Source organism: Exiguobacterium acetylicum DSM 20416 (assembly GCF_000702605.1).
GTDB lineage: Bacteria > Bacillota > Bacilli > Exiguobacteriales > Exiguobacteriaceae > Exiguobacterium_A > Exiguobacterium_A acetylicum.
In genome coordinates this window covers 2,480,001-2,536,930 of sequence record NZ_JNIR01000001.1, presented here as the reverse complement: position 1 = coordinate 2,536,930, position 56,930 = coordinate 2,480,001, and the positions used below count along the sequence as shown (strand labels likewise).

General features: G+C 48.0%; 60 protein-coding genes, 1 riboswitch and 1 other annotated feature (2 of these 62 cut by a window edge). Of the genes, 29 read left to right on the top strand and 31 right to left on the bottom strand.

The features are described from left to right. A protein-coding gene (locus tag P401_RS0113420) for a GGDEF domain-containing protein (RefSeq protein ID WP_029342889.1) crosses the window boundary here: on the bottom strand, positions 1-1,332 show its 5' portion. 345 nt of this gene lie to the left of the window's left edge; 1,332 of the gene's 1,677 nt are visible here — the first part of the coding sequence; its start codon is at positions 1,330-1,332; its stop codon lies beyond the left edge, outside the window. A gap of 130 nt (positions 1,333-1,462) precedes the next feature. Next, positions 1,463-1,681: a binding site (T-box leader), on the top strand. Positions 1,682-1,741: 60 nt separating this feature from the next. On the opposite strand from P401_RS0113420, the gene argS reads away from it, so the two are divergent. Both argS and P401_RS0113410 read left to right on the top strand, forming a co-directional pair. Beyond that, positions 1,742-3,424 (top strand): arginine--tRNA ligase, encoded by a 1,683-nt coding sequence (argS, locus tag P401_RS0113415; RefSeq protein ID WP_029342888.1) that lies wholly within the window; start codon positions 1,742-1,744, stop codon positions 3,422-3,424. A 30-nt stretch (positions 3,425-3,454) separates the two neighbouring features. Then, entirely contained in the window at positions 3,455-4,060 is a 606-nt protein-coding gene (locus P401_RS0113410; protein WP_029342887.1) for a hypothetical protein, read from the top strand. 62 nt (positions 4,061-4,122) lie between these two features. Here P401_RS0113410 and P401_RS0113405 read toward each other — a convergent pair whose 3' ends face one another. The 3 genes from P401_RS0113405 to P401_RS0113395 form a co-directional block, all read right to left on the bottom strand. After that, positions 4,123-4,716 (bottom strand): metallophosphoesterase family protein, encoded by a 594-nt coding sequence (locus P401_RS0113405; RefSeq protein ID WP_029342886.1) that lies wholly within the window; start codon positions 4,714-4,716, stop codon positions 4,123-4,125. 76 nt (positions 4,717-4,792) lie between these two features. Beyond that, on the bottom strand, positions 4,793-5,206 hold the full coding sequence (locus P401_RS0113400) for a carboxymuconolactone decarboxylase family protein (RefSeq protein WP_023469674.1): 414 nt from the start codon (positions 5,204-5,206) through the stop codon (positions 4,793-4,795). Between the two features lie 91 nt (positions 5,207-5,297). Next, positions 5,298-6,176 (bottom strand): LysR family transcriptional regulator, encoded by an 879-nt coding sequence (locus P401_RS0113395; RefSeq protein ID WP_029342885.1) that lies wholly within the window; start codon positions 6,174-6,176, stop codon positions 5,298-5,300. A gap of 121 nt (positions 6,177-6,297) precedes the next feature. On the opposite strand from P401_RS0113395, the gene P401_RS0113390 reads away from it, so the two are divergent. Next, on the top strand, positions 6,298-7,083 hold the full coding sequence (locus tag P401_RS0113390) for a 3-hydroxybutyrate dehydrogenase (RefSeq protein ID WP_029342884.1): 786 nt from the start codon (positions 6,298-6,300) through the stop codon (positions 7,081-7,083). 113 nt (positions 7,084-7,196) lie between these two features. Here P401_RS0113390 and P401_RS0113385 read toward each other — a convergent pair whose 3' ends face one another. Further along, positions 7,197-7,691: a YajQ family cyclic di-GMP-binding protein gene (locus tag P401_RS0113385; RefSeq protein ID WP_023469671.1), complete on the bottom strand. Its 495-nt coding sequence runs from the start codon at positions 7,689-7,691 to the stop codon at positions 7,197-7,199. A gap of 111 nt (positions 7,692-7,802) precedes the next feature. On the opposite strand from P401_RS0113385, the gene pulA reads away from it, so the two are divergent. Together pulA and P401_RS0113375 are read left to right on the top strand one after the other, a co-directional pair. After that, positions 7,803-9,809 carry a type I pullulanase gene (pulA, locus tag P401_RS0113380; RefSeq protein ID WP_236627118.1) on the top strand — a complete coding sequence of 669 codons (2,007 nt, stop codon included), beginning with the start codon at positions 7,803-7,805 and terminating at the stop codon, positions 9,807-9,809. Between the two features lie 182 nt (positions 9,810-9,991). Beyond that, complete coding sequence (locus P401_RS0113375; protein ID WP_029342882.1) at positions 9,992-10,474, top strand: site-2 protease family protein; 483 nt, start codon at positions 9,992-9,994, stop codon at positions 10,472-10,474. Positions 10,475-10,521: 47 nt separating this feature from the next. Here P401_RS0113375 and P401_RS18365 read toward each other — a convergent pair whose 3' ends face one another. After that, entirely contained in the window at positions 10,522-10,695 is a 174-nt protein-coding gene (locus P401_RS18365) for a YycC family protein (protein WP_069940077.1), read from the bottom strand. Positions 10,696-10,810: 115 nt separating this feature from the next. Here P401_RS18365 and P401_RS0113365 point away from each other — a divergent pair, with 115 nt between their 5' ends. The 3 genes from P401_RS0113365 (at position 10,811) to P401_RS0113355 (ending at position 14,974) form a co-directional block, all read left to right on the top strand. After that, positions 10,811-11,605 carry a hypothetical protein gene (locus P401_RS0113365; protein ID WP_081834749.1) on the top strand — a complete coding sequence of 265 codons (795 nt, stop codon included), beginning with the start codon at positions 10,811-10,813 and terminating at the stop codon, positions 11,603-11,605. 70 nt (positions 11,606-11,675) lie between these two features. Continuing rightward, positions 11,676-13,766, top strand: a complete 2,091-nt coding sequence (locus tag P401_RS0113360; RefSeq protein WP_029342880.1) for an MMPL family transporter — start codon at positions 11,676-11,678, stop codon at positions 13,764-13,766. A 92-nt stretch (positions 13,767-13,858) separates the two neighbouring features. Then, complete coding sequence (locus tag P401_RS0113355; RefSeq protein ID WP_029342879.1) at positions 13,859-14,974, top strand: NADH-dependent flavin oxidoreductase; 1,116 nt, start codon at positions 13,859-13,861, stop codon at positions 14,972-14,974. Positions 14,975-15,408: 434 nt separating this feature from the next. Here P401_RS0113355 and P401_RS0113350 read toward each other — a convergent pair whose 3' ends face one another. The 8 genes from P401_RS0113350 to P401_RS0113315 form a co-directional block, all read right to left on the bottom strand. Next, positions 15,409-15,975, bottom strand: a complete 567-nt coding sequence (locus tag P401_RS0113350; protein WP_034786131.1) for a 3'-5' exonuclease — start codon at positions 15,973-15,975, stop codon at positions 15,409-15,411. Between the two features lie 108 nt (positions 15,976-16,083). Continuing rightward, entirely contained in the window at positions 16,084-17,472 is a 1,389-nt protein-coding gene (locus P401_RS0113345; protein WP_029342877.1) for an MATE family efflux transporter, read from the bottom strand. 150 nt (positions 17,473-17,622) lie between these two features. Further along, positions 17,623-18,696 carry a site-2 protease family protein gene (locus tag P401_RS0113340; RefSeq protein ID WP_029342876.1) on the bottom strand — a complete coding sequence of 358 codons (1,074 nt, stop codon included), beginning with the start codon at positions 18,694-18,696 and terminating at the stop codon, positions 17,623-17,625. Between the two features lie 67 nt (positions 18,697-18,763). Continuing rightward, positions 18,764-20,035 (bottom strand): sensor histidine kinase, encoded by a 1,272-nt coding sequence (locus P401_RS0113335; protein WP_029342875.1) that lies wholly within the window; start codon positions 20,033-20,035, stop codon positions 18,764-18,766. Beyond that, positions 20,032-20,715 (bottom strand): response regulator transcription factor, encoded by a 684-nt coding sequence (locus tag P401_RS0113330; RefSeq protein WP_029342874.1) that lies wholly within the window; start codon positions 20,713-20,715, stop codon positions 20,032-20,034. The genes P401_RS0113335 and P401_RS0113330 overlap by 4 nt, the downstream gene beginning before the upstream one ends. A gap of 19 nt (positions 20,716-20,734) precedes the next feature. Further along, on the bottom strand, positions 20,735-21,619 hold the full coding sequence (locus tag P401_RS0113325; RefSeq protein ID WP_029342873.1) for a hypothetical protein: 885 nt from the start codon (positions 21,617-21,619) through the stop codon (positions 20,735-20,737). A 97-nt stretch (positions 21,620-21,716) separates the two neighbouring features. After that, positions 21,717-22,268, bottom strand: coding sequence for a maltose acetyltransferase domain-containing protein (locus P401_RS0113320; RefSeq protein WP_029342872.1), 552 nt, complete (start codon positions 22,266-22,268; stop codon positions 21,717-21,719). 122 nt (positions 22,269-22,390) lie between these two features. Beyond that, complete coding sequence (locus P401_RS0113315; RefSeq protein ID WP_029342871.1) at positions 22,391-23,275, bottom strand: SDR family oxidoreductase; 885 nt, start codon at positions 23,273-23,275, stop codon at positions 22,391-22,393. 131 nt (positions 23,276-23,406) lie between these two features. Here P401_RS0113315 and P401_RS0113310 point away from each other — a divergent pair, with 131 nt between their 5' ends. Further along, on the top strand, positions 23,407-23,868 hold the full coding sequence (locus P401_RS0113310; RefSeq protein WP_029342870.1) for a VOC family protein: 462 nt from the start codon (positions 23,407-23,409) through the stop codon (positions 23,866-23,868). 63 nt (positions 23,869-23,931) lie between these two features. Here the strand turns inward: P401_RS0113310 and P401_RS0113305 are convergent, their stop codons facing one another. After that, a complete protein-coding gene (locus P401_RS0113305) occupies positions 23,932-25,281 on the bottom strand; it encodes an FAD-dependent oxidoreductase (protein WP_029342869.1) in 1,350 nt (449 codons plus the stop codon). Between the two features lie 410 nt (positions 25,282-25,691). On the opposite strand from P401_RS0113305, the gene P401_RS0113300 reads away from it, so the two are divergent. Continuing rightward, positions 25,692-26,309, top strand: a complete 618-nt coding sequence (locus P401_RS0113300; protein ID WP_029342868.1) for a YitT family protein — start codon at positions 25,692-25,694, stop codon at positions 26,307-26,309. Between the two features lie 99 nt (positions 26,310-26,408). Beyond that, the gene (locus P401_RS0113295) at positions 26,409-26,975 is read left to right on the top strand and encodes a GNAT family N-acetyltransferase (protein ID WP_029342867.1); all 567 of its coding nucleotides are present in this window, start codon (positions 26,409-26,411) and stop codon (positions 26,973-26,975) included. A gap of 73 nt (positions 26,976-27,048) precedes the next feature. Here P401_RS0113295 and P401_RS0113290 read toward each other — a convergent pair whose 3' ends face one another. The 9 genes from P401_RS0113290 to P401_RS0113250 form a co-directional block, all read right to left on the bottom strand. Next, positions 27,049-28,425, bottom strand: a complete 1,377-nt coding sequence (locus P401_RS0113290) for a glycosyltransferase family protein (protein WP_029342866.1) — start codon at positions 28,423-28,425, stop codon at positions 27,049-27,051. Further along, positions 28,422-29,339, bottom strand: a complete 918-nt coding sequence (locus P401_RS0113285; RefSeq protein ID WP_029342865.1) for an FTR1 family iron permease — start codon at positions 29,337-29,339, stop codon at positions 28,422-28,424. Before P401_RS0113285 ends, P401_RS0113290 begins: the two co-directional genes overlap by 4 nt. A gap of 12 nt (positions 29,340-29,351) precedes the next feature. Next, entirely contained in the window at positions 29,352-30,086 is a 735-nt protein-coding gene (locus P401_RS0113280; RefSeq protein ID WP_231925665.1) for a hypothetical protein, read from the bottom strand. Beyond that, complete coding sequence (locus tag P401_RS0113275) at positions 30,083-30,811, bottom strand: glycosyltransferase family 2 protein (RefSeq protein WP_029342863.1); 729 nt, start codon at positions 30,809-30,811, stop codon at positions 30,083-30,085. The genes P401_RS0113280 and P401_RS0113275 overlap by 4 nt, the downstream gene beginning before the upstream one ends. Further along, the gene (locus tag P401_RS0113270; protein ID WP_029342862.1) at positions 30,808-32,244 is read right to left on the bottom strand and encodes an alkaline phosphatase family protein; all 1,437 of its coding nucleotides are present in this window, start codon (positions 32,242-32,244) and stop codon (positions 30,808-30,810) included. The genes P401_RS0113275 and P401_RS0113270 overlap by 4 nt, the downstream gene beginning before the upstream one ends. After that, a complete protein-coding gene (locus P401_RS0113265) occupies positions 32,241-33,095 on the bottom strand; it encodes a lysylphosphatidylglycerol synthase transmembrane domain-containing protein (RefSeq protein ID WP_029342861.1) in 855 nt (284 codons plus the stop codon). The genes P401_RS0113270 and P401_RS0113265 overlap by 4 nt, the downstream gene beginning before the upstream one ends. Next, positions 33,077-33,988 carry an NAD-dependent epimerase/dehydratase family protein gene (locus P401_RS0113260; RefSeq protein WP_029342860.1) on the bottom strand — a complete coding sequence of 304 codons (912 nt, stop codon included), beginning with the start codon at positions 33,986-33,988 and terminating at the stop codon, positions 33,077-33,079. Before P401_RS0113260 ends, P401_RS0113265 begins: the two co-directional genes overlap by 19 nt. A gap of 26 nt (positions 33,989-34,014) precedes the next feature. After that, complete coding sequence (locus P401_RS0113255; RefSeq protein ID WP_029342859.1) at positions 34,015-35,199, bottom strand: hypothetical protein; 1,185 nt, start codon at positions 35,197-35,199, stop codon at positions 34,015-34,017. A gap of 155 nt (positions 35,200-35,354) precedes the next feature. Further along, positions 35,355-35,882 (bottom strand): type III secretion system chaperone family protein, encoded by a 528-nt coding sequence (locus P401_RS0113250; RefSeq protein ID WP_023469644.1) that lies wholly within the window; start codon positions 35,880-35,882, stop codon positions 35,355-35,357. Positions 35,883-36,082: 200 nt separating this feature from the next. Here P401_RS0113250 and P401_RS0113245 point away from each other — a divergent pair, with 200 nt between their 5' ends. The 3 genes from P401_RS0113245 to P401_RS0113235 all read left to right on the top strand — a co-directional run bounded on the left by P401_RS0113245 (position 36,083) and on the right by P401_RS0113235 (position 40,709). Beyond that, a complete protein-coding gene (locus P401_RS0113245; RefSeq protein WP_029342858.1) occupies positions 36,083-38,536 on the top strand; it encodes a CoA-disulfide reductase in 2,454 nt (817 codons plus the stop codon). A gap of 181 nt (positions 38,537-38,717) precedes the next feature. Continuing rightward, positions 38,718-40,163 carry an alanine/glycine:cation symporter family protein gene (locus tag P401_RS0113240; protein ID WP_029342857.1) on the top strand — a complete coding sequence of 482 codons (1,446 nt, stop codon included), beginning with the start codon at positions 38,718-38,720 and terminating at the stop codon, positions 40,161-40,163. Positions 40,164-40,247: 84 nt separating this feature from the next. Further along, entirely contained in the window at positions 40,248-40,709 is a 462-nt protein-coding gene (locus tag P401_RS0113235) for a hypothetical protein (RefSeq protein ID WP_029342856.1), read from the top strand. A gap of 338 nt (positions 40,710-41,047) precedes the next feature. On the opposite strand, the gene P401_RS0113230 is transcribed toward P401_RS0113235, so the two are convergent. Then, positions 41,048-41,860 (bottom strand): aldo/keto reductase, encoded by an 813-nt coding sequence (locus P401_RS0113230; protein WP_029342855.1) that lies wholly within the window; start codon positions 41,858-41,860, stop codon positions 41,048-41,050. Between the two features lie 157 nt (positions 41,861-42,017). Between P401_RS0113230 and P401_RS0113225 the strand changes: the two genes are divergently transcribed. After that, entirely contained in the window at positions 42,018-42,221 is a 204-nt protein-coding gene (locus P401_RS0113225; RefSeq protein WP_029342854.1) for a hypothetical protein, read from the top strand. 43 nt (positions 42,222-42,264) lie between these two features. Here the strand turns inward: P401_RS0113225 and P401_RS0113220 are convergent, their stop codons facing one another. Both P401_RS0113220 and P401_RS0113215 read right to left on the bottom strand, forming a co-directional pair. Then, entirely contained in the window at positions 42,265-43,575 is a 1,311-nt protein-coding gene (locus P401_RS0113220; protein WP_029342853.1) for a Na+/H+ antiporter NhaC family protein, read from the bottom strand. An 81-nt stretch (positions 43,576-43,656) separates the two neighbouring features. After that, positions 43,657-43,761, bottom strand: a riboswitch (SAM riboswitch). Between the two features lie 69 nt (positions 43,762-43,830). After that, a complete protein-coding gene (locus P401_RS0113215; protein ID WP_029342852.1) occupies positions 43,831-44,844 on the bottom strand; it encodes a metal ABC transporter solute-binding protein, Zn/Mn family in 1,014 nt (337 codons plus the stop codon). A gap of 170 nt (positions 44,845-45,014) precedes the next feature. Here P401_RS0113215 and P401_RS0113210 point away from each other — a divergent pair, with 170 nt between their 5' ends. Both P401_RS0113210 and P401_RS0113205 read left to right on the top strand, forming a co-directional pair. After that, positions 45,015-46,004, top strand: coding sequence for an alpha/beta hydrolase (locus P401_RS0113210; RefSeq protein ID WP_051656363.1), 990 nt, complete (start codon positions 45,015-45,017; stop codon positions 46,002-46,004). A 17-nt stretch (positions 46,005-46,021) separates the two neighbouring features. Continuing rightward, complete coding sequence (locus tag P401_RS0113205; protein WP_029342850.1) at positions 46,022-46,612, top strand: histidine phosphatase family protein; 591 nt, start codon at positions 46,022-46,024, stop codon at positions 46,610-46,612. Here the strand turns inward: P401_RS0113205 and P401_RS0113200 are convergent. After that, positions 46,609-47,100 (bottom strand): YwpF family protein, encoded by a 492-nt coding sequence (locus P401_RS0113200; protein WP_029342849.1) that lies wholly within the window; start codon positions 47,098-47,100, stop codon positions 46,609-46,611. The genes P401_RS0113205 and P401_RS0113200 overlap by 4 nt on opposite strands. A 142-nt stretch (positions 47,101-47,242) precedes the next feature. On the opposite strand from P401_RS0113200, the gene P401_RS0113195 reads away from it, so the two are divergent. Further along, positions 47,243-47,569 (top strand): hypothetical protein, encoded by a 327-nt coding sequence (locus P401_RS0113195; RefSeq protein ID WP_029342848.1) that lies wholly within the window; start codon positions 47,243-47,245, stop codon positions 47,567-47,569. Between the two features lie 46 nt (positions 47,570-47,615). On the opposite strand, the gene P401_RS0113190 is transcribed toward P401_RS0113195, so the two are convergent. Next, positions 47,616-49,067, bottom strand: coding sequence for a nicotinate phosphoribosyltransferase (locus P401_RS0113190; protein WP_029342847.1), 1,452 nt, complete (start codon positions 49,065-49,067; stop codon positions 47,616-47,618). Positions 49,068-49,084: 17 nt separating this feature from the next. Then, a complete protein-coding gene (locus P401_RS0113185; protein WP_029342846.1) occupies positions 49,085-49,618 on the bottom strand; it encodes a cysteine hydrolase family protein in 534 nt (177 codons plus the stop codon). Positions 49,619-49,781: 163 nt separating this feature from the next. Here P401_RS0113185 and P401_RS0113180 point away from each other — a divergent pair, with 163 nt between their 5' ends. From P401_RS0113180 to P401_RS0113170, 3 genes are read left to right on the top strand one after another with little or no spacing between them, the layout of a single operon-like run. Continuing rightward, positions 49,782-50,057 carry a 4a-hydroxytetrahydrobiopterin dehydratase gene (locus P401_RS0113180; RefSeq protein WP_023469630.1) on the top strand — a complete coding sequence of 92 codons (276 nt, stop codon included), beginning with the start codon at positions 49,782-49,784 and terminating at the stop codon, positions 50,055-50,057. Further along, positions 50,047-50,547, top strand: coding sequence for a hypothetical protein (locus tag P401_RS0113175; protein ID WP_029342845.1), 501 nt, complete (start codon positions 50,047-50,049; stop codon positions 50,545-50,547). The genes P401_RS0113180 and P401_RS0113175 overlap by 11 nt, the downstream gene beginning before the upstream one ends. A gap of 19 nt (positions 50,548-50,566) precedes the next feature. Beyond that, the gene (locus P401_RS0113170) at positions 50,567-50,830 is read left to right on the top strand and encodes a hypothetical protein (RefSeq protein WP_023469628.1); all 264 of its coding nucleotides are present in this window, start codon (positions 50,567-50,569) and stop codon (positions 50,828-50,830) included. A gap of 50 nt (positions 50,831-50,880) precedes the next feature. Here the strand turns inward: P401_RS0113170 and P401_RS0113165 are convergent, their stop codons facing one another. Continuing rightward, the gene (locus tag P401_RS0113165; protein WP_029342844.1) at positions 50,881-51,621 is read right to left on the bottom strand and encodes a rhomboid family intramembrane serine protease; all 741 of its coding nucleotides are present in this window, start codon (positions 51,619-51,621) and stop codon (positions 50,881-50,883) included. 68 nt (positions 51,622-51,689) lie between these two features. Between P401_RS0113165 and acpS the strand changes: the two genes are divergently transcribed. From acpS to P401_RS0113125, 8 genes are all read left to right on the top strand, one after another. Next, positions 51,690-52,070, top strand: a complete 381-nt coding sequence (gene acpS / locus P401_RS0113160) for a holo-ACP synthase (RefSeq protein WP_029342843.1) — start codon at positions 51,690-51,692, stop codon at positions 52,068-52,070. Continuing rightward, positions 52,048-53,121 carry an alanine racemase gene (gene alr, locus P401_RS0113155; RefSeq protein WP_029342842.1) on the top strand — a complete coding sequence of 358 codons (1,074 nt, stop codon included), beginning with the start codon at positions 52,048-52,050 and terminating at the stop codon, positions 53,119-53,121. Before acpS ends, alr begins: the two co-directional genes overlap by 23 nt. A gap of 139 nt (positions 53,122-53,260) precedes the next feature. Next, entirely contained in the window at positions 53,261-53,485 is a 225-nt protein-coding gene (locus P401_RS0113150) for a hypothetical protein (protein WP_023469624.1), read from the top strand. Positions 53,486-53,488: 3 nt separating this feature from the next. After that, positions 53,489-53,839 carry a type II toxin-antitoxin system PemK/MazF family toxin gene (locus P401_RS0113145; RefSeq protein ID WP_023469623.1) on the top strand — a complete coding sequence of 117 codons (351 nt, stop codon included), beginning with the start codon at positions 53,489-53,491 and terminating at the stop codon, positions 53,837-53,839. A gap of 194 nt (positions 53,840-54,033) precedes the next feature. Continuing rightward, a complete protein-coding gene (locus P401_RS0113140; protein ID WP_029342841.1) occupies positions 54,034-54,360 on the top strand; it encodes an STAS domain-containing protein in 327 nt (108 codons plus the stop codon). Then, positions 54,357-54,839 carry an anti-sigma B factor RsbW gene (gene rsbW / locus P401_RS0113135; protein WP_029342840.1) on the top strand — a complete coding sequence of 161 codons (483 nt, stop codon included), beginning with the start codon at positions 54,357-54,359 and terminating at the stop codon, positions 54,837-54,839. Before P401_RS0113140 ends, rsbW begins: the two co-directional genes overlap by 4 nt. Next, positions 54,805-55,602, top strand: coding sequence for an RNA polymerase sigma factor SigB (gene sigB, locus P401_RS0113130; RefSeq protein ID WP_023469620.1), 798 nt, complete (start codon positions 54,805-54,807; stop codon positions 55,600-55,602). The genes rsbW and sigB overlap by 35 nt, the downstream gene beginning before the upstream one ends. A gap of 63 nt (positions 55,603-55,665) precedes the next feature. Next, a protein-coding gene (locus P401_RS0113125; protein WP_029342839.1) for a Tex family protein crosses the window boundary here: on the top strand, positions 55,666-56,930 show its 5' portion. 856 nt of this gene lie beyond the right edge of the window; only the first 1,265 of its 2,121 coding nucleotides appear in the window; its start codon is at positions 55,666-55,668; its stop codon lies off the right edge, out of view.

Below are 56,930 nucleotides of genomic sequence, written 5' to 3'. Positions count from 1 at the left end.
GCCTACTTTATGACCGTACGTATCGTTGACGCGTTTAAAATGATCAATATCAAACAGGATCACGGAGAGCGGATAGCAGTCAGCAGCAAACTCCTGCCGACCATGTTCATAAAAGGCACGGCTATTTGGTAATTCGGTCAAAGCATCGGTCCGACTTTCCGTGTAGAGTTGAACCGTTTCACGAGAGCGCTCTAAGACACGACAAAAGATACGGAGCAGACGAGATAACTCATCGGCATTCGTCGCATCATAGGCATCTGCGACTTGATGGAACAGGATGATCGAGACATCGACCTCTCCGCTCGTAATCGAAGGAATCGCCAGCATCGAGTGACGATCGACAGGCAATCCGATTTGAATATCGTTGCCCCAGTCGCACCGAAGACCATAGATGATCGGGGTATGCAAATCGTCGGCTGTCAAGGAATGAAACAATGGTAATACATCAATCGGTTGTTTCGTCCGGATGTTATAGATGACTTGTTTTCGCTGTTGTTGGATTGAGATCCAACCTTCAGAAAACGGTAGCAGATGCGGTAAATCAAGGAGTAACGAATCAATCGTCTCGCGTTCAAAGCGGGAAATCAACAAGTGTTCCTTCGCATCATCAAATCGTTTGGCATTATCATTTGCTTCAAGCGAATCACCACGCTCTTGCAACAGACGTTTGAACAAAAAGAGAATCAAGGCGGAAACCGTAGCCGCGACGAGTGGACTCTCATCGTAAAACCAGATCCCAAGTAAAGCGCTCAACATGCTGATTCCGTAGACGAGGGATTGCAACTTCACGAGACGGCGCCAATCGTATTTCAAGAAGAGGAAGTGATTGACGAACAGACATTGGAAATAAGAGACAAGGAAAACGGTGATTAAAAAGCCGGTGAAAGGAATCAAGGCTTTCGTATACGTAAAGCTTGAGCCGATCGGACCACCGAGCGCATAATACGCAAAGGCGGGAAGCGAGATATAGACTAAATCGAATAGGGCGTTGATCGGGTAGAGGTAGACGAAACGTTTCCAGCGAATCGCTTTTCGGTGAGACATGAATTGAAAGACGAGAATACCGATTTGGCTTAAAATCAAGGCGTACGTTAAACCGTAATTGAGGAACAAAAATAAGATGATTCCTTCTTGGAATGTATAGTAAATGCCACCACGACGGACATTATCGAACTGAAACAGGAGAACGAGTCCGAATAAATAAAGCGTGTTGATGATGGAGACAGAAGGATGGAAGGTTGGTGGATGAACGATGCCGATCACTAATAACGTCAAGGCGACGAGACCGAAGACGATCCAGCTTGTCCGGGCTACATGTTGGTAGTAGCGCATGAAACATCCCTCCCCCTGAGAAGTATCTTTTATTCCTATACCCGAATTGTGGAAATTTTGATAAGCCATTTACCAAAAAAAATAAGGTTGAGAGAAAAGAAAGAATTGCGTATAATGTGAAAGATATCGAATACAGTCGATGATGAAGAGAGTAACGGTTGATTTTCGTCAACTAGCGAATCAGGGAATGGTGGAAGCCTGAGGACGAACCGATCGTGAAGCGCACTTCTGAGACGCTGCCCGATTCCTGATGGAAGAGGCGTAGCCGGGGGAACCCCGTTATCCCCGAACAAGGTGGGTGTCAAAATGACACCAAGAAGAGTGGTACCGCGGTCATTCCGTCTCTTTGCGCGTGGCGCAAGGGGCGTTTTTTATTGCCAAAAAATCAGTGAAGCAGGAGGAAATAAAGATGAGTTATAAAGCGCAGTATGCAGAAGTATTACATCAAGTCATGGAAGGTGCCTTATCGGTTGAACAAATCGAACAACTGATCGAGCAACCGAAACATGAAGATCACGGAGATTTGGCATTCCCATGTTTCATGCTCGCAAAAGCATTCCGTAAAGCACCGAACATGATCGCTTCAGACCTCGCAGAAAAAATCGATGCGCCGCTGTTCTCGAACGTTCAAGCTGTAGGTCCTTACATCAACGTTTTCTTGAACCGAGAAGTCGTCTCGCAAGAAATCGTCAATCAAGTCCTGACAGAACAAGAATCGTTTGGTTCGAGTGAAGCAAATGGGAAGACGATTGTCACAGATTTCTCATCGCCGAACATTGCGAAACCATTCTCAATGGGTCACTTGCGTTCGACAGTCATCGGGAACGCGCTCAACCAAATCTCACGTAAAAAAGGGTATGACGTCGTTGGTGTCAACCACTTAGGGGACTGGGGAACACAGTTCGGGAAATTGATGGTTGCTTACACGATGTGGGGTGAGGAAGAAGCGGTCCGTGCAGAACCAATCAAGGAATTGTTGAAATTATACGTCCGGTTCCACGAAGAAGCGGAAACAAATCCATCACTCGAGGACGAAGGACGTCTCTGGTTCAAAAAACTCGAACAAGGTGATGAGCAGGCGACGACGCTTTGGACATGGTTCCGTGAAGTCTCACTCGTCGAATTCAACCGTGTATATGAGATGCTCGGCGTCAAGTTTGATAGCTTAAACGGAGAAGCCTTCTACAACGATAAGATGCAACACGTCATCGATTTGCTCGAAGAAAAAGATCTCCTCGTTGAATCTGAAGGGGCAATGGTCGTCGATCTCGAAGCAGAAGGTATGCCACCTGCTTTGATTAAGAAGAAAGATGGCGCAACGCTTTATGCGACACGTGATTTAGCAGCTGCTGTCTATCGTCTTGAAACATACCGTTTTGAGCAAGCGTTCTACGTCGTCGGTGGGGAACAAGCGCTTCACTTCAAGCAATTGTTCGCAGTCCTGAAGAAACTTGGATTTGAGAACGTCGACGGGATGCACCATGTTCCATTCGGTCTGATCATGAAAGACGGAAAGAAAATGTCGACACGTAAAGGTCGGATCGTCTTGCTTGAAGAAGTACTACAAGAAGCGATCGACGTCGCGAAGAACAACATCGCGGAAAAAAATCCGAATTTAGCGAATGCCGAAGCAACGGCTCGTCAAGTTGGTGTTGGCGCCGTCATCTTCCACGACTTGAAAAACGAACGGATGAATAACATCGAGTTCGATCTTGAGCAGATGTTGAAATTCGAAGGCGAAACAGGACCGTATGTCCAGTACACGAATGCCCGAGCGCACTCGTTGCTCCGTAAAGGTGGCTATGATGGCACACCATTCGCTGGTAGCGCCGATGATCATGCATGGGGTGTCGTCTCGATGCTGAACCAATTCTCGACGGTCATCGATCGCGCGTTCACACGTCGCGAGCCGTCAATCATCAGCCGTTATGTCTTAGATCTTGCACAAAGCTTCAATAAATACTACGGACATGTCCGTGTTCTCGAAGATGACGCAGCAAAACAATCGCGTCTTGCACTCGTCAAGTCTGTCACGATCGTCTTGACAGAAGGTCTTCGTTTACTTGGTGTCGGCGCTCCAGAAGAAATGTAAGACCAATCCACGAATAAGAAGAGGTAGATTATGAAGACTGAGACGAAAGAACGATTACAGCAAGCTGCTTCACAGATGAAGCAGGAACCTTTGGCAGAAACGGTCGCCTTCATGGCTGATTTTCACGGGAAAGTCGCGGCTTGGTTACCGGGAGAGTCTGTCGATTTCGTTCACGATTTCGTGACGGCGCCGGAAGCCGAGTTGATTGCTCCGATCGAAGGAGACGCATTACGGACGAAAGACAATTTTGAATTCTTCATGCGCAAGAAACAGACGCGGAAAAAACTTGGGGAACTGTTGACGCTTTGGAAGTCGGCACGCACGACAGAGACGTTGAGTCAGATTGATGCGATCGGATTGAAGAAGTGGCTCGCTCGTAATGAATTCCGTTCGGAAGACAAGCCGTGGGATTATTTGAACCGTCTGCACGTTCTGCTGTTCCTTGATTTGATGACGACGATCATCGACGATCATCAATTGACGAGTCTGCATGAGCAACTGGTTGGTACGACACCGGTTCCGACGAGCTTCGTACGTCGTCAAGGGGATGTACGTCAAGTCATCGAAGCATTCGCGGAAGAAACGAACTTCACACAAGTAGATGTCGTCAAGGCATCACTTGTCCGGTATCTCTGATCAATAGGATGCACGAACAAAAGCCGTCGAGCCCTGTGCCCGACGGCTTTTGTCGTATCTTCTTACTTCGCCTGATGGAACACGATCGATTGTTGCTCTGAATCGTAAAGACACCATTCTCGTTCGAACACGACGGGCCCTAGATTGACGGCATACCGTTTTCCTTTGATGGATAAAGTTTGACCTAGTGGGCTCGGTTTGGCGATGCCATTTCGAAACAAGCCTCTGATGTGACTATGCCCAAAAAAGAGTAATGGTTCACGTTGTTGTGACAGATCGGGTAGAAAATTCCGCGACCAATTCAATTGATCTCCATGAATCAATAATGCCCCCTCGATGCGTTGTTTTCGCGGGCAATCGCGTAACGCATCGATGACAGGAGAGAGATGTGGTGGAACGAGCGACAGAATGCGTTCTTCTTGATTACCAAGTAAAGTCTTAAAATCAATCAGGTCTAAAAAAGCATCATCGAGCGTCACGACGAGGGAGAGCGATTCGAAAGAATAGCGCTTCGCTCGCTTTTTACCGACATGGCATTCATGAATATCACCGAGACAAAACAAATGCGCATCGGGAGCGAGCCGCCGTATGTCAGCTAGGACAGCCGCTGTGTCGGCTACCGAGCTGTGAAGATCCGCAAAAAGGGCATAACGCATGATCGACCACTCCTTTGTTAAGAAGATACCCGAAAATACGTCATGCCCATCTTTTTTCAATCAAGTCGTGCGTATCTTATTCTGTTTCGACTGTGACGCCACGTTCTGCGAAGACGACTTTCGCGACTTCGAGTGCGTTCAAGACACGTGGGAATCCAGTGTAAGGAACAAGGTGCATGATAGCTTCGACGATTTCGTTTCCTGTCAAACCAGCTGTCAATCCAGTATTGATGTGGAGAGCGAGCTGTGGTTCTGTACCTTGTGTGACGAGAGAAGCAATCGTAACGATTGCGCGGTCACGGTTGACGAGACCATCGCGGCTGTAAACTTCACCGTATGCGAAATCCGTGATCCACTCACCGACTGCTGGAGCGATATCTTTCAGGGATTCAGAGATTTTATCATGCGTAGATTGTGCGGCGTTTGCGTCTGTGAATTCGCTGAGTTTTTTTACGCCTGTTTCGTGACGTGATTCAAAATGAGTTGCCATGGTAAAGGACTTCCTTTCTTTTTTAACGATGTTCTTATCGTAAAGGAGGAAATACCATTCTACAAATACATGGTTTTTATGAAAGGTATGCTTATTTGGAATACATATCACTGACGAATTGAATCCATTTCCGCGTCACGTACGATTGATAGCGACCGGTCGGAACGGCGATTCCTAAGTGCCACGGCACTCGTGTTTTAAGCGGGATCGTTTTGACACCACGAATCGAAAAACGATTAGCGATTGAACGTGGAAGGACGGTCACGGCATTTCCTTCTGCGACCACTAAACATAAGAAGTCCCACTGTGAGCTCACCCGAGACACGTTAGGTGTAAATCCGGCATCCTGACAGGCGTTCAAGACGACATCGTGAAGCGAGAACGTTTCATTAAACAAGACGAACGGCATGTCGGCGACTTCTTCTAACGCAATCATCGACCGATCGGCGAGTGGATGATCATTTGGTAAAAACAAATGCAATTCCTCTTCGATGAAGGGATGTGTCGTTAAATGCTCATCCGAAGGCAGCACCGTTGCGATCAAATCGACTTCACCGGCGACGACCGCTTTTTCTAACGCATGTCCACCGGCTTCGATCAATTCGATTTGGATCATCGGATACATTTCCTCAAAACGGCGCAATAGACCTGGGAAAAACAGCGAACCGATCAGTGGGGGAATACCGAGACGGATCGTTCCTTTCGTCAAATGCATGACATCATAGAGGTGAGAAGGCAAATCAGATAACTGACGTAGAATCTTTTCACCTTCGATCAATAAGGTCTCACCGGCATCCGTCAAGACGATTTGTCGTTTACTCCGATCGAACAATTCCATCTCAAGTTCTTCTTCTAAATGACGGACCATTTTACTGAGTGTTGGTTGCGTGACATGGAGATGTTCAGCGGCACGAGTGAAGCTTTTGAAGCGTGCTACTTCCGTAAAGTATTCCAATTGGCGGAAATCCATCAGTATTCTCCTATTCTTTTGAGTTATAGATGTCATAACAAGTATTCATTTTTATTATTCTTTCAATCAGCGTACAGTAAAGAGACCGAACACGTAAAGATAAAGAAAGAAGGAATCAATCATGATGAAACAACTTGAAGGAAAAGTCGCGTTAATTACAGGAGCAGCAAGTGGAATCGGGCTTGAGATCGCTGAAGAATTCGCTCAAGAAGGCGCTAAGGTCGTCATCGTCGATCTTCAAGAAGAAGCCGCAAAACGCTCTGCTGAAACACTTCGTGAAAAAGGCTTCGATGCATTTGCCGTCGCAGGTGACGTGACGAATGAAGAGGCGATCAAATCAAGTATCGAACAGACTGTCGCGCATTACGGAACGATCGATATCGTCATCAACAATGCAGGAATGCAACACGTCTCACCAATCGAAGAGTTCTCGACTGAGAAATTCGACTTGCTTCAAAGCATCATGCTTCGTGCACCATTCCTCTATACGAAATATGTCTTCCCGATCATGAAAAAACAAGGCTCTGGACGAATCTTGAACATGTCATCGATCAACGGATTGATTGGTTTTGCAGGGAAAGCTGCTTATAACAGTGCGAAACACGGCGTCATCGGTTTAACGAAAGTCGCAGCATTAGAAGGGGCAACTTCAGGTATCACGGTCAACGCGATTTGCCCAGGCTATGTCGATACACCACTCGTCCAAAACCAATTGTCTTCGCTCGCTGAAACACGGAATGTACCACTCGAACGTGTATTAGAAGAAGTCATCTATCCACTTGTCCCGCAACAACGTTTACTCCAAGTCAAAGAAATCGCGGATTACGCTATTTTCCTTGCAAGTGACAAAGCAGCAGGTGTCACGGGGCAAGCTGTCGTTCTCGATGGTGGTTACACAGCGCAATAAGCAACACTTTAAATTAAATGAAGGGAGGTACTTTTTGGATACGATCCAGAAAGCACCTCCCTTTTTTGTTTGATCGACTGAACATGAACGTTCAGCCGATTGATGAGAATCGATTAACGGAAGTTAATGAACTGCACGTCGACTGATAACGGAAGCTCACGAACGATTTGCATGACTTGTTGTAGGTCGTCACGTGATTTACCTGTGACACGGATTTGGTCATCTTGAATCTGTGTCTTCACTTTTAATTTCGATTCCTTGACGGCATTGTTGATCTTTTTCGCGTCGTCACGGTCGATTCCACTTTTCAGAATGACGCGTTGACGAACTGTATTCCCAGCAGCCTGCTCGACTTTTTCGTACTGCAGGTTTTTGGTCGGAACTTCGCGCTTAATCAATTTTGCTGTTAAGACATCTTTGACTTGATCGAGTTTGAAATCGTCATCTGAGATTAGAATCAAATCCTCTTTTTCGAGCTTCATGTCGCTCTTTGAACCTTTGAAGTCGAAGCGATTCGTGATTTCTTTCAGTGCAATCTGGACGGCGTTCTTGACTTCCTCGATGTTGATTTGTGACACGATATCAAATGAATTATCTTTTGCTGCCATTTTAATCTCCCCTTTCATTCCACTCTCTATTTTAGAGAGGAATACCGGAAGCGTCCACTGCTTTGAAATTTTGTTATAATAAAAACCATGAAATGAAAGGGGTGCTTAGCTTTGAAACAAACAGCAGACATGTTGACGCTCACACCGCAAGAACTGGATGAGCGATTTGCCTATAGTGGAAATGATTTAGGAGCGACTTTCTCAGAGACAGCGATTCGCGTGCGCTTGTGGGCGCCGACGGCAGAACGTGTCGTGATTCGTCTCTATAAGACATTACGCGCACGAAAAGTCGAAGAGGTCGAGATGATGGCAGGCGAACGGGGAACATACGTCGTTGAACTCGATCGAGCGGCATATGAAGGTTATTTCTATACGTTTCAAGCGAGCATCAACGGACAAAAGGTCGAGGCAGTCGATCCGTATGCGAAAGCCGTCGGAACGAACGGAAAACGCGGTGCGCTGATTGACCCGACAAGTGTGACACCAGAACGATGGATTGAAGAACGCCCACTGTTCCATTCTTCGCAAGACGCAGTTGTTTATGAACTACACGTACGCGATGCAACGAGTCATCCGGCTAGTGGTGTCGTCGCACGTGGTACATTCGCTGGACTGACGGAAGCAGGAACACGGACACCAAATGGTGGATTAACAGGACTTGATTATTTAGCGGATCTCGGTGTGACGCATGTCCAGTTATTGCCGATCTACGATTTTGGCTCAGTCAATGAGACAGCGCCGAACGACCCGGATAACTATAACTGGGGATATGACCCGGTGAACTACTTTGCGCCGGAAGGTTCGTACTCGTCAAATCCGGATGATCCAAGAACGCGGATCCTTGAATTAAAACAATTGGTTCAGGCGTTACATGACCGTGGGATCCGTGTCATCATGGACGTCGTCTTCAATCATACGTATGATGCGGCAACGGTTCCGCTCGGTCAGTTCGTTCCTGGCTACTTTTATCGTCAAGAGGCGGATGGTAGTCTCTCGAACGGTAGTTTCTGTGGAAATGATACGGCGTCTGAACGTCTGATGATGCGGAAGTTCATTCTTGATTGTGTGACGTACTGGGCGAAAGAGTACCATCTGGACGGTTTCCGATTTGATTTGATGGGACTGCATGATGTCGAAACGATGAATCAGGTGCGTCATGCACTTGATCGGATTGATCCGTCGATTCTGATTATCGGTGAAGGCTGGGATCTCGATACGCCGCTTGATCCGGAAGAAAAAGCGAATTACTTCAATGCACCGAAGATGCCAGGAATCGCGCATTTCAATAACGGCTTACGGGACGGGGTCAAAGGCGACGTCCAAACGCCGGAAGACCGTGGCTTCATCAGTGGTGCATTTGACCGGACGAGTGAAGTCAAACGGGGAATCGCTGGTAACGTCTCTTCGCAAGGGTTTGCCGATGAACCGAATCAGGTCGTCTCGTACGTCGAGGCTCATGATGATTTGACGATTTGGGATAAATTAACGGTATCTCGTCCAGAGGACACGGAGGAGATTCGTCGGAAACGACAAATGCTCGCGAATGCCATCATCTTGACGGGACAAGGCATTCCTTTCCTCCATGCCGGACAAGAGTTCTTCCGGACGAAGGACGGAATTCGTGACAGCTTCAATGCCGGTGAAGTCGTCAATCGTCTTGACTATGAACGGGCGGAAACAGAGCGTCCGGCAGTCGAATACGTCAAAGGATTGATTGCCCTCCGTCGTCAGTATCCGATGTTCCGTCTCGCAAACGCAGCGCTGATCAAAAAACATCTGCGCTTCCTTGAAGAAGGGGAGGGTGTCATCGCCTTTGAACTGAAGCGCACCTATGAAGGATACGTCGAACGACAGCGTGTCTATCACAATGCGACGGAAGAGGATATCACGATTGAATTGCCAAACGGTGAATTCGAGGTATTGGTGGAGTCAGGTGCTGTTAAGTTGCACGCACCACGACTGCATGAAGAGAAACAGTTGGTCGTCCAAGCATTGACGACGACGGTCATCGCCGAACGAAAAGCGGACTACAAGAAATATGCGGTAGCAGGTGGTGCAGCACTGACGATCATTGGATTGTTGTATGCAGCGAACAAACGTCGAAAGAAAACCGATTAACTAGAAAAGGACGAAGCGCAGGATGGCTTCGTCCTTTTTTTCGTGGATGACAAACCGATGTCACCCTGTCATGCAATTGACTTGCGAAAAATCATCAAAAGATTGTTTGAAGAGGCATCTTTCGGGAAAAATCTATATGTAGTATCTAAGATGTTGTTTTAAAGTGAGAGGGTGTACGTAGTATGTTCGGTTTCGGTGATTTATGGAAATTCTTTTTATCGTTCTTTTTACTTTTGCCTATCGTGACATTGATTCATGAGATGGGGCATTACTTTTTTGCCCGATTATTCGGTGGAAACATGGAAATCAATATTGGGTCAGGAAAATCGTTGCTTCGTGTCGGTCCAATCCGCTTGAATCGTATCTATTTCTGGGATGGCTGGTGTCAATATGAGGCATTACGCAATGAGTCGAAATTCGCTAACATACTCGTTTATGCTGGCGGATCGATCGCAAACTTGGTGAGTATCTTAGTCGTGAACGGTCTCATTTATGCCGGTGTATTCGAGGCATCGATCTTTACCTACCAATTTGCATATTTCTCATTTTATTTCGTCTTTTTCTCACTCTTCCCGATCGATCACCCTAATGGTTATCCGAGCGATGGGAAAGCGATCATCAATGTCTTCCGCTACGGGAAATCAGATTATCATCCACAATCCTAAACGAAGATTAAAGCCTCCTTCCATCATATAGAAGAGAGGCTTTTTACTTAAGAATCTGATTCGCTAGACGAATCAGATTCCGTTTTCGCTTGTTCCTGCTCGAGTTCAACGAGCTTTTGAATCAGGATATGGCGTGGCATATGCATTAACTGCTCAAGTGGTACGTTCAGACGTTTTGCGAGTTCGACAGCCGTCTCTGCTGATAATTGTAAAGGTTTCATCGTGTTCGTCCTCCTTTTTCCATGAAGTTAGTATAACAGGAGGTGCAAGCCGAGCGCATCAATAGTAGCGAGAAACCGAGAAGGTTGATACCGTATGAAGTAGGAAGTGATGCATATGTATAAACCTGCTGCAGAGCTGTTACTCCATGAATCCGTCTCACTGTTCGATCGAATCGGGGAGGATTTGCTTCTTTTTCGAGATCGCCACGGATTTATGAAATGTGATGCGGATTTAAGACCACTATGGGAAACAGCATGTGCGTATGTTCCATTCTCCTGGTACATTGAGCCAGGCGGTGGACGATTGTTCATCGTATTTGAAGAGTCAGCTTATTTTGGTTTATTGGATTTAGAGCAAGGGCATTTAGATTATATCGCGCGACCCGCTGCTTTTTCCGAAGCATGGTTCAGTAATTTATTCTTGTGGCAAGACGATGAGATTTTCCTGTACACGGCAGAAACAGACGTCATCTGTGTGAACGTTCAAACAGGGGACTGGCGGTACTCAAACTATGGAGAAGCACCGCTGTTCGGACGCTTAGTTGAGCGAGGATATGATACACGATTGACGTTCGAACGATTCATCGCACCTACGACGATCATCTCCTATGATGATCTACAAGAACGGTATGTGATTTGGGATGCCGCGACGAACCAGGAATCGATCATTCCTTTTTCGGATTATGCGGAGTACTCGCTCGTTGACCACCGTCACCAATTGTTTTCGATCACCGATTCATCTCGCTTTTACTTGTATGAGAAGAGTCAGCTGAAATATAAGTTCGAGGGATGTCATTCCTCTGTTTTACTCAAAAGTGTGTTGCTCGATGAAGAGGCGCGACGTCTTGCGATCGTATCGACATCGGCGACATTCGGCAACACATGGGTTCAAATTTTCCAAAAGACGTAATGAAACATCCTTTTCGCTTTTCAGCAAGAAGGATGTTTTTTGTACGTTTTATACAGAAAGGGGACGCATCATGGAACGGCTTGGTCATCTGATGAGTACGTATTTTCGAGGAGTGTTGATCGTTTGGGCGATCCTGCTCGTCGTGCTTGGGTATTTCGCCTATCAATTACCCGATCGGCTTGAAGGAAACGGATTTACACGTGACGGGGACTTTCAACGCGTCGAGACCGTACTCGATCAAGACTTCGGTCAGGATCCGCATACGATCATCGTCCTATTTGAAAATCAAGAGAATCTACAACAAACGATGGTGCAACATGTCGAGCGCTTCCGTGATATTAATGGCGTCGGAAACGTCATTGGTCCCGTCGAAAATCCGCGAGCAATTCGTGACGATAAAGGATACGTGACGGTCGGTGTACCGACACTTGATGCGAAATGGGCAGCTGCGGTCACGCGTCAACTGGATGACACTGGAACAATTCGACTGACCGGTGAACCGGTCGTCGTCGATGATTTGAATACAGCGTCCAAAAATGACCTCATCCGGGCTGAGTTGATTGGAATTCCGGCAGCATTGATCGTCTTGCTACTCGTTTTTGGTACACCGGTTGCGGCGATTTTGCCGTTGATCATGGGTCTCGTTACTTTTATCTTTGGTGCCGGTGTTCTGTATTTCGTTGCCGGACAACAAGAGTTATCAATCTTCGTCTTGAATGCGGTCGCGATGATTTCGCTTGCGCTCGGAATTGATTTTTCGTTGTTATACGTCAATCGATTTCGCGAAGAACGGCAGGACGGACAAGATATTCGGAAAGCAGCAATCCGTTCGGTCGAGACGGCAGGACGTTCGATTTTATTTTCCGGAATCTGTGTCTTCGTCGGACTCGCTGGATTGTTATTGATTGATGTGGATGTCTTCCGTGCTGTTGCGATCGGGACGCTCGTCTCGGTCCTCGGGGCAGTCATCAGTGCGTTGACACTGCTGCCGGCACTATTGATCGTCTTCGGGACGGTGCTAGAGAAAGGGCGACTCTTCCGGCAACGAGCCGGTCGTAGTGAAGATCGTTGGCGGCGCCTCGCTCGTTTCGTCATGAATCGGCCGGTCGCAGTCACGATTCTATCTTTATTACTTCTTTTGCCTTGTTTATTGCCGTTACGTGACTTGACGTTGAACATTCCGCAAGCGACTGCTTTACCAGAGTCGTATCCATCGCGTCTCGCTTTTGAGTCGTGGGAAAAAACATTTGGAAACGATGGAACAGATGCCGTCCTCATCTTGTCTGCCGATCCTGCGTCAGAGGTGGGACGAGAAAAAATCGAAGACGTGACGATTCGACTCGAGTCAGATCCGAAGGTGCGTTCCGTCGTATCCGCCGCAACGATTGCCGAACAGCAACAGATTCCGCTCGAACAGTTACTCGCGGTTCCCGCCGGACGCGATGCACTGAAGCCGTTTCTGTCAGAGAACAATCAAGCACGGATCGGCGTCAATTTAAAAGGGGATCCGGGGGATGCTGCTTCGCAAGACTGGGTGCGAAACATGCAAGCGGACGGTTATCTTGTCGGGGGACCGGCAGCCTTCAATCAAGAAATTTATGACGCCATCGAATCAAAACTCCCACTGGCAGTCGGTGTCGTCGTTTTGGCAACGTTCATCATCCTGCTGATTGCGTTCCGATCCATCTTGATTCCCATCAAGGCAATTCTGATGAATTTGCTTAGCCTAGGGGCAACATTCGGATTACTAGTCATCTTGTTCGAGTCCGGCGCAGTTCTTCCGCAGGAGACGATTGGTATTCTGACACCGGTCTTCATCTTCTCACTCGTCTTTGGTTTATCGATGGATTATGAAGTGTTCCTCGTCTCGCGAATGGAAGAATATTATGACGAGACAGGCGATAACGATTACGCGACCGAGATGGGTCTTGCGAAAACGAGTAAGATCATTACGTCTGCAGCCTTGATCATGATCGTCGTCACTGGGGCGTTTGCCTTCACGGGCGTCAGTCCAATCAAACAACTGGGCGTCGGTATCGCACTTGCGATTTTTATTGATGCCACGATTGTCCGGATGCTGCTCGTTCCCGCATTGATGAAGCTATTTGGTCACTGGAACTGGTGGTGGCCGGGTGGACGTCGTAAAGCAATTCGCAAGTGACACATCGCGTAAGCACATCAGTAGCTATTCGAAGGAAGACGAGCGTATACTGTCGATATTCAGTTCAAGAAATTAGAGGAGGCACTTCACTCATGGCAACTCAAGCAATGTTTGAACCATTTACATTACCAAACGGTGTGACGCTGAAAAACCGCGTCTTGATGGCACCAATGACAAACTATGCAGCACAAGAGAACGGCGAAGTATCGGATGCGGAACTCGCGTACTACGCAGAACGTTCAGGTGGCGTCAGTGCGGTCATTACAGCGTGTGCGAATGTCACAGCAGACGGTCAAGGATTCCCGAATGAATTCGGTGCGCATCGTGACGATCTCGTTCCAAGTCTGAAGCGACTCGCAAAAACGATTCAAGATAAAGGCGCAAAAGCGATCTTACAAATCTTCCACGCTGGTCGTATGGCACCACCAGAACTCGTCGGTGGACAAACAGTTAGTGCAAGTGCTGTCGCACCTGTACGTGAAGGGGCAATGACACCTCGTGCACTAGAGGCGGAAGAAGTTGAAGCAATCATTGAAGCATTCGGTCAAGCGACACGTCGTGCGATGGAAGCTGGATTTGATGGTGTTGAGATTCACGGTGCGAACACGTACTTGATCCAACAATTCTTCTCACCACACTCAAACCGCCGCGATGATAAATGGGGCGGTAGCTTAGAAAAACGTCTCGCCTTCCCATTAGCAGTCGTAGATGCAGTCGAAGCTGTCGCGAAACAGGATCCTTCGTTCATCGTCGGATACCGTTTCTCTCCAGAAGAGATCGAAAATCCAGGAATCACACTCGATGACACGATGCGTCTCGTCGATGAGCTGGCGAAAAAAGATCTCGATTACTTGCACGTTTCAGTGATGGACTTCTTCGCAGGTTCGATTCGTGACGAAAATGAAACGACATCACCAATCACACTCGTTCAAGAACGGGTTGGCGAACAAGTACCTGCCATCGGTGTCGGATCGCTTCACACAGCGGACGAAGTCGAACAAGGTTTGGCTGTCGTTCCAATGATCGCCCTCGGTCGTGAACTGATCATGGAACCGAAATGGGTTGAGAAAGTTGAAGCAGGTGACCTTGCGTCAATCCGGACAGAACTTGATCCAGAGGCACAAGCAGAACTCGTCGTTCCAGATGCATTATGGGCAGGCATCACAAGTCGTCCAGGCTGGTTCCCGATCAAACAAACAAGCAAATAATTGAACACCATCAAAAAGCACTCTAGATCTCATGTCTAGAGTGCTTTGAGACTGAAGACAAAGTGCAATTGTTCTCTAACGAGAAGGATTGCACTTTTTTTGTTCGTCTCGAATCGTTTTCCTGGGACAAGCATCGCACCGCTTCGCTACAGGGTCGCTCTTGCTTGTTTTTCACTAGGAAGCGATGTCGAGTGAACAAAACGCTTCTCTGATCTTTCTTCCAGGTATCAAAAGAATGACGCGTTACACGCCACTCCTACAGGAAAAAGCGCAATTTTGCGCTGTCAGAGACAAACGAGACCCGTTTTCCTGCTCGAATGGAGCGGGAAAACTGGCTTGTGTCTCGCCTGAGGAAAGGGCGTGAAAAGACGCGTCATTTTTTGAAGCTACAATCTGAAAACACTTTAGATCCCGTGTCTAGAGTGCTTTTTTGTTTAATAGGCAACCTGTCCCATCCGAACGCCACAGAACGTATGCAAGGTGACCGGATCCTGTAGATTCGTTCGTTCCAACATATCGTTTAAGAGTAGGGCGCAGACGTAGGCATCTTCTTTCGCGTCATGATGTTGAAAAGAGACGTTGAGGAATTCTGCCATCGTATTCAATCGATGGTTCGGCAACCATGGATACAGTTTGCGGGATAATTTGACCGTGCAGCCGTACGTGAAAGCGGGCATCTGGTACATATCGTATTTTTGAATCGCTTTCTGAAGCGCCCCCATATCAAATGATGCATTATGGGCAACGACCAGTTGAGCACCTGCGATTAAATCGTATAAGCCATGTGCTTCCATCGCTTCAGGTAACGTCGGTGCATTGAAGACATCACTCGGACGAATTCCATGAACCCGGATGTTTCCGGCATCGAAGTTCTCTTCTGGATTGATTAAGACCTGTTTACTCTCCGTGACGCGACCGTTGGAGAGAACGGACCAACCAAACGCACAAATGCTTCGGCTATTCCGATTTGCCGTTTCAAAGTCAATCGCTAATGTATACATGCAACAGGCTCCTTTCTGTCATTCACTAGTAACAGAATACATGTTCGTATTATAGAAGTCCATCAAAAAAGACCATCTGCAAGGCAGACGATCTTAAATCCATTCCAGTCACTTCGCGGTGGCGACTTTTTGTTCCTCTGCGACGTATTCCTCCGGTTTAAATAACAGAACGCGATCTTTATAAGCGAAGACAAGGGCTGTCAAGACAGCCATCGCATCAGCGATCGGGAAAGCGAACCAGACACCCTTGACACCGAAGAACAGGGGCAAGATCAGAACGAGTGGAATCGTATATAACGTTTGGCGTGACAAGGACAAGAATAAAGCGACTTTTGCTTTAGCGAGCGATTGATACATCCCGTTGATAATCATTTGAATTCCGTAGACGAACGATAGAGCGAATAAGATACGCATCGCACTCGAGCCTTCCTGTAGAAGTGTCGCTTCTTCCGTGAACAAGCCGACCCAAAAACGAGGGAACAATTGAATCAGTAACCACAAGCTAATCGATAACGATAAGCCATAACGGATTGCCAACTTGATGGCAAGAGACATCCGGCTAAATTGCCGAGAACCGAAATTATACCCGACGATTGGTTGCATCCCTTGCACGATCCCCATGATCGGCATACCGACGAGCGCCATGAACTTATTGATGACCGCAAACGTCGCTAGTTCTGTCGTACCCCCGTACCGGACGAGCATATGGTTGACGGTGATGAACAGAATCGATTGGGAGACCTGCATGATGAACGACGATGATCCGATTTGCATCATCCGAAACGTTAAACGGAAATCGGGTTTGAAAGCATTTCGATCGAGTGTTAACCCCGTTTGCCGACGTTTCGTAAAGAAGAATCGGAAAACAAGTGCAGCACCGACGATTTGCGCAACAACTGTTCCGAGTGCAGCACCTTGAATGCCCCAATCAAGACCAAAGATGAACAGGGGGGTCAAGACGATGTTGATCGCAACCGTCGTCAGCATGACGCGCATCTGATAGTTCGCACGTCCTTCTGCGCGGAGCATCGCACTTGACGCCATCGTCAACATGAAGAAAGGTGATCCGATCAAGAGGACGCGTAAGAAATCGATACTATACGGCATGATCTCATCTGTCGCTCCAAAGAGACGAAGTAACGGTTCGACGAAGATGAAAGCACTGATGATAGCGAGCATACTGATGAAGAAAACCGCGATCAAGACGTTTGCATAAGCACGACTAGCACCATCCGTTTGTTTTTGACCGAGCCGTTGTGATGCAATTGCAGCACCCCCGATCCCGATCGAGTTGGCGATTGCCATCAATACGAGCTGGACGGGGAAAGCGATTCCGACGGCGGCGACGGCAGCCGTACCGATGCCTTGGGCGACAAAAATCGTATCGACGATATTGTAGAGTGCCGTGACGAGCATCCCGACCATTGCCGGTAAGGAGAGACTAAGTAAGAGCTGATTGACAGGTGCTTCACCCAGGCGGGCAGTGTTTTTATTCATGGAAGGAGAGCCTCCTTTTTTAGACAAGTGGTAAGTAGGGTTTTACTCAGAGTAGTCGCTTCTTTGACGAGATGCAAGAAATCACTCTAGTCAATGTGTTTGTTCCATGAAAAAAGGATGCGCCATGAAGCGCATCCGATAGAACTAAATTTAAGATGGTGTAGGCAAGTACCCTTTCGAGTACTCAAAAGCAATGAATAAAATGGCACCGAGCGCCAAGTAAGCGAGAAGCGTGATCGTTTGTTGTTTTTTCGGCATCTGGTGATACTGGACTGACTCTTCAGCGAGTCGGAGCGGTTCGATCCGCTGATCGATTCGACGCAACAACGCATCGTAGTCGTTCGCAGCATCATATTGATACCGTAACAAATCGTCGGCTTCCTGACGTGCCTCTTCCGGACTCGCTTGTCGCAAATCCTGTAAATCGAGACGAAGCGACCAAGCAATCGGATCGTACGTACTTTCGACCGTTTGTTCTTCCTCCACTTCCGGTGCAAGAGCGACTTCAGCGTTTGCACGTTCTTGCTCCGCTTTTGCGCGCAAGACGCGTTCGCGTGCAGCACGGTAAAGCATCAAGGTCGACCGGTTCTCTTCGTATTGTTTTGCGAACTTATACCGTTTCCAGACAGCACTGCCGCCGAAGAAAGCGATCAAGAGCAGAATCAAGCTGAAGTTCGTGATACCGTAAGCAATTAAGGCAGCAAGTCCCGCAACCCAAACGATGATCGGAAGTCCCGCAAGAATCCGTCCACCGTCAAGCGGACTGACAGGAAGTAGGTTGAAGAGATTCAACAGAGCCCCGAGGTGGAAGATGACGAGCCAGAAGTCATTTCCGGTCACGGCATATCCAATCGCAAGCGGAATCAGGGACAAGAGACCCGCGAGTGGTCCACCGTACGCAAGAATCGCTTCTTGTTTTGGTGTCCGGAACGTATCTTTGATCCCGATGACAGCTCCCATGAAGGGTACGAAAATCGCAGGACCCGTTTTAAAACCGAGTCGTTTAGCGGCGAGTAGATGTCCCATCTCATGAATGAATAGGAGATAAAGCAATCCGACCCCGAACCAGACGCCAAATACTTGAGCGTAAAAGAGAAGCGAAACTCCAAACGAAATCAGAGTGCCTCCAAACTTCGAAAATTTCAATAAGGCAAGGATGACCTTTCCTTTTGTTAAGAGAAAGGCGCCGGCAACAGCAAGCCCACCCCAACGTTTTTTAGCCATCGTGAAATTCCTTCTTTCATCATGTGACGTTCATCCTTAAGTGTACGACACAAATGTAGAAAAAGTTTCATTTAGACTGCTCGGGAATTAGATAGAAACAACTACCATCTGGCTGACGCGCTTCACTACCGACCTGAAAATGATGTGTCGTTGCAAGCGCAGCAGCAATCGACAATCCGAGTCCACTTCCTGAACGGTCGCGTGCTGTATCGAGTCGGTAAAACCGATCGAATAACCGGGCACGTTCTTCGTCCGTTAGAGATGTTCCACGGTCAAGAACAGTCAGACGTTCTTGACGAAGATGCAATTCGGGTGAAGTGGCATACTTCAGGGCATTATCGATATAAATCGTCAAGATGCGTAACACCGCTTCGCGATTCGCCCGGATCGTCCCAGAGGCATCAACAGGGATGATCGTTCCTGTCGCATGATACATCCGATCAGCGAGTTCGCTACCAAGTTCCGCTAAGTCGATCGCTTCGACAGACGTTTCCTCATAACCGAGACGCGACAATTCGAGCATGGGTTCAATCAATGTCGTCCGCATCGCGTGCGTCTCCTGCAAGATGTGTTCAATCGATTCATCGAGGACGTCCGGCTTCGTTTTGCCCCATCGTTTTAACAATTGGGTATAGCCCTCGATGACCGTCAATGGTGTCTTCATCTCATGTGAGACATCGGCGACGAACTGCCGTTGTTGTTCCATCGTCTGATCGACACGACCAATCATCTGGTTGAAGACGCGACCGAGGCGACCGATCTCATCATCGCGTTCGGTCTGCACGGTCTCAAGCGTACCGGAAGACGAAATCCGTTGCATCGTATCATTCAGTTGCCTGAGCGGGCGGAGCGTCTGATACGCAATCCAGAAGCTACTGATGAACGCGATGACGATGCCAACGACCAACACGATGGTGAAGGTCAAGACGAGTGTCGAGACCGTATCATCGACGCTCTCATCTTCGAACAAATAAGCTTGATCCTGATGGACGATACCGAACCAATCGCCAGACTTGAATGGATCATTCGAACGCGGAATACCGGGGAGGTCACTCGCTTGTACGTCTCCGTTAACGGTAGAAGAGTCATCACCATCTTCATCGTTTGAAATGACCCATCGTCCATCTTCGTTCGATAAGACGACGGAATCTTCATGAAGCGTCAGCAATGCCCGGACCGATGAATCATCCTCCATCAATTCCTCTGCCTGTTCAAGCTGAGTATAGCGGGATTCAATCAGGTGACTTCGAACGACAAGGGTGACGACGATGAACGAAAGGAGTAACAAGAGTGTCGTAAAGGCGGTGACGGATAAAGCAAGTTTCGTTCGAAGCTTCATGGAGTCGCCTCCCGTAGCACATACCCAACTCCACGAACGGTCTGGATCAAAGCAGGAGGATGGGCATCGACTTTTTTTCGAAGATAACGGATGTAGACGTCGACGATATTCGTCTCACCGAAGTAATCGTATCCCCAGACGCGATTTAAGATTTGTTCGCGTGTCAGGACATGTTCCTTGTTTTCCAGTAAATACGTCAAAAGTTCGAACTCACGTGGTGTCAAATCGAGTCGTAATTCATCGCGAAATGCTTCGTGTCGATCAAGGTCGAGTATAAGATCGGCGAACTGTAATGTGCGCGATGCGTTATTCGTTGAAGTCGGAGTACGTAGTAACGCCCGGATCCGGGCAAGGAGTTCCTCCATCTCAAACGGTTTCGTCACATAATCATTCGCACCAAGATCGAGTCCTGCGACCTTATCGTAGACTTCCCCACGTGCTGTGAGCATAATGACGGGGACGTGAATGCCTTTCCCACGGAGCCTGCGCAACACCTCGAAGCCGCTCAGCTCCGGCATCATCACGTCGAGTAAGACGAGATCAACCGAATGCTCAGCGGCAGCGAGACCATCTTTTCCGTTGGGGGCGACACGTGTCGCGTACCCGGCATATTGGAGTTCGAGTTCAAGGAGACGTGCAATTTTCGCATCGTCCTCAACGATTAAGATGGTGGTTGGCATAAACATCCTCCTTTAATGATCATTCATCGATTTCTGTCACTTCGTCTGACGCGTTTAACTCAAGTTTAACGGAACCACCGACTCGGACGTCATCATCTTGCTCCATGTTCGATGCACGAGAGTACGATTTTTGCGCACCATTCTGTTCGATGACGATCTCTTGATTCGTTATTTTAGCGAGCGTGCCGCGGACTTCTTGTTCCCGTGCATCGTCACGGTCTTCGTCGCGTGTAGCATTACGATCTTCGTTGTCATCTTCCCGATCAAGCTCACGAACTTGACCGTCTGCATTCAATTCGATTTTCACGATATCCCCCGATTTCGCAGCGTCGCGTTCCGCACGATCCGCAATCGCGTAGACTGTCTCTTGTCCATCTTGTTCGAGTGTCAATTCACTTTGTGATAGGGCACGAAGGATGCCGTACCGTTCATTCGCATCATCCGATGAATCATCTGAGCGATTGCCATCGTCCTCTCGGTCATTCCGATCATCTTGATCTTCTCGCTCAAGTTCCGTGATTTGCTGATTTGCATTCAAATCGATTTTGACCCAATCGCCTTCTTGTACGGCTTCGCGTTCGACTGACGAAGCAAAATCATACGTCTGAGTGTCACCGTTGACATCGATCGTCATCGAACGATCCGATAGTTTCTGTAATGTACCTTCGATTTCCTGATCGTCACGCATGGAAGCAGGAAGCTTTTGTTCGACTTGGCGCGAAGCAGCTTCGACTTTTTGCTCTGCCTGCTGTGAAGTGGTGACCGTCGAGTTGACGAGAGAGTGTCCCGGACCTGTGAAGAGTAGGAACGCGCCGGCTCCTGTTAATACTGTACCCGTTACGGCAAGTGTAGCGATTCCTTTTTTGAAGCGTTTATTCCCTTTATCTGTTCGTTTTTCAGTCATGATGATGTCCTCCTTTAGTAGTGGCTGTTGTTCTTATACATAGAATAACCAGACCACGTGAAAGGAAGCTGAGGAACAGATTAGAATTTGATGAGAATTAGATTGTTTTAATGATTCGGGCGGGATTTCCACCGACGACGCTGTTTGCCGGTACATCCTTGACAACGACACTTCCTGAGGCGATGACAGCATTATCTCCGATCGTCACACCGGGATTGATGACCGCGCGTCCACCGATCCAGACGTTATTCCCGATGACGACCGGTTTTCCGAATTCATAACCGCTGTTGCGCTCGACAGGATCGAGTGGATGGGTCGCAGTATAGATATGTACTCCTGGAGCAAGCATGCAGTTGTCACCAATCGTAATCGGGCAAATATCGAGCAAGACACAGTCATAATTGGCATAAAAGCGAGCCCCTAACGTAATGTTGTAGCCATAATCACATTTAAAGGTCGGTTCAATGTAAAAGTCGACTTGCTCTGTTTGGAATAATTGTTGAAGAAGTGCCTTCCGTTTAGCCCTATCATGGACACTCAATTGATTGAACTCATAGCAGAGTGATTGTGCCCGGATGCGGTCAGCCACGAGTTCCGGATCTTGTGCTAAGTAGAGTTCCCCTTGAATCATTTTTTCTTTTTCAGTCATTTGATTCACTCCTTCATCGTTATTACTCTCATTAGACTAAATGGTACCTCGTGATGCAACTGATATCCCGTTAAGACACGCAAAAACAGGATAGCCGAAGCTACCCTGTCGAGATTCAAACCTTATGCCAATTCGATTCCGCCTGTGACACCATAGATTTGCGCCGTGACATAGCTCGCAGCGTCTGAAGCGAGGAAGACATAAACATCCGACAGTTCGACCGGTTGACCACTTCGTTTCAGTGGTGTTTCCTGTCCGAACTCTGGAATGTTCTCGCTTGGCTGACCACCCGAGATTTGAAGCGGTGTCCAAATCGGACCAGGTGCGACGGAGTTGACACGGATTCCTTTTGGCGCGACTTGTTTAGCGAGTCCACGCGTGAACCCGTTGATGGCAAACTTCGTCGATGCATAATCCAAGAGGTTCGCGCTTGGGTTGTATCCTTGAACGGATGTCGTCGTGATGATCGAAGCCCCTTCCTTCAAGAGTGGCAAGGCTGCTTTGACGACCCAGAAGAGAGAGAAGACATTGATTTCGTATGTTTTACGTAATTGCTCCGTCGACAGGTCGAGAATGTCTTCGACAGCTTGTTGTTTACCTGCGACAAGTGCCAAAATATCGAGTCCACCGAGCGATTCGTGTGCTTCTTTGACGAGTTGTCCACAGAACGCTTCATCACTTAAATCACCAGGTAAGAGATATGCTTTTTGTCCCGCTGCTTCAACGAGTGCTTTGACCTCTTCAGCATCCTGTTGTTCCTCCGGTAAGTAGTTGAGCACGATGTCAGCTCCTTCACGAGCGTAGGCGATGGCTGCTGCTCGGCCGATGCCGGAGTCGCCACCCGTAATCAGTGCTTTTTTGCCGATCAATTTGCCGGAGCCTTTGTAACTCTCTTCTCCACAATCGGGAACAGGTTCCATTTTTGCTTGAACCGCTGGTGCGTCCTGATATTGTTTTGGAAAATCGTCATTGAAGTATTGTGTTAACGGATTTTTCGATGCAGCCATGTAAACATTCCTCCTGAAAGTTGGTTTTGGTATAGGTTGTATGTTCCCTCAACAGGTCGGATTAAACGTTTCTGATGGTAGTAAATTTGGAAATTGATGGTTTACACTAGAAAAAGAGGAGTGTGAAGAAGATGATTGCTGGACTGTATGAAGCCCATTTACCGGTCAAAGAACTCGAACGATCGATTGTCTTTTACGAAAAATTGGGTCTTGCATGTGCGTTCCGAAATGAACACGTCGCTTTCTTTTGGATCGAGCACGGCAAGAGTTGGTTAGGACTATGGAAAGCCGGTCAAGTCGAGTTACCGTATCATCCATCGATTCGACATGTAGCGTTTCGAATGGTGCAAGAAAATATCGATAAAGCACAGGACTGGTTAAAGGAGAGGGGCATTACCGTTCGATCCGCCTTTGGTGTAACGGCAGCTGATCAACCGCTTGTTCTTGATAACCATCCACATGCGCACGCAGCAATCTACTTCGAGGATCCAGATGGCAATTCGCTCGAATTGATCGCACCGTTACGCTTTGACATGGAAACAGTGAATGGCACGATGCCGTATCATGACTGGCAAGAAGTATACGAAAAATGAATGAGAATAAACGAAAACAAGCAACGGATGATCCGTTGCTTGTTTTATTTATCTGTGATTCGTTTAAACACGAGCAGATTGGCGCTCGTTCATCGCTTGTAGAGCTGCTTGGTTCAGCAAGTTCCACGGTTTGTTGTAGTGCGGTTGGAAGAAGAAGTCGACGAAAGCGAGCTCTTCAAGTGTCATATCATTTTGAATCGCGACAGAAAGTGTATTCATCGCTTGTGTCAAATCCACTTTCGAGATAATTTGTGCACCGACGACACGATGAGTTTCCGTCTCGAAGACGAGTTTCAATTGGACGTCTTCTGCTGTTGGCATGAACTCTGGGCGATACGCATCTGTGACCGTCGTGCTGCTCACTTCAAGTCCGAACAAGGGTGCCGCTTCTTCTGTCAAACCAGTCGACGCGATGTTCAAATCATATAGGCGAAGACCTGATGTGCCTTGTGTTCCTTGGTAACGAATCTTTGGTGCGCGTAAGTTTTTACCGATCAATGTTCCCATCCGGACAGCATTTGTTGCCAGCGGGATATAGGCATGTGTCCGAGCTGGATTGTAATAGACAGCACAGCTGTCACCAGCAGCAAAGATGTTCGGGTTGCTCGTCCGCATGTAATCGTCAACGATGATGGCACCGTTCGGTAGCATGTCGACTTGACCTTTTAAGAGTTCCGTACTTGGGCGGAAACCGACACAGAGAATGACGAGATCCGTTTCGAACGTTCCTTTGTCTGTCACGACGTGTGTCACAGCACCGTTTTCTCCTTTGAAGCTTTGGACGGTTTGTCCGAGTTCGAGGCGAATACCGCGGTCTGTCAATTCACGTTCGATGACGTCAGTGAATGAGCGGTCGAGGTATTTGTTGAGAATGCGATCCGCACTGTCGATGAACGTGACGTCTTTTCCGTATGCTTCAAACGCTTCAACGAGTTCAGCACCAATATATCCTGCACCAACGACGGTGATCCGTTGTGCATCTGTCGCTTTTTCAATGATTGTTTGAGCGTGGTGATAGTTTTTACAAAGCTCGATTTGATTCAACTCGATGCCAGGAAGCATCGGAATGATTGGCCATGATCCTGTCGTCATGATGAGTTTATCGTACGTATCGTGAACGACTTCACCAGTCATGAGGTTTTTCGCAACGATCGTTTGGCGTTCACTATCGATTTCAAGCACATCATGTTTCAGACGCATCTTAGCGCCGAGTTCAGCGAGTTCACTTGGTGATGAGTAGAAAAGTGATTCCGCATGTTTGACGACACCACCGACGTGAAGCGCGATTCCACAAGAGAGAAACGATACATTGTCATTCCGCTCATAAACGGTGATCTCGACGTCTTGTTGTGAAGCGAGTTCTTTGACTGCTGCTGTTCCTGCGTGTGTACATCCGATGACTGCTACTTTCATGGGTAAAGTCTCCTTTGTGTTTTGTTTGTGATAAATATCACATTCATTTGATATACTTAGTGTAATCCTTCACAAGATCGTTTTCAAGTAGTTTGTTCAATATTGAGCATAATCTTGTCTAAATTGTGAATGAGTGAGCAAAACTGTTTGGATTATGTGAAGAATGCGTAAAACTGTTTTAGTTACTGAAATTCGGGTTATAATGAAAGTAGATTTTTAATGAAGGGGTGGAAACCGATGGATACCGAGAGGACCAATCATCTATTCGGCTTACCTGATTTTTAGCAGTACCGGTCATAACGAACAGACGGTAATGGCTTATAAAAATCAGGGAGAGCGAAAATAGATGAATACCCAAACGGGACGTATAAAACCTCTCCCACGATGTAAACGGGAGAGGACAATAAAACATGAAACGAATCGCAACCATCTTAACCGGAACGCTCATCATGGCGTTTGGTTACTACACATTGAATGAACAGTTCGGATTAGCAGAAGGCGGCTTCATCGGATTATCGTTGCTAGGTCGATACTTTTTTGATATCAATCCTTCAATTTCGATGATCGTGCTCGATATTCCATTTTTCATTGGTGCTTTGTATTTCAAAGGAAAACGCTTTGTCAGTGAAGCGTTACTTTCAGCAGGTGCGTTATCAGTCTTTTATGAAATGTGGCACCGACTTGATTTGTTCCACTTTCCAGAACAAGCTTGGCCAGCGACGCTCATCGCAGCGATTGCTAGCGGAATCGTGACCGGATATGGTCTCGGACTTGTTTTGAAAAGTGGAGCGGCAACAGGTGGAGACGATTTGCTATCGATGGGACTCAGCAAACTGACAGGTCTATCGATCGGAACAATCTTGTTCGGACTCGATGCCATCGTGTTAATCATCTCACTCGTCTATCTGCCGCTCAGTTTAACGTTATATACGTTACTGGCTGTAGCAATCGCTGGACGTGTCGTTGCTGTCATGACACGGGAGCCTGTCATCGTACCGGTACCTGTCGTTCAAAAAGTCACGCAGTGAAACGGATGAATGTCTAAAAAAATCATGTATCGGATTCGACATCGTCGAGTCCGATTTTTCAGGTTTATTGATTAGAAAAATTCAAAGGAGAACGACTAGATGATTCGACAAGCATATGCTTCTGAAGCACAACAGATTGCCCCGTTGATTGAGCAAGCGATTCATGAGATTGCTGAGACATTGACGGGAACGACAAAGCGGGAGGAAGTTTTAGAGAGACTCGCGTACTTTGTCGCTGAAACAGGAAACCGACTGAGCCATGAGAACATCCTCGTGAAAATCATCGAGGGTGAAGTAGCGGGAATCGTCATTGCGTATGCCGGGACGGATGCGGAACAACTCGACGAACCGATCAAAGCACAACTGAAGCGCTGGACGGGTCGCGATGTCCAGATTGATGTCGAGACGGAAGGTCCAGTCTATTACCTGGATACTTTATCGGTTGACGCGCGTCATGGTGGAAAAGGAATTGGAACAGAACTATTGCAGGCAGCAGCGGAAGAAGGGGAAAAACGAGGACTACAAGCGTTCACCTTAAACGCTGATCAAACGAATGCCGGGGCACAGCGACTGTATCGTCGTCTCGGCTTCGAACCGATTCGGACGATTGAAATTAGCGGCGGTACCTTTGATTATATGGAACGTCGTTACGATACGCAGCAATGAAAAAAAACCATGTCGATCCCCACGGTGTCATTCGGGAATCGACATGGTTTTTCGTATGCATGCAGTTGTGTCATCAAGGCGTTAGTTGATACAGCATCGCTTGCGCGTCTTCCGGTTCGTAGCGGGCATCACTCGTGAAGCGAACGATTTGTTTGACGTTTGGTCGCACGCCTTGAGCGTGGAAGCGCTCGAGCAATCGACCGGTCACGTAACTCTGATCGGATTTTGGTTCTGCGTTCCATTTACTGATTGATCCGATCGGAACGATCGCGGCATCCGGTCGTTCGGACTGGAATTGGCGAGCTTCCTCGTCGGTAAAGACTGTCGCGCCGATTGGAAGAGTCGCTACGTAACGCGCCAGTTCAATCGTCGCCGGGGGACGCGTGGCTTGATCGTTCAACGCGAGGCTACCGATCGTCAACTGAACGACTAAAAATGGTAGATACATCTGTAACGGAAGCTGACGGATCAACCAGATGAGTAGCAATAGGACAAGCGGTAAGACATGACGGGGTTTATCGATGTTTTGTCCGAGCCAGACCCAGACGAAATAGAGTCCAGCCGTCGCTCCCCAAGCGACATCGACTGTCCAACGTTTCCGTAAAAACAGCAGCAGTCCAGACACTAGTCCAATCCACGTGCCATAACCGATCCCATGCCAGAAGAGTTGCTGAAGTGTTTGAACGAATCGTTGGAGGATGGATGCATCATCGGTCTGAGCAGAACCACCCCAATCGGAAAAATGACCGCTGACGAAACGGAGTGACAGTTGAAGAAACGAATAGGGTCCACCGACGGAAAAGGCGACCGGGAGCAACCAAGCCAGTTGCGCCAGAACAAGGAGCGCACATTCGGATAAGAGTTGCCAGTAATCCTTTCGTACTTGCCACAGCAAGACAAGCAACATAAAACCAAACGGCGCATAGGACAGTCGAGTCGCCATCAGTAAACCGAACAGAAGATACGGAAGCCAGCGACGAATCTGATGTCGGGCGCGTTCGATGCTCCAGCCGTACCAGACGAGTAGTCCGAGGGCGAGTCCATCTGACATCCCGGTTGCAGCGAACGTCACGAGTGAGGCAGTGGAGAGAACGGTAAAGGTAGCGATCAGCCGCGTCGTATCATACGCATGACGGCGGAACAGCCAATAGAGTGGCAAGAGGGCACTTGCCAGTCCTAATGTGGAGACGAGTCCAAGTGCTTTGACAGGTATCATCAGTGGCAGAAACAGATTGGCAAATAAGATGAAAAAAGGATAACCCGGAAAATGCGGGCGTAAATCAGCCAAATCATAATCAGTCACAGCGAGCGTGAAGTTCGCGATATCGTAGCTCGCGATGAATGGACTGACGTAGGCAATCCGCAAACTGATCCAGCCACCGATGAATAGCAACGTGATCCAAAAAAGCGATCGTCCACGCGGACGTGAACGATCGCTTCGGACGGTCAAGAAACCTCCTGTAAGGACTTCGATGACTTCGATGGTTTGTTTTGACGGAGCAACATCCAACCAGCAAAGGCGAAATAGCCCCACCAAGCGACGACTTGTTCGAGCGATGGGTTATGGCTGTATCCGAACATCGCGCCCATGAACGTTCCGATCTGTCCACTGATCAACGTCGAATTCCCGGTATCGCGCAAGTATTGCACCTGATCGATGTAGTGCTCCGGCATGAAGCCGACGATGTTATACACAGCAGCTGGTGTGCCGTCAGCATTCATCAAGAGACTACCGAGCAAACCAAGATCTTGGAAGCGTCCGATCGTTTGGACGAGCATGCCGGCTGCGATGAAGAGAATCAATACGCCCGTTACTTGGAAGAAGCGTTTGACGGGAATCTTCATTGAGCCGGAAACGAATAAGTATCCGAAGATCAAGGCGAGTAACAGACCGGAAACCGCACCGTAACTCGTCAGGACTTTTTCGATTTCCCCACCTGAGATGGCAGCGAAGAAGAAGACTGTCTCAATTCCTTCTCGAACGATGACGAGGAAGGAGTGGATGATCATCGTGATGGCACTACCCGTCGAGACGGCAGCGGCGACCTTCGCTTGGGAGGCTTTTTGATTCTCTTTCGCTTCCTTCCCCATCCAGAGGACCATGTGTGTCAAGAGCAGGACGGAGACCATCATGATGCCGAGACGGAGATACGTATCGCTTCCGAAGCTCGCAAAACTCGTAAAGACGACTTGGAACAGGAACGCGACACCAAGGCTAGCGAGAAGTGCCAACCCGACACCTGCGTAGACCCACTTTTTATATTGTGGAGCGTTCAATCGATCGAGATAACCTAAGATCAACCCAACGATGAGAACAGCCTCGAGACACTCCCGAAGTGTAATCAAAAACGCTTGAAAATCCATCTGTCTTCCTCCTTATGAGCGGCGTTTCTTCTTCCATTGACCAATGACGACGATGACGATGAGTACAACGACGAGTCCGAGCGCAATCAATTTCCAAATCGCGTCCGTTCCGAACGTTTGACCGAGGAAGGAGTCTTCTTCCGTGAAGACGCCTGTTTTTTCTTCACCCGGCAGGACGAAAAGAGGCGTCAACGTATCTTCGATCATCGTAATGTTTTTCTTGAAGGATTCTTCATCACTCGCTTTTTTCCCGACCCCAAACAGACCAGGATTTCCGAGTGCCTTTAATGATTCATCAAATGCAGTATACACGTCATCGGATGTTTGTGCATCCTTGCTTTCCTTTACGTAAGGTGCGAGCACATCATACGTGCCACGGGCTTTCGCGAGTAAGAGTTTCGCTTGACCGAAGTCCTCGAACTGCTCTTCAGCAAAGTGCAGGCGACGTTCGATATTTTGACGGAGAGCGACACGATACGCTTGCTTTGCAGCCTCGGCATCTTCTTGTTCGAGAGCCGTGTCGATCTTCGCTTTCGCTTCAGGGAAATACAGTTTGAATTCTTTATCATAGGCGGCAAGCGTCTCTTTCGCAAGCGCATAATCCTTGGCATCGAGTTGTTCTTCAAATTGTTTATACGCTTCCGCAAAAGCTTCCTTTCCTGGGTCTCCGTAACTATAAGCAGAAACCGTGGAAGTGCTCACGAACAGTGAGAGTAGGAGGAGCGGTAGCAAGAGAAGGCGTTTCATCCGAGGTGCTCCTTTCGTTCCATGCGTTCTTCAACGCTAAGCTGTGTGATCGGTCGTCGCCACTCCCGGTAAATCGCTGGGAGGACACGTTGGACATAATTCAGACGGATAAAAGACTTTCCTGCTTCCCGGACCCGATAACGGATCGGGACTTCGTGAAGGCGGAAGCCTTTTCGGACGAGATTGAGAGTTAAGACTTGGGCATAGTTATAATCGTGAATGATCTCAGCATGGTGACACGCTGCGCGTGAAAAAGCACGCATTCCACTTTGACCATCATGGATTTTACGTTTCAATAAAAGGCATTGCAACCACGTGAAGACATGATTACCGATATAGCGATAGAGCCGCATCCCGTCTACGGTACCGAGGAAGCGGGAACCGAATACGTAGTCGGCTTGATCGTGTAAGATCGGTCGGACGATATCCGGAATTTGATCGGCCGGATATTCGTTATCGGCATCAATCATGACAGCAACATCAGCGCCGAGTTCGTAGGACTGGCGGAGTCCTTCCCGGACTGCAGCGCCGAGTCCTTGATTCTGCTCGAACCGATAGACATGTGCGCCGTGTTGACGCGCGATCGTACTCGTCGTATCCACTGAGCCATCGTCGATGACGAGGATCTCGACGGGAATGCCGTCAATCATATCCGGGATTCGTTTTAAGACGAGCGGGAGTGACACTTCCTCATTGTGGGCCGGTAAAAAGACGATGATCTTCATTTAGACTTCGCCTCCTTGAACGCTTCTGTCAACAGCACACCACGGCTATCGTACGGGATGTCTGCCCCTAGGACTTTTGTGATCGTTGGTCCGAGTGACAAGATATGGCGGTGCGTATCCACTTTCAGACCAGCATGAACGTTCTTACCATACATCCAGAACGGAACGAACCGTTCGCCTTCATCCAAGTGACCGTGTCCACCGATCCCGTCCGCTTGACCGTGATCCGCCATGACGATGAGTGTCGCATCCTCGAGTTTACCAAGGCGATCGAGTTCCTCACAAAACTCGGCAAGGAGCGCATCCGCTTCCTCGATTTTTTCGACATACTCGGAATAGAGGGTGCCTCGACTATGTCCCGTTTGATCCGTTCCGATCAGCTGGATCGCCAGTAAATCCGGATCCTCTTCATGAACGATTTGTTTAGCACGTTCTACGATATTTCGATCCGCGACATCGTTATGCATGACCGCCGTGACGGTCCGTACGTCGGTTGAACCGAACGCATCGACAAGGTGTGCGATGCCAAGGATTTTTCCTGATTTATCGACGGCACGGAGACGGTCGAAGACGGTATCTGTTTTAACGCCGGTCGTGTTCCAGACCATGTTCGAATGAATGCCGTGATCTTCCGGGCGAGCACCCGTGAACATCGAACTGAAGCAGACGACAGTCCGGGCAGGGTAGACAGTCTCCATATTCGTATATTCCGTTCCTTCCTGACGCAATCGTTCGAGAAACGGCGTGTTTGCTGCCATGTAGCGATCTTTACGCATCCCGTCGACAATCAGGACGTAAACTTTTTCTGAAGTCGGAAGATTGGCATCTGCCGTCATTGCCTCGGGCAATTTCGGTTTCCAGTCGAACAGATAGTGATGTAGGATCCATGCAAAGACGAACAGTCCGAGTGGGAACCAGACGAATGTCATGTCGAGCGACGATGCGTCACTTGCCGTCCACCAGTACATGAGCAACAGGGCAACCTTAGGCAATTGCTCTTGTGCGTTACCACTCGTTGAATCGCTATTCTTCAAGACGAGTTTCCAAAAACGCGTGAAATTCGTCCAACGTGTTCCGATTCGGAGATGATAATAGATCGTTCCCCAGAAAAAGACGGTGAAGAAGAAATAGAGACCCGCACCATAGGCGAATAAAGGCAAATAATCCACATTCGTACCCCGAAGGAACAGCCAAACGATGACTGGAATCCAGAGGTAGTTTCGTAAAAATAACGGAAAGTCATAACGCCAAAGCAAGATGAATAAAGGAAGCGTCACGATGAAACCAAGACCAGCTTCTGCGAGTGGCATCTGCGTCCATAAGGCGTACGTCAAGAAGACGCCGATCGTAAAAATGGGTGTGAAGGGTTTTCCTTCATTGAGTAAGTTCCAGGCGCGTGCTGCGACTTTTTCAAAGCGAGAAGCACTTTTCATCGTCTTCCTCCTTTCCAATCAGTGTATTTGAGCTGACGAACCAACAACCGAAGCGTAGCCGGATGCCGCGTTAAAACGTACAGCGGAATAAGAAAAGCAAAGGCATATTTAAAGAAGTGCGTCATCAAGGCAACGTCGTACGCATGGGCAACACCGGCTTGCCGTAACACTGTACCCATCGCGAGTTCGTACGTACCGAGTCCACCCGGCGTGAACTGGATCACACCGGACAGGACACCGGCACTCATGGCGATCAATGTCGTTGGAAAGGACACATCGACACCTGCTCCTTGCAAGAGGAGGAAGACGGCGAGTGCCTCGACGGCCCAAGCGAACGTTCCGAACAGGACGAGCGATGGGAGATGCGGGACATGTCGACGTAACACGAGCAATAACGCGGTGGCAAGGAGCGCAACGAGCAAAACGATCGGATGAAACAACCAACCGATCAAAATGAAGGTACACAGAACGATCAAGTCAATACTTCGTTGTAAGACGAAGATCGCGCTCGTCTGCTTCCAGGGACTTCCGACAGCTCTCGCCGTCACGAGTCGGATCATCTCTCCCAGTTTGACTGGTGAGAGGTGATTGATCGTCAGTCCGAGATACAGGCTCGACAGGTATACAGCGGTCGGTGCACGTTTTGAGTCAGCGCGGCGCCAGGCGACCGCCCGTAAATAAAAGGCAATCGCATACGTCAAGGTCGCAAGGATCGTCCAGGGACTCTTGAATAAAGCTTCGATATACCGATAAGAGACCGGTAACTCCAAGAAAAAACGGAGCAGTAAAAAGATAACGAGTCCGGTAAGTGTCAGATAAAGAAGCGTTCGGATTAGCGGTTTTGATGCCACGAAATCACCTGCTCCAGTCCAACATCGATCTCGATTGACGGTTGGTAACCGAATGCTTCTTTTGCAGCCGTCGTATCACTCCATGTCATCGTCACGTCCCCGCGTCGTGCAGTTTGAGTCTGCACAGGCACATCAAACCGTTGACCAATCCGTTCAGCTAGAGTGCGAACGGAGACCGGCTGATTCGCGCCGAGGTTATACGTTCCGACTGCACGAGCCAGTAACGCCTGTTCCATTCCGCGGGTGATGTCATCGATATACGTGAAATCACGGATCGGATCACCAAAGACGATAAGTGGTTCTCCGCGTAGTGCCTGTTCAATGAAACGAAACAGTGCCATGTCGGGACGACCCGAAGGACCATAGACAGTAAAGAAGCGAAACAGCGTCACGTTTAAATCATATAAATGAGCATAAGCATGACAAAAGCTTTCGGCACTATACTTGGCTGCCGCATAAGGACTAGCGACGTGTCCCGTTGCCTGATCTTCTTTTAGCGGACCAGTCTGTTCCCCATAAACGGAAGAAGAAGACGCGAAAAAGACATGCGGCGTGCCATGTCTTTTTGCGGCTTCTAACAAGGTCACCGTCATATCGATGTCCTCACGAATATAGTGATGCGGTTCTTCGAGCGAACGAGGAACACCAGGCAGTGCTGCGAGATGGAAGACAGCGTCGAACGATGTCTCCATCCAGGTGTCGAGATCATGATGAACGTCACCCGTCGTAACGGTAACGCCGGCACGTCTTAATTCAGCTGCTCGTTCTTCTTTTAACTGGACATCATAGTAGTCCGTGAAAGCATCAAGTACATGGACGGTATGTTGCTGCTGGAGCCGGAGGGCGAGGGCGGCGCCAATGAAGCCGGCACCTCCTGTGATTCCGATATTCATCTTATCCCTCCGTTTCCATTTCCTTCTTAGTTAAGTGGTTCGAGTGCGTCTGTGATCCGTTCGCCTGTCGTTTCAGCCTTGACGTCACCTTTTTCGACGAGTGCGAACCATTCGTTTGCGTCTTTTGCGACTTGTGCTGCTTTTTCTTTACCGAGACGGTTCTCAAGCGTCGGTTTCATCGCAACGACGAACATGTTCGCTTCCATTGCTTCTACACGTGCTGTATCGACGTCTTTCTTCTCGATCGCTTCTTGTGCCTCTTCATGATAACCGTCGACTTTTTCCGTCAACGCTTTTGCGAACAATCCTTCGATTTCTTTGTAAGAGACGTCAGCTGGCTTTGTTTTTGAGAAATCATAGCGCTCTTTCAGCGTTTTGACAGCTTCTTCGTCTCCGCCTGCTAATGATTCTTCGATCGCAAGGAGGAAACCATATCCTTCTGCTTGCTCCATTTGTAATTCTTTTTCATCCGTACCTGCTTTTGCTCCATCCTCGATTTTTTGTGCGTAACCGAGTGCAGCTAAATAGAAGGAACGATAAATTGATTTATCTGTCACTTGTTTGGCGACGTTGAAGTCACCGATTTCTTTCGCATCGATGGCTTCTTGCTGCGCTGCAAGACCTGATGTGATCGCTTGAGCGATGGCGTCTTCGTTTTTGAAGCCGTAACTCGCGTCGCGTTTTTCTGCAGTCGGGATGAAGACAGTCTTCGCCATTGCTTCGATATCCTTAAGTGCTTCTGTTGCAGCTTCTGGTTTACCGGCGACGAGTGCTTCTTCGGCTTTTGCTTGTGTTGCTTTTTGTAATTTATAGAAATACGATTGTAGACCTTTATCAACGAGTTGACGAGCGATGTTCTCATCGAGATCCTTTGCTTCCACACCTGCTAAAGCAGACTGGATGACTTGTTCGATTTCTGGTGCTGTCGTCTCGACACCACCTTTTAGTTTCGATTCATAACTTGTCGTGACCATCTTCCAATCGATTGTTTGTCCTTCTTTTGCTTTGTCGAGTTCTGTTTTGATTGAGCTGAAGATCGTCAATTCATCTGTCAGTGTCGTTGCAGCAATCCCCGCATCTGCTGATTTTGTTTCGGTCGACTGTTCCGTTTTCTCTTTTTTCGGTGCAGTCGTATCCGTTTCATTCGAACCGCAGGCAGCCAAGATACCAGCTACCATGAAGATAGAAGCTACTTTTAAACGTTTTTTCATAACCGTGATTCCCCCAGAAGAATTAATAAGACGTTTTCCGTCATGTAGTCGTTTTCACAAATCTAACTATAGCGAGAATAATTCTCATTGTCAATTGAACTTTAAAGAAAAAAACGGCTTCGGAGCAGGGCTCCAAAGCCGTTTTAAATGAGAAATTAGAACTGTTCGTACAGTTTTGTCAAATACGTGTAGACTTCGTCTGATGCTTGGAACATCATGACAGAATGTCCGAAGATCGCAGCTGGGTTGAAGCCATGATCGAGATCGATCGTTGATGCGATCGTGACATCACGGTCGCTGTCGAGAACGACGCGGAAGTATTTGAACTCTTGGTTGAAGTCGTTGATGGCGTTAAGGATCGGGAGATCCTCGACACCGTCTGGTACGTGTGTCACCGTACGAGCGAACAATTCGACATCTGTCGTCGTTTTACTGAAGACGATCATCATCATCGGTTCTGCTCCAGCAGGTGTTTTTTCTTGTGTCATGAAGAAGACGTGTGTCTCATTTTCACGCGCTTCCATTGGAATCCCTTTTTCAACGAGGAAAGCTTGGAAAGCTTCCAAGTGTTGTTGCTGTTGTGGCGCGATTCCTTGCTCGTTTGTTTCGGGTTGACGATCTTGGTGAATCGGTGTCACTTTATTGTTCTCGTTTGATTCGTTCGAGTTACGTTCCTGGTCCATTGCAAAATCCCCCTTTATATACTATAAATTCAGTTTCAAGCATTTCAGAAGGAATTGCAACTAATGTCCGTTAAGATAGGAAGAAAATACAAAAGAGCAGAGATATGTCTTGTTTGTGAATTTGCGAGCAACTGACTTGAAATGACATACCTAACAGGGTATATTAGGTGACAGATAGAAACTCAAGGAGGAATCATCAGATGAAAACGATCATCGTAGGTGGCGTCGCAGGTGGCGCTACGGCAGCAGCACGACTGCGGCGGATTGACGAAACGGCAGAAATCATTTTGCTTGAACGGGGAAAAGAGATTTCGTTCGCGAACTGTGGACTGCCTTACTACATCGGAGACGTTATCAAGGATCGCAATAAATTACTCGTCCAAACGCCCGAAGGCATGCACGCACGGTTTAATTTAGATGTCCGTAATTTGTCGGAAGCGATTCGGATTAACCGTGAAGCGAAGACGGTCACGATCCGCAACGTCGAAACGGGTGAAGAATACGATGAATCGTACGACCATCTGATTCTTTCTCCAGGCGCAAAACCGATTCGTCCAAACATTCCAGGACTTGAAGAAGCAACGAACGTCTTTACATTACGGAACATTCCAGATACAGACCGGATGCGGGAATACGTTGATACGACGCGTCCAGAGCGAGCAGTCGTCATCGGTGGAGGATTCATCGGTCTTGAAATGGCAGAAAACCTCGTCGAACGTGGGGCGCACGTCACCCTCGTCGAGATGGCGGATCAAGTCATGGCTCCGGTCGACCCAGAAATGGCAGCAATCGTTCATGAACATCTTCGTGCGAAAGGCGTCGAGTTGATTCTAGAAGATGGCGTCGCTCGTTTTGAAGAGGCAGGTCGCCGCATCGTCCTGACAAGTGGACGCGTGATCGAAACCGAGATGAACATCCTATCGATTGGTGTTGCACCGGAGAGCACGCTCGCAGCAGATGCTGGTTTAACGCTTGGCATCAAACAGACGATTCAAGTCGACGATCAACTGCGGACATCCGATCCATCAATCTTTGCGATTGGCGACGCGATTGAAGTCAAAGATTATATCACGAAGGAAGCGACACACGTCCCGCTCGCATGGCCAGCAAACCGTCAAGGACGCCTCGTTGCTGACATCATCGCTGGACGCGACGTCCGTTACAGCGGCACGCTCGGAACAGCGGTCGCAAAAGTCTTCGACTTGACGGTCGCTTCGACTGGTAACAACGAAAAACGGTTACGCCAGCTCGGTCTACGTTATGAAGCGGTTCATCTCCATCCGGGATCGCATGCGGGGTATTACCCAGGAGCGAGTCCGATTTCGATGAAGCTGTTGTTTGATCCGATCGAAGGAACGATTTACGGCGCACAGGCAATCGGTATGACAGGTGTTGAGAAACGGATCGATGTCCTCGCGACAGCGATCAAAGGTGGATTGACAGTGCTTGATTTACCAGATCTTGAACTATCATATGCACCGCCATATAGTTCAGCAAAAGATCCAGTCAACATGGCAGGTTATATTGCGTCGAACATCGTGCTTGGTGACAGTAAGAACGTTCATTGGCACGAAATCGATGAAATTGTCGCAAATGGCGGTTTGTTACTCGATGTCCGTGAACCATCGGAAAACGAGTTAGGTTCGATTCCCGGATCGGTCAATATCTCGTTACCAACGTTACGTGAGAAGTTGGATGATCTGCCGAAAAATCAAACGATCTATGTGACGTGCCAAGTCGGATTACGTGGATATGTCGCGAGTCAACTATTGCAACAACACGGTTATGATGTGAAAAACTTAAGCGGCGGCTACAAAACATGGTCGGTCGTGCATCGCGATCAAGAAGCGCGAAGCCAGGCGAAGGAGGAGACAGCTGTGACGGTAACGAAACGTGAGCCAACAACGAAGACTGCACCGGAACAAGTGACGCTGCTCGATACGTGCGGCTTACAGTGCCCAGGTCCAATCTTAGAGCTGAAAACAAAAATCGATCAGATGACGGACGGCGAGCAAATTTTCGTCAAGGCGTCAGACCCAGGATTCTTGCCAGACGTTCAAGCATGGGCGAAAAAACTAGGTCACACGGTCCATTCAGCGGAGATGAATCAGGGAGTCGTTGAGGTCATGCTTGAAAAAGGGCAAGGAGAGACATCGGCTACAACTCCGATTCAAGTCAATCCAGCGGATGATGCGACGATGGTCGTTTTCAGTGGTGATCTCGATAAAGCACTTGCGTCTTTCGTCATCGCGCAAGGTGCACAAGCGATGGGGAAACAAGTGACGATGTTCTTTACGTTCTGGGGCTTGAACATCATTCGAAAACCAGGCGCACCGGCAGTCGAAAAAGCAGGCATTGAACGGATGATGGGCATGATGATGCCAAAGCATGCTGGGGAGTTACCGCTCTCGAACATGAACATGGCAGGAGCCGGTCAAAAAATGATGAAAAAAGTCATGAAGGACAAACAAGTCGATGCGCTAGAGACGATGATGGCAAAAGCACAAGCAGCGGGTGTCCGCATGATCGCTTGTACGATGTCGATGGACATCATGGGCATCAAGAAAGAGGAATTACTGGATGATATCGATTACGGTGGTGTCGCGAGTTACCTTGGTGCAACGGATGGTGCTAACCTGAACTTGTTCATCTAATTCAAAAATGCTTGATAAAAACGTGTTAAACCTGACATCTGATGTGAGGTTTAACACGTTTTTTGTAGTCTGCGGTATAGATGAGTTTGATTTTTCAAAAAAAATTGCGTATGATAATTCACATGTGAAAAAAGTTTACATCTAAAAAGAGAAACTATGTGGTGGAAGTGGAGGGAATCGGATGGAGAAGCAGGTAATGGATGTAGTCAGTAGAATCAGTGACATGTTATGGACAAACGTACTGATCATCTTACTCGTCGGATTAGGCATTTATTTTACATTCCGGATGCGGTTCGTTCAATTCCGGATGATACCGGAAATGTTACGCTTACTGTTCCAAGGAACGGATAAAGGGAAAGATGGCGTGTCGCCATTCCAAGCATTTGCGATCAGTACGGCAGCACGTGTCGGTACTGGTAATATCGCAGGTGTCGCGACAGCGATCGCACTCGGTGGACCAGGAGCGGTCTTCTGGATGTGGTTGATTGCTTTGATCGGATCGGCATCGGCATTCGTCGAGAGTACACTCGCTCAAATTTATAAGGTACGTGATGATAAGGCGTGGCGTGGGGGCCCTGCCTATTATATGGAGAAAGCACTCGGTCAACGTTGGTTAGGGATCTTATTCAGTATCTTGATTACGATCTCATTCGGATTTGTTTTCAATTCCGTTCAATCGAATACGATCTCGCTTTCACTTCAAAATCAATATGGTTTTGATAAGACCTGGATTACGGTCGGACTGGTCGTGCTGACGGCACTCGTCATCTTTGGTGGCGTCCGTAGCATCGCAACTGTCGCGTCGTTCCTCGTACCAATCATGGCAGGTGGTTACATCCTGATCGCGCTCTACATCATGGCGACGAATCTTGAAGTACTGCCAAGTATTTTTAAATTGATCTTCCAAGAAGGTCTATTCGAATTCAAGACGCTCGCAGGTGGTGCAGTAGGGGCAGCGCTCTTGAACGGGATTCGCCGTGGATTGTTCTCGAACGAAGCCGGTATGGGTTCAGCGCCGAACGCAGCGGCAACAGCGGAAGTCTCTCACCCGGTCAAGCAAGGATTGATTCAATCGTTTGCGGTCTTCGTTGATACGTTGATGGTCTGTTCGGCGACAGCGATGATCGTTCTCGTCAGTGGAGTGGCAACAAAAGATGCTAGTGGTCAACCGGTAGCTGGGATCGACTTAGCACAAGGTGCGCTCGCATCACAAGTGGGATCACTCGCGACAGGATTCATGGTCGTCGCGATTTTCCTCTTTGCTTTTAGTTCTGTCGTCGGAAACTACTACTACGGGGAATCGAATATCAACTTCATCCGTGAAAATAAACAAGTCTTGATGGCGTATCGTGTACTCGTTCTCGTCATGATCGTCTTCGGTTCACTCGTTGAATCGGCGAACCTCGTGTGGGCGTTAGCAGATATCTTCATGGGACTGATGGCGATCGTTAACTTGTATGCGATCTTCCGTCTCTCGAAAATCGCGAAACTGGCGCTCGAAGATTATGTCGGGCAACGAAAAGCTGGAAAAGAGCCACGATTCTATGCGGACTCGATTCCGAACTTGCCAGGGAAAGATACGCTTGAAGCATGGCAAGAATCAGAAAAAGACGAAAAAGCGATCTAAGAAATGGAGTCAGAGAAATCTGGCTCTTTTTTTGTATAGAACGAATTTAAAAAGGGAATACAGAGTACAGAAGGGAGGGGGAGAATGGAAAACGTACATTTCGTCCGCGTCACGGATGCGGTCTGGGAGTCGTTCGGAAACGATCCCCACATCATCATGGACTGGATTTTATTCATTCATGAGACACAACCCGATCATGAACAATTGTTCGCCCTCGAACAGACGAACGCCATCTATCATTTGATGAATCAAATCGATATCTATATTGATCAAGACACACATTACAACCTGGGACGAGCGATCGTTGGCGAAGAGTTGATCGTTAATGAGGAGAAAGCGGCGATTGTCGGTATTCTTCCCTTGCCACTCCTCATCATCTCGGCTGAGGTGATGAGGAATTTTGATCAACGGGCACTCGCTTCGATTCATGATGAAGCCGGAACACCGGGCGAATTCGAGGATATCTGGGAACAGTTCGCCGATTTGCGTGCCTATTTTCAAAAGGCAGAAGAAGCGGAAGATACGATTTTAATTTATTATGTCTGATCAGCTCAAATCATAAAAAAAGAGACCCGCTTCCAAGTCATAGACTGGAAACGGGTCTCTCGTCGTTCAGATGAATCAAGAGGCTGACTCAAAAAGAATGACGCGTCTTTCACGCCCTTTCCTCAGGCGAGACACAAGCCAATTTTCCTGCTGATTCAAGCAGGAAAAGGGGTCTTGCTTGTCTCTGACAGCGCAAAGATGCGTTTTTTCCTGTAGGAGTTGCGTGAAACGCGTCATTCTTTTGTTACGAGATAGGGTGGCAGATCATCGTTCTGCCACCCTTCTCTTTGTGGAAACGGACTTTTGAGTCAGCCTCATCTTTTACGTGAATCGTCAGATTAAAAATCGATTTCGTCTGGATCTGGTCCGAGGCGGACATCCGTTGCGATACGATCAATTTTCTCCAGATCATCGGCATCGAGTTGGAAATCAAAGACGTCGAAGTTTTCCGCAATGCGTGCTGGTGTAACGGATTTCGGAAGAGCGACGATGCCGTTGTCGAGATGCCAACGTAAGACGACTTGTGAGGGTGTCTTGCCGTGTTTCTCTGCGATTTCCTTGAAATCGTTGATTTCGAGGAATTTCCCTTGCATGAGTGGGCTCCATGCTTCGACTTGGATGTTGTGATCTTGCAAGTATTCATGCAGTTCGTGTTGCGGTAATTGTGGATGCAACTCGACTTGGTTGATCATTGGTGCCATCAAGCCCTCTTCTGCCAATGTATCGAGGTGATGTTCTTTGAAGTTCGAGACACCGATCGCTTTGATCTTGCCTGCTTCATACAGTTCAACCATTGCTTTCCACGCTTCGATATAGCCTTCGACCGGCCAGTGGATGAGATAAAGGTCAAGATAATCTGTTTCGAGACGTTCGAGCGATTCTGCGAATGCTTCCTTTGTCCGACCGGCACGAATATCATCGTTCCAGACTTTTGACGTTAAGAAGAGATCCTCACGTTTCACGCCGCTTTCCTTGATTCCTTTTGCGACACCGCGCTCGTTTTTATAGACAGCAGCCGTATCGATATGACGATAGCCGACACGTAGTGCTTCAGCGACAGCAGCTGGTGCTTCTGTTTCTTCGTCTACTTGCCAGACACCGAATCCGATTTGGGGAATCGTAATACCGTTTGAAAGTTTTGCGTATTGCATGTGTTACTCCTCCTCATAAAACGTAGTTTAGATTTGCTCGTTTAGTTTAGCATGAACGAACGAAGACGTCCGTTTCCATGCTCATGGAGGAATAAAATACGGTAAAATAGAAAAGAACCATGAGATTTAATCGTGTGGTAAAAGAGGGGGAGAAAAGATGGCTCAAAAGAATAAAAAGTTATCCAAATGTACTTGGCTTAGTATTGGCGCCTTGTTAGTAACGCAGGCAGTGGGTCTATTTCTTAGTGCGCGAAAATCAGGACGTAATCCATGGGTTTGGGGAGGCGCTGGACTTGTTCAATTCCCGCTTCCGGCAATTGCTTACTTCATCTTAGAACGACAAGCGAAGCAGAAAAAATAATAAAACAGGTCCAATCGTCGACGCGATTGGACCTGTTTTATGGTTACGAAGAAATTTTTTCTTGCTTCGTCGCTGTCTTCTTCATGCGTGGCAAGCCGAAGAAAATGGCGATTGATCCACAGACGAAGAGGAGGAATGGATAGAACAGATACGGAATCAGTTCAGGAGAAGCCGTTTTCGTCAATTCTGCTGCAATCAATAGTTGTGCTCCATACGGAATGATGCCTTGAATCCCACAAGAGAAAATATCAAGAATACTCGCTGATTTCTTGCGATCGACTTCATACGTATCGGCGATTTCAGCTGCCAGTGGTCCAGCGACGAGAATCGAGATCGTATTGTTTGCTGTCGCAAGATTCGTTGCACTGACGAGTGCCGCCATACTGAATTCGGCACCGCGACGCTGTGAAATCTTGCGTGTCAGCGTCTCTTTCAAGTAAGCAATTCCACCGTTGAACGTGATCAAGCTGACGAGACCACCCATGAGGAGCGTCAAAATGGAGATTTCCGCCATGCCCATCATTCCTTCAGACATCGAGAGAACGAAGCCACTCAAGCCGAAGCTACCATCAATCATACCGATGATGCCGGTGAGTAACGTACCACCGATGAGGACAAGGATGACATTGACGCCAAATAGTGCAAGGACGATGACAGCGAGATATGGAATCAACTTATAGAATTCAAAGGCTTTTGCTTCGACGACGTCACCAGAACCAGACACGAATGCGAGCAGGATGACCGTCAAAATAGCAGCCGGTAGAACGATCATGAAGTTCGTTCGGAATTTATCACGCATGTTCGTTTTTTGTGTCCGGACGGCAGCAATCGTCGTATCCGAGATGAACGACAAGTTATCGCCGAACATCGATCCACCAACGACAGCAGCCGCTGCGATCGCAACGTTGATGCCTGTCGCTTCATGAATACCGAAGGCGATCGGCGCGAGTGCAGCAATCGTTCCAGTCGATGTTCCCATTGCCATCGAGATGAAGGCAGCGATGATGAACAGACCACTCATCAGGAGTGACGGAGGAAGGAACGTCAAAGCAGCATTGACGGTTGCATCGATGGCACCGATTGCTTCTGCCGTTCCAGAGAACGTACCGGCTAATAAGAAGATGAAGACCATGATCATGATATCGGGATTTCCGGCACCCGTTGCGATTCGTTCAACCGTTTGATTAATGGATCCTTTCGTCGTGATTGCAGCAAAAATCAAAGCGATCAATGCGGCGATAAGGATCGGGAATTTGTAAAAGTCGTCATAGAAGATCCCGGCTCCGATGAAGAGGACCAGGAATACGACGAGGGGAAGCAGTGCCCATTTGTTAGGCGTGATCGTTTCATTCATTGTTGACACCTCGTTTCTCAAAGATACAAAAAAAGACCCCTTCGCAAGAAAGAAGGAGGTCTTTATGAAATAAAGACGCTCTTCTTATCTCTCAAGCTTTCGCTTGCTGGATTTGGCACAGTACGAATCAAATCGTCCGCTGCCGAAACATCATTGGGCCAGTCCCTCCGTTTCTCGCGATAAAAAGAAGTCATTCAATTGTTGTAAAACACGTTTCTTACCGTACCGCATTGAGTAACGCGTGTCAACTGTACTTTACTGAAGTGCTTGTTTCAATGTTTGGACGTTTTCTTCCATCAACTTGAAGTATGAGCTATTTTGTTGCGCTTTCGTGACCGACTCTAGATTATGGATCGTCACGGATTCAGCTCCGATTTCTTTTTGGATGACACGTGCAACCTTCGGTGAGACCGTCTCTTCGAACGCGACGTATTTCAAATCATGCATCCGTGCTTCTTTTACTAAAGCGGCCAGTTGCTTTTGTGACGGTTCATCTGACGGCGAGATACCCGCAATCGGTAGTTGCGTGAAACCATATCGTTCTGCGAGGTAACCGTATGCGGCATGTGTGACGAGAAGTTCTTTTTTCGATCCGTCAGCGACCGCTTGTTTAAATTGTTCGTCCAATGCATCAGCTTGCTGATCGAACGCTTTTAAGTTTTTCTCGAATGTTGCTTTGTCTTTTGGTACTTCTTTTGATAAGGCAGTTGTAATCGAGCGTGCCATTGCTTTTGCGTTGACAGGATCGAGCCAGACGTGTGGATCGTATTTTCCGTGTTCATGACCTTCTTCTTCATGCGCATGTTCATCCGTTGCATGATCATCATGCTTTTCTTCTTCGTGAGCGTGTTCGTCTTCACTATGCCCTTCTTCTTCATGTGCATGGAGTGTAGCATCCGATTCCAGTAAGTTGACGTCCTTACTCGTCTCGACGAAGCGGACATCCGTGCCTTTTAGGCTCTCCTGGATTTTTTTCGAATACGGCTCGAGTGTCGTACCTGTCAAAAGGAACAAGTCTCCCTTAGCAATCTCAGTGAGTTGTTTTGACGTTGGTTCGTAAGAGTGAGGATCGGCTCCAGGTGGGACGATCATCTTGACGTCGACTTGATCACCACCGATTTCGCGGGCAATAGCAGCCGTCGCGAACGTCGATGTATAGACTTCTGTCTGGGTTTTATCTGAAGTCGATGAATCGGTATTCGAACCGCAAGCGGCGAGGATACTTGCACTTGCGAAGGCGACCGTTAAAGCAGGAATGATTTTTTTCATTATATGATACCTCCATTATTAAAACGTAACTATTCCGATTTGGACTTTCTCACTATAGCGGAACGCTGGTGAAGCGTCAAGTAGGAATACCGAGACGTTCGACATCTTTTAAAACGGGGTAGAAGGATAATAAAGTGAAGAAACTGGCACGTCTTTTTGGAGGTGATCAAGTGAAACGTGAAACTGCATGGCTAATGGGGGGAGCTGCATTATTGACGACAGCAGCAGCGGGAGCGAGCATCTGGAACAATTACGGTGCATTACTTCGGTGGACCGAACCCGCCTTGCCACTCACAGAAAAACAACTTGCACCGCGGACACTCATCTATAAACAGGTGGGGGACCGCACCTTACAGCTCGATCTCTATTATCCGCTGGGGGAAGGACCATTTCCAATTGCCATCTACGCACACGGTGGTGCATTCGTTCGTGGAGAACGGGACGATATGTTCTGCTTTAGTCCAATCGTCGACCGCCTACTTGAACTCGGAGTTGCCGTCTGTAGCATCGATTATCGTTTGTTCGAAGAGGGCAGTTATTTTCCGGATAACCTCGAGGATGTACGGGATGCGTTATGTTTTTTGAACAAGGAAGCAGAGGACCTTCGTATCTTAAGAGGACGGATGATGGTATGGGGAGACTCTGCCGGAGCCGCACTCATGTTGACAACGGCACTTGCCCCAACTGCTTTTGTCGGAGAGCGTGATGAACGCCACATGCCATTGATCAGTGGTGTCATCGCTTTATATCCGCCGACGAATTTTTTATTGTTTAATTTCATTCAGACTTGGATCGCCCACATTAAGTTCTATAAGGGTGGACGGGAAGAATGGCGCAAGCTGATGACACACGTCTCACCGGTCACACACCTATCTTCGGATGCCCCACCGATCATGCTCTTGCATGGCAAAAAAGATCCAATCGTTCCCTTTTCGCAAGCACTCCATTTCGTCGAAAAAGGAGCCGATGTCGGAGCTGATGTCCGTTTATTTTCTTTTCCGAACGGTACCCATTCGCTTGCCAGTTTTGCTCAGACGGAAAATCCATTGAAGATCGAGCGATTGCTCGAACGAATTGAACGTTTCACCTGTCAGGTGCTACTGTTGCCACCGCGACAACTTCCGAATGGAAAACATGATACAATCAGTCATATTTCTTAAATGAGGGAGACAGAGACATGACTGAAATTTGTTTAGTGCGGCATGGTCAGACGGATTGGAACTTAAACGAACGGATTCAAGGAAGAGAAGATATACCGTTGAATGCAACAGGAAGAAGACAAGCGGAACTCAGCGCCGCTTATCTAGCGAATGGAAAATGGGATATCTTATTAGCAAGTCCGTTGTCCCGTGCTGTTGAGACAGCGGAAATCATCGGGCGTGCTGTTGGTTTGACGATTACGGCGACAGACGAGCGACTTGTCGAACGCGAATTCGGTGCCGCCTCTGGTGAACCGGTCGCAGCGATTTACGAGGCCGTTCAAGCGAACGATACGACACTTGTGCCAGGTCTCGAAACGGAACAAGACATCCAGGATCGCGTGTTCGAGGCGCTACAGGAAGTGACACGCATGCATGCGGGCAAACGGATCTTGATCGTCTGTCACTCGCATACGATTAAGGCAGCTTTATCATCGATTGATGCAACGTTCAGTTACCGGACACCTTTGAAAAATGCGTGTGCGAATTATGTCCAATATACGGATCACTATACGATTGATCGAATCAACGTAGCGGATCACATCACGGACGAGGTCGAAAAACCTTAAGAGACTGGCGCTTTCGGGTGTTCTGCTAGATACTGCTTGAACGTTTCCTTTGCAATGCTCGTAATATGCGCGCCGCGCTTCGAACGACGATCCTTATATTCTTGGACGAGTTCTTCGCCAGCGAATCCATCTTCGACGACTTCGCGTAGGATTGATTCAGATAAATCATTCTTCATCATGACCATCTTACCCGTGAAGACATACGAGACGTGTTCGCTTAAGGCAGTCCGTTCAAGGGGCGTGACGATCATCGCGGCAGGATCATTATCAGGTCGTGAGATCGTGATTTCAATCAAAGCACGTAAATGTTTTGTGAACAATTCATCGACGATCGGCTGATCCATCGGAGGAACGACGATTTCTGCAACCCACTGTGCCGTCTGTTCGGTACTGACCGTCAATCCGTCCTGAATGGCGACGGGAATCGTCGTATCACGTCCTGATTCGTCCATTAAAATGCGTAACGTGCATAACTTAAAGGTTTTCATGAAAAAATGCCCTCCCTTGATCGATTACGATTTTCCTACAGTATACCGTGAGGAATGGGGGACGGGAAACTTTTCCTGACGAAATTCGTATGAACTATGTTTAAATAAGACTAGATACTACTAAACAGGAGGATCGTTCATTATGCCGCAAGTACTCATTGGAATATTAGGAATCCTGGGTATCGTTCTACTTGCCCACCATATCATCATGTATTGGCATGCTGAACCGACAGACCGCCCGACGCTTGCATATCGCATTGCGCTCCTGATTGCCTGTTTGCTACTCATTAGTGGAAGTGATCATTTAATCAGTATTTTCTACGCGGATTCCTTAGCTGAATTCGGTCAACGCATCACGTATATCGTCTTCATCGGAGGTGCACTCGGCTTCGCGTGGTACTTTCGTAAGAAGATGGAACAAGCGCCAACAGAAATGACACCTGTCGGAAACGAAGCAGGATTAACATGAGAAAAAGCGCCGTTCTTCCTGAGGAGGAACGGCGCTTTTTGGTGTCTTATTTTAAACCACTCGCCAGGCGGGTATCCCGAATCATGTCGAGTTTGAGCTTCCAGAGACGATCGCTGAATGTGACAGCATAAATCTCTGGCAAACGCAGCCGTTTGTACTCTTCCCAGAGACGACCGATCTGTGTTTCGTGGAAGTGGCGACTTTCTTCAATCGTTGGGACCGTATAGACCAGTTCTCCATCTTTGAAAATTGGTTCAAGTAACCGCTCGACCTTGAACTGTTCGATGCGATTTCGGAACGATGGGTCCCGGACGTCGATGAGGTCGACAGCTTCAAGTGTCGACGGATCTTCGTCCATCAACGTCACGTAGTCCCCTTTGAACTTATCCGTCACCGGATCGATGATGCGATAGACTTCCTTGATGTGAGGCGTCGTCGTCTTGGCTTTTGACGAGGATACTTTAATGACGGGTGCGAGCTCGCCATCTACTTCACGCGCGACTAGTTTATAGACCATCCCAAGAGCCGGTTGTTCGTAGGCCGTGATGCCACGTGTTCCGACGAGGAACGTATTGGCTTGGGCACCTTGGATGCGCAAGTCTTGGATAACGTATTCATCGAGGTCACCCGATAAAACGATATCGACTTCCGGGAATCCGGCTTCGTCAAGCATGTTGCGGGCACGTTTTGACAAGTAGGATAAGTCACCGGAATCGATTCGGATGCCGCGTAGTTTATGTCCTTTAGCTTGGAGTTCTTTCGCAACCGTGATCGCATTCGGAAGACCACTCTTGAGCGTATCGTACGTATCGACGAGTAATGTCGCCTGATCCGGATAATGAGAAGCGAATGTCCGAAATGCCGTCAATTCGTCATCGTGGAATTGAATGTCGGCGTGCTCCATCGTTCCACCACACGGGATACCGAAGTCGCGTCCTGCTGAAGCAAGGCTTGTGACGTCAAAACCAGCCAGGTATGAAGCACGCGTTCCGAAGTAAGCGGCATCGATTCCTTGCGCGCGACGAGCACCAGCTTCGAGGAACTTCGCACGGGGAGCCGATTGACGAATACGTGCGTATTTCGTCGCGATGAGCGATTCGTGGTTCGCAATGTTCAGAATCGCAGTCTGTAAGAGTTTTGCTTCAAAGATTCGTGCTTCGATCCGAATCAGTGGTTCGTTCGGGAAGACGATTTCGCCTTCTTTGACACTTGAGATTGAGCCATTGAACTTGAACTGACGCAGTTCATCCTTGAACTCATCCGGGAAGCCGATCATCTCTTGCAAGTACGTGATATCTTCTTCCGTGAAACGGAGTGTTTGAATATACTCGATGATATTTTCGAGACCCGCAAAGACGACATAGCCTCCTGCGAACGGATTCGAACGGTAGTAAACATCAAAAACGGCGCGTTCATTATGACGTCCTTCTTTCCAATAGATATACATCCACCGTGGTAAGTACAGATCGGTATGGAGTGCAAGATTACGTTGTAACATGACGGACAGATCCCTTCTTATTCGCCGACGACTTCTGCGCCGATCGATTGTTTAAAGTGTGTAAGCGCCCAGTCGTGACCCGTCGCGTTAAAGCTTGCGACCGCATCAGCATGGACGACGATACGATACCCGAGATTGTAGGCATCGACAGCTGTATGAAGGACACAAATGTCCGTACAGACACCGACGAGGTGGACTTCGCGGATACCGCGTTCACGAAAGCGTAAATCGAGGTCCGTCCCGGCAAACGCACTATAACGCGTCTTGTCGATGACGTGATCGGCGACCCGGGCCATGTCTGCGACTTTTCCAAACAAATCGCGTCCGTGTGTTCCGCGGATATTGTGTGGCGGGAAGAGGACGGTTTCCGGGTGGAACGTATCGCCTTCTTCGTGAATATCGTTGGCGATGACGACGTAATCTTCCGTTGAAAACTCCTCCATCAACGTAGCAATTCGATCTTCAATCGCTTGTCCTGGTTTTCCACAAGTCAGCTTTCCTTCGTCAGCAACGAAATCGATCGTGTAATCAATGACAATCAGAGCGCGCATATGCGTAAGCCCCTTTCCGATTTTGAATTAGTGTTCTCTTTCACATTGTACTCTATCTCACACAGAAGGCAAAAGGAAGAAATCGGATACAAACAGGTATAGAGAAGTAAAAGAATGGGGTATAAGGTATAGGACGAAAATGATAGTAGAGGAGGAGAAAGGGATGGCTAGGTTGAATGAGTATGAAGTGGAAGAGCGTCTTGAGCGGTTGCAGGATTGGAGTGTCGTGGATGATGAAATCGTCCGGACCTATACACTTGCATCGTTTCCTGCAGCACTGGATTTCGTACAGGAAGTCGGGAGTATCGCTGAAAACTTGAATCATCATCCACGGATCGTGATCGACTATAAAAACGTTACACTTGCGGCGACGACTCATGATGAAAACGGATTGACGGAAAAAGACTTTCAACTTGCGGAGGCCTGTGATGCCATCTAAACTTTCGATTACATTCGGTAGCGGTTCGTTTGTTGAACAAATTCGTTCCCGTGATGCGCATATTCGTGTCGCTAGCGGAAGCGGTGATGCCATCCTCTGGATGGAGACGGACTCGAAATCACCTTTTCAAAGTGGCAATACCTACACGTTGCTCGAATCACGTGGCAATTTTTCGGATGAAGGCAGTCTCTTCTACTGGTCGATTCCGGCAGATCAAAATAGCGGGGATCTATTCGTACATCAAGTGATGTCGAATCCGAAAGTTGTCGGAGCAGAATATGGCGGCTTCCAGGCCTTTCGGATTGGACGTGTCGAGAAGGGAACGGATCTTGCCTTATTGATTCAGTTCCATGAGACAGGGGACGGGGCTCGTTATGCAAAATCAGTTGAACGTCTCACAGTAGACCAGTATGCTGAAGAGGCAGGGAAGTCGTTCGCGCCTTCTCCCGTCATGAAACGGTATCAAATCGTACCACCAACAAATGAGTGAGATGCAGGGGGACTAACAGATGAAGAAGAACTATTTTGTCGTAGCAACACTTGGTGGCGCACTCGTCGGCGCTACTTTATCACTACTGCATAAAGATACGCGTCAAGCGCAGTTCGCAGCAGTGAAACGGACATTCAGCGGTGCAGGAACACAATTGTCTGCTGTCAAACAAGATCCAAAAGGACGTTTTGAAGAATTAAAAGCACTCTATACGGACAATCAGGAAACGATCCATAACCTGATTGATGATGTGAAGGACTTGGCAGAAGTTCTTCGCAAATAAGCTAAAAAAGGGACTCGCGCTAAAAGCGTGAGTCCCTTTTTTATGCCGGTTTACAAGTAGCGGAAGAATAATCCGAGTACAGCAAACGCGATGATGATGTAGAAGAATACACGGCCGAGTTGACCAGAACCGCTGACGAAGACAGGACCACCGCTCGTACGACGACCGGTTTGGAACGGACGTGTGAATGGAACGGCACGATTACCGAAGACGAATCCGAAGAGGAATCCGAGGACGAAACCGTACAAGTGACCAAAAACAGCGACGTTCGATCCAAGCAACGTAAAGACTGCCGTGACCGCAGTGAAAATATACACAAGACGTGTATCGTCTGCCATGATGACCGTCCGCTTGAAGCGACTCAAGTAGACATAAAAACCAAGCAAACCAAGAATTGCACCAGATGCTCCAGCTTGCCCATAAAACGGTTCATTGATTTTCGTGAAGTACGTCAAGATGTTCGCAAGCGTACCAACGAGCAAATAAAAGGCAGCAAATCGACCATGACCGATCATCCGCTCAAGCGGTGGAGCGAAGATGACGAGAGCAAACGTATTGAACGCAATGTGCCAAAAATCGTAATGCAAGAACGTTGCTGTGACGACACGCCACCATTCACCTTGTTCGATTAAGAGATTGATGGATGCCCCTGCATTTAGAGGAGAGAATGTCAGATTAAGGAGTGGGCCCAACTGTTCGATGACAAACAGGGCGACTTGGATTAAAATGAACAACGAAACGACCGGATAAGAACGTGTGAACGTTTGTAGGTTTTCCGTTCGACTAAACATGACAACACCTCGCTTCATCTTCATTCTATATGAAGATGGCGAAGAATAGTACTGTGGAGGCGCCTTGGATGATTTATGGAATTGGAATCGATTTAGTGGAACTGGATCGAATCGAGCAAACGCTTGAGCGCCAGCCACGTTTTGTAGGAAGAATCTTGACGCAGGCAGAGCAGGAACGATTTCAATCGCTCTCGGGACACCGTCGTATCGAGTATCTCGCTGGACGTTTCGCCGCAAAGGAAGCGTTCGTCAAAGCATTCGGAACCGGCGTCGGAAAAGAAGTCTCTTGGCAAGACGTTGAAATCTTAAACGATGAGACGGGGCGACCGATCATGAGTGGACCATTCGATGGCGTCATCCACGTCTCGATCACACATTCAGAACATTATGCATCTGCGCAAGTCTTATTAGAGAAGAGGGAATGGGATGTACCGACCAACTTGGATTGAAATCGATCGGGAAGCGATCGCACATAATATACGCGAAATCAAAACACGGATGGGCGAACAACAGGTGATGGCGGTCGTCAAGGCGGACGGCTATGGTCACGGGGCAGTGACAGTCGCTGAGATCGCTCTTGAGAACGGAGCCGACTTACTCGCTGTCGCACTCCTCGAGGAGGCGATCGAGTTACGAGAAGCGGGGATCCAAGCACCAATCCTGATGCTTGAAGCCTTACTACCAGAACATGCACCAGTCGCTTCGAATTATGATGTCGCCGTGCCTGTCTTTTCAGCCGATTGGCTTCAGGAAGCGAAACGTCATTTGACGGAAATCGATCATCTCCGCTTGCATATCAAGATCGATACGGGAATGGGACGACTCGGACTGCAACACGTCGATGAGTTGAAGCGAATTCTTGCTGAATGTGATGATGATCTCGTCGAGCTAGAAGGCATCTATACGCATTTTGCGACTGCTGACGAGCTGAGTAGTCAGTTATTCGAACGCCAGCTCGAAACGTTTTTATCGTATGTCGCACTAGTACCGGATATCCGTTACGTCCACTGTGCCAATTCGGCGGCTGCGATTCGCTTAGCAGGTCAAGCGCCGTTTAACGTCGTTCGAGTCGGTATCGCGTTATACGGTGCAATGCCGTCCGACGAGATGGCAGGACATTACGAATTCTTAAAACCGGCGTTTTCACTGAAAAGTCGTCTGATGCAAGTCAAACAAGTCGAACCGGGTCAAACGATCAGTTACGGAGCGACCTATACCGCGCCGACGGATGAATGGATCGGTACCGTTCCGATCGGTTACGCGGATGGTTGGTCACGCAAGTTCCAAGGTTATTCGTTGATCGTAGACGGTCTGCCGTGCGAAATCGTCGGTCGTGTCTGCATGGATCGGCTCATGATTCGTTTACCGCGGGAATATCCGATCGGAACGGAAGTCATCTTGATTGGAGAAGGGGCACCAATCGAGGAAGCGGCACATTGGCTCGGGACGATCAACTATGAAGTTCTCTGTCAATTCTCGAAGCGTGTTCCGCGTCAATGATTCGTACAAGACATCAATAAGATGGCAAAAATATGTTATTTGTTTGAATTTTGATTGTATTTTCTGAATTCGACTGATATATTGAAGTAGAAAGTGAGTCGTTCGTTAAGGTTTCAGTGAATCTGGAGGTGCCATTATCTTGGTCCAACAACGGGAAATGCAGTTTGTTGAGCGAAATGTAGCGAAGGAGACGATTGGGATGAAGTCGAACCATACGACCGAAGAACGCAAGCGTCAGCTACGTGAGGAATTGAAGCGTGGTTACGAAGAAATGGCAGCAATCAATTTATCGATCGTTGGCGAAATGTTCCAGATTGAAACGGAGGCGGAGTTCTCACTCCTACGTCAAGTAAGCGGGGTGTAAGCTTTGATAGTCAAACGTGGCGACGTGTTTTATGCAAATTTGTCACCTGTGGTCGGATCGGAACAAGGGGGAGTTCGTCCCGTGCTTGTTCTACAAAATGATATTGGTAACCGATTCAGCCCGACAGTCATCGTGGCTGCGATCACGGCACAGATCGACAAAGCCAAACTACCGACCCATGTGGAAGTATATCGAGAGCGACACGGATTAGAACGTGATTCGGTCATCTTACTTGAGCAAATCCGGACAATTGATAAACGCCGTCTAACGGATAAAGTCACACATCTAGATCCAGACACGATGATGAAAGTAAATAGTGCCGTCGCAATCAGCTTAGGCTTGGTTGATTTTTAGGCACTTACATAGAGGCGCAACACAAGAAGAGTCGATACTAGCGTATGCGACTTTTTTTGACCTCTTTTTTTATAAAATAGGTTTCAAAGTTTTCTATATGGGGAAACATACCCAAGTGACCTTTTTATAAAAGGATGAGGTAGGATAAATAGAAAGACCACATAGACAGATTTTCCTTGAGGAGGAACTTGAAGATGGATTTAACAATTAAAACAGAGCAGCTAGACGGTCAGACGCATCTTTATATCGCAGGTGAGATTGATACGTATACAGCACCAAAACTCCGCCAAGAATTAGTCCCGGCAGTTGAAACGAACGACGTCATCGTCCATTTGGATGAAGTACACTACATGGATTCAACAGGTCTCGGCGTGTTCGTCGGTGCACTCAAAGCAGCGAAAAAGAACGGTACATCGTTCACGCTCGTTGGCGTTTCTGAACGCATCCGTCGTCTATTTGAGATCACAGGTCTTTCAAGCATCATTACTATTGATAGTGGTGTACGAGGTGGAACGCAATGAACAACGAACAACTAAACATGACATTACCGGCAAAACCGGAATATGTAGCCATCGCCCGTTTGACGGTTTCAGGCGTCGCAAATCGGATGGGATATACGTATGATGACATCGAAGATATCAAGATTGCTGTCTCAGAAGCATGTGCGAACGCCGTTCAACATGCGTATGAAGGAAAAGAAGATGGTAACATCGCCTTGACATGCAACGTCTACCCTGACGATCGTCTTGAGATTGTCGTCAAAGATAACGGCATTACGTTCGATAAAGATGAGGTCAAACGCCAGAGTGAACCGATTACAGATTCACACGATCTCGACTCCTTGCATGAAGGAGGACTCGGTATCTTGATGATCGAAGCATTGATGGATCAAGTAACGATCGAGAAAGCGAACGGCGTCACTGTCCATATGACAAAATATATGAATAGAGATGAGGTGGGTCAAAGTGCCAGCAAAGTCTCAACAACGCCATCACAGTGATGATGAAGTACTTCGACTGATTGATTTGTATCAGCAGGACGACCAAGATGAGGAAGTGCATGCGGCATTACTCGAGCGTTATTCAGACTTGGTAGAAGCTTTGGCCCGGAAGTTCTCGCGTGGTCGACCGATTCATGACGATCTCGTTCAGGTCGGCATGATTGGGTTGCTCGCAGCGCTTCGCCGCTTCGATAAAGAATTCGGTCGCAGTTTTGAGTCATTTGCTGTTCCGACGATCATCGGTGAAATCAAACGTTTCATCCGCGATAAGACATGGAGCGTCCATGTTCCACGTCGCATCAAGGAACTCGGACCGAAAATCAAGAAAGCAGTGGAAGAATTGACGACGGAGTTACAACGCTCTCCGCGTATCGATGAGATTGCTGCGCGTCTTGAAGTATCGGAAGAGGAAGTCCTCGAAACACTTGAAATGGGTAAAAGCTATCAAGCATTATCCGTCGATAGTTCGATTGAGGCAGATCAGGAAGGTAGTACCGTTACGTTACTCGACCTCGTCGGGAATCAAGAAAACGGCTACGACTCCGTCGATCAACGTCTGATTCTTGAAAAGGCATTTGCTGTCTTAACGGACCGCGAGCGTTCGATTCTCGAATGTGCCTACTACCGCAATATGAGTCAAAAAGAAACGGGCGAACTACTCGGCATTTCACAAATGCACGTTTCCCGTCTTCAACGACGCGCTTTGCAGAAGTTGCGTGAAGCGATCAAAGTTGAACCAAATGAAGTATTCTCAAAAGACTGACCTCGTGTCAGTCTTTTTTCTTTTCCATGCGTTCTTCGGTATAATGAATGAGAGGTGAAGCAGATGGAAAAGAGAATCGCAAGTGAATTGAATGTACGTCCTGCACAAGTGAAGGCAGTCTTACAATTGACGGAAGAAGGCGGTACAATTCCGTTCATCGCCCGCTACCGAAAAGAACAGACAGGTGAACTCGATGAGGTCGCGATCAAAGCGATTCTCGATCGACATAAACAATTAACGCAACTTGAAAGCAGACGGAGCGACGTCCTTGAAAAGATTGAGGAACAAGGTGCACTGACTCCGGAACTTCGTCGAACACTTGAAGAAGCGACGACGTTACAGCAAGTCGAAGATATCTACTTACCATTTCGACCAAAACGTCGGACGAAGGCAGAAATCGCACGGGAATCAGGACTTGCACCGCTTGCTGACTGGTTCCGCAACAAGTCCGCTTATGATGAAGCGACATTCCAACGCTTAAGCAATGGGCTGGATCCGGAAGAAGCACTTGCTGGAGCACAATCGATCATTGCCGAGGAATGGGGCGAACAAGCGACGGTGCGTGAGTTCATTCGTAAGCAAATGCGCCGTTCAGCAGAAATCGTCACGAAACAGAAAAAGGATGCAGTTGATGAAAAAGGTGTCTTTGCACAGTATTATGCCTACAGTGAGCGGATTCAACAGATCGTTCCGCACCGGATTCTGGCGATCAACCGTGCGGAAGCATTGAAAATCGTCTCTGTGAAAGTGGTGTTAGAGGAACAACAGGTTTTACCCACATTGCTTCGTTCATACGCACAACTGGCGCCAAAGAAACGTGATATCATCGAAGCGGCGATCACGACGGGCTATAAAAAATCCGTCTTTCCTGCCATCGAACGCGAAATTCGAAATGAACTGACGGAAAAGGCAGAGCTCCAAGCGATTGACGTCTTTGGTAAGAATCTCCGCCAACTCTACATGCAGCCACCGATGAAAGGGAAAGTCATGATAGGTCTTGATCCGGCTTACCGGACAGGGTGTAAGTGGGCGGTCATTGATCCGACAGGTGAGATGAAGGAAGTCGGCGTCATCTACGTGACGATGTCAGAGCAAAAAGCGAAAGAAGCACGTCAAACCCTTTCACAGCTCGTCGATACATACGGGATCGAATTGATTGCGATCGGGAACGGAACAGCTTCACGGGAAACAGAAGCATTCGTTGCGGACTGGATGAAGGGACAAAAAGATATCGCCTTTACGATCGTCGACGAGGCAGGAGCAAGTATTTATTCCGCTTCAGAGATTGCCCGGACCGAGTTCCCAGAGCTTCAGGTCGAACAACGATC

Bases quoted from the DNA above. Each gene is read 5' to 3' on its own strand.
- P401_RS0113395 (WP_029342885.1), bottom strand. From the start codon at position 6,176: ATGGATTTCCGCCAATTGGAATACTTTACGGAAGTAGCACGCTTCAAA.
- P401_RS0113280 (WP_231925665.1), bottom strand. From the start codon at position 30,086: ATGAAACGCCTTCTCTTGCTACCGCTCCTCCTACTCTCACTGTTCGTG.
- P401_RS0113240 (WP_029342857.1), top strand. From the start codon at position 38,718: ATGGAGAAGCAGGTAATGGATGTAGTCAGTAGAATCAGTGACATGTTA.
- P401_RS0113200 (WP_029342849.1), bottom strand. From the start codon at position 47,100: ATGAAAACCTTTAAGTTATGCACGTTACGCATTTTAATGGACGAATCA.
- argS (WP_029342888.1), top strand. From the start codon at position 1,742: ATGAGTTATAAAGCGCAGTATGCAGAAGTATTACATCAAGTCATGGAA.
- P401_RS0113320 (WP_029342872.1), bottom strand. From the start codon at position 22,268: ATGACTGAAAAAGAAAAAATGATTCAAGGGGAACTCTACTTAGCACAA.
- P401_RS0113310 (WP_029342870.1), top strand. From the start codon at position 23,407: ATGATTGCTGGACTGTATGAAGCCCATTTACCGGTCAAAGAACTCGAA.
- P401_RS0113245 (WP_029342858.1), top strand. From the start codon at position 36,083: ATGAAAACGATCATCGTAGGTGGCGTCGCAGGTGGCGCTACGGCAGCA.
- P401_RS0113255 (WP_029342859.1), bottom strand. From the start codon at position 35,199: ATGAAAAAACGTTTAAAAGTAGCTTCTATCTTCATGGTAGCTGGTATC.
- P401_RS0113305 (WP_029342869.1), bottom strand. From the start codon at position 25,281: ATGAAAGTAGCAGTCATCGGATGTACACACGCAGGAACAGCAGCAGTC.
- P401_RS0113140 (WP_029342841.1), top strand. From the start codon at position 54,034: ATGGATTTAACAATTAAAACAGAGCAGCTAGACGGTCAGACGCATCTT.
- P401_RS0113215 (WP_029342852.1), bottom strand. From the start codon at position 44,844: ATGAAAAAAATCATTCCTGCTTTAACGGTCGCCTTCGCAAGTGCAAGT.
- P401_RS0113175 (WP_029342845.1), top strand. From the start codon at position 50,047: ATGCCATCTAAACTTTCGATTACATTCGGTAGCGGTTCGTTTGTTGAA.
- P401_RS0113205 (WP_029342850.1), top strand. From the start codon at position 46,022: ATGACTGAAATTTGTTTAGTGCGGCATGGTCAGACGGATTGGAACTTA.
- P401_RS0113220 (WP_029342853.1), bottom strand. From the start codon at position 43,575: ATGAATGAAACGATCACGCCTAACAAATGGGCACTGCTTCCCCTCGTC.
- P401_RS18365 (WP_069940077.1), bottom strand. From the start codon at position 10,695: ATGAAACCTTTACAATTATCAGCAGAGACGGCTGTCGAACTCGCAAAA.
- P401_RS0113375 (WP_029342882.1), top strand. From the start codon at position 9,992: ATGTTCGGTTTCGGTGATTTATGGAAATTCTTTTTATCGTTCTTTTTA.
- P401_RS0113180 (WP_023469630.1), top strand. From the start codon at position 49,782: ATGGCTAGGTTGAATGAGTATGAAGTGGAAGAGCGTCTTGAGCGGTTG.
- P401_RS0113185 (WP_029342846.1), bottom strand. From the start codon at position 49,618: ATGCGCGCTCTGATTGTCATTGATTACACGATCGATTTCGTTGCTGAC.
- P401_RS0113330 (WP_029342874.1), bottom strand. From the start codon at position 20,715: ATGCCAACCACCATCTTAATCGTTGAGGACGATGCGAAAATTGCACGT.
- P401_RS0113190 (WP_029342847.1), bottom strand. From the start codon at position 49,067: ATGTTACAACGTAATCTTGCACTCCATACCGATCTGTACTTACCACGG.
- P401_RS0113350 (WP_034786131.1), bottom strand. From the start codon at position 15,975: ATGTATACATTAGCGATTGACTTTGAAACGGCAAATCGGAATAGCCGA.
- P401_RS0113300 (WP_029342868.1), top strand. From the start codon at position 25,692: ATGAAACGAATCGCAACCATCTTAACCGGAACGCTCATCATGGCGTTT.
- P401_RS0113355 (WP_029342879.1), top strand. From the start codon at position 13,859: ATGGCAACTCAAGCAATGTTTGAACCATTTACATTACCAAACGGTGTG.
- rsbW (WP_029342840.1), top strand. From the start codon at position 54,357: ATGAACAACGAACAACTAAACATGACATTACCGGCAAAACCGGAATAT.
- P401_RS0113170 (WP_023469628.1), top strand. From the start codon at position 50,567: ATGAAGAAGAACTATTTTGTCGTAGCAACACTTGGTGGCGCACTCGTC.
- acpS (WP_029342843.1), top strand. From the start codon at position 51,690: ATGATTTATGGAATTGGAATCGATTTAGTGGAACTGGATCGAATCGAG.
- P401_RS0113235 (WP_029342856.1), top strand. From the start codon at position 40,248: ATGGAAAACGTACATTTCGTCCGCGTCACGGATGCGGTCTGGGAGTCG.
- P401_RS0113285 (WP_029342865.1), bottom strand. From the start codon at position 29,339: ATGGATTTTCAAGCGTTTTTGATTACACTTCGGGAGTGTCTCGAGGCT.
- P401_RS0113360 (WP_029342880.1), top strand. From the start codon at position 11,676: ATGGAACGGCTTGGTCATCTGATGAGTACGTATTTTCGAGGAGTGTTG.
- P401_RS0113275 (WP_029342863.1), bottom strand. From the start codon at position 30,811: ATGAAGATCATCGTCTTTTTACCGGCCCACAATGAGGAAGTGTCACTC.
- P401_RS0113295 (WP_029342867.1), top strand. From the start codon at position 26,409: ATGATTCGACAAGCATATGCTTCTGAAGCACAACAGATTGCCCCGTTG.
- P401_RS0113345 (WP_029342877.1), bottom strand. From the start codon at position 17,472: ATGAATAAAAACACTGCCCGCCTGGGTGAAGCACCTGTCAATCAGCTC.
- P401_RS0113405 (WP_029342886.1), bottom strand. From the start codon at position 4,716: ATGCGTTATGCCCTTTTTGCGGATCTTCACAGCTCGGTAGCCGACACA.
- P401_RS0113315 (WP_029342871.1), bottom strand. From the start codon at position 23,275: ATGGCTGCATCGAAAAATCCGTTAACACAATACTTCAATGACGATTTT.
- P401_RS0113250 (WP_023469644.1), bottom strand. From the start codon at position 35,882: ATGGACCAGGAACGTAACTCGAACGAATCAAACGAGAACAATAAAGTG.
- P401_RS0113340 (WP_029342876.1), bottom strand. From the start codon at position 18,696: ATGGCTAAAAAACGTTGGGGTGGGCTTGCTGTTGCCGGCGCCTTTCTC.
- P401_RS0113230 (WP_029342855.1), bottom strand. From the start codon at position 41,860: ATGCAATACGCAAAACTTTCAAACGGTATTACGATTCCCCAAATCGGA.
- P401_RS0113270 (WP_029342862.1), bottom strand. From the start codon at position 32,244: ATGAAAAGTGCTTCTCGCTTTGAAAAAGTCGCAGCACGCGCCTGGAAC.
- P401_RS0113400 (WP_023469674.1), bottom strand. From the start codon at position 5,206: ATGGCAACTCATTTTGAATCACGTCACGAAACAGGCGTAAAAAAACTC.
- P401_RS0113165 (WP_029342844.1), bottom strand. From the start codon at position 51,621: ATGTTTAGTCGAACGGAAAACCTACAAACGTTCACACGTTCTTATCCG.
- P401_RS0113225 (WP_029342854.1), top strand. From the start codon at position 42,018: ATGGCTCAAAAGAATAAAAAGTTATCCAAATGTACTTGGCTTAGTATT.
- P401_RS0113195 (WP_029342848.1), top strand. From the start codon at position 47,243: ATGCCGCAAGTACTCATTGGAATATTAGGAATCCTGGGTATCGTTCTA.
- P401_RS0113410 (WP_029342887.1), top strand. From the start codon at position 3,455: ATGAAGACTGAGACGAAAGAACGATTACAGCAAGCTGCTTCACAGATG.
- P401_RS0113260 (WP_029342860.1), bottom strand. From the start codon at position 33,988: ATGAATATCGGAATCACAGGAGGTGCCGGCTTCATTGGCGCCGCCCTC.
- P401_RS0113390 (WP_029342884.1), top strand. From the start codon at position 6,298: ATGATGAAACAACTTGAAGGAAAAGTCGCGTTAATTACAGGAGCAGCA.
- alr (WP_029342842.1), top strand. From the start codon at position 52,048: ATGTACCGACCAACTTGGATTGAAATCGATCGGGAAGCGATCGCACAT.
- P401_RS0113325 (WP_029342873.1), bottom strand. From the start codon at position 21,619: ATGACTGAAAAACGAACAGATAAAGGGAATAAACGCTTCAAAAAAGGA.
- P401_RS0113385 (WP_023469671.1), bottom strand. From the start codon at position 7,691: ATGGCAGCAAAAGATAATTCATTTGATATCGTGTCACAAATCAACATC.
- P401_RS0113365 (WP_081834749.1), top strand. From the start codon at position 10,811: ATGTATAAACCTGCTGCAGAGCTGTTACTCCATGAATCCGTCTCACTG.
- P401_RS0113335 (WP_029342875.1), bottom strand. From the start codon at position 20,035: ATGAAGCTTCGAACGAAACTTGCTTTATCCGTCACCGCCTTTACGACA.